This is a genomic window from Aeromonas media, assembly GCF_020423125.1.
In the GTDB taxonomy this organism is placed as follows: Bacteria; Pseudomonadota; Gammaproteobacteria; order Enterobacterales; family Aeromonadaceae; genus Aeromonas; species Aeromonas media.
In genome coordinates this window covers 995,687-1,052,816 of the sequence record NZ_CP075564.1, presented here as the reverse complement: position 1 = coordinate 1,052,816, position 57,130 = coordinate 995,687, and the positions used below count along the sequence as shown (strand labels likewise).

Sequence of the window (57,130 nt, the reverse complement as noted above, 5' to 3'; positions counted from 1 at the left end):
CCCTGAGCCTCTGGTGGTTACCCTGAAGGACGACGAGCTCAACGAGGTCAAGGCAGAAGTGGAGGTCACCATCCAAACGCTGGAATGATGATGCTGTGAAACAGGCCAGGAAACTGGGCTATTCAGGGGGCGACGGTTGAACCATCGCCCCCTTTCTTTGCCCGGGCGCGGGGGATACGGGGTCAAAGAGACCACCTCACGGACTCAGGCCCGGGGATGGTGCTCGCCGTGCAACGCCTTGAGCCGCTCGTTGGCCACGTGGGTGTAGATCTGGGTGGTGGAGAGATCCGCGTGCCCCAGCAGCATCTGCACCACCCGCAGATCGGCGCCGTGGTTGAGCAGATGGGTGGCGAAGGCATGGCGCAGGGTGTGGGGGGATAGCTCCCCCCTGATCCCCGCCCGCTGGGCATAGAGCTTGATGCGATGCCAGAAGGTCTGGCGGGTCATCATCCTGGCCTGCTTGGAGGGGAAGACCACGTCCGAGCTGGTGCCCCCCAGCAGCAGGGTGCGCGCCTCCCGGTAGTAGCGCTCCAGCCAGTGGACCGCCTCCTCCCCCATGGGCACCAGCCGCTCCTTGTTGCCCTTGCCCACCACCCGCACCAACCCCTGGCGCAGGCTGACATGCTCGGCGGTGAGCCCCACCAGTTCGGAAACCCGCAGTCCGGTGGCATAGAGCAATTCAAGCATCGCCTTGTCCCGCAGCTCCAGCGGATCGTCCACCAGCGGCGCCGTGAGCAACGCATCCACCTCGGCCTCGCTGAGATCCGAGGGTAGCTTCTTGGGCAGCTTGGGCCCCTCCAGCAGCACGGTCGGGTCGTCGCTGCGCAATTTTTCCCGATTGAGATACTGATAGAAGCGGCGCAGGGCCGACAGAAAGCGGGCCGTGCTGCTCGCCGCAAACTGCTTGTCCACCCGCCAGGCGAGATAGTGCTGGATGTCGTCCATCCCCGCCAGCAGCAGGGAGCCGCCCTGGCCGTCGAGCCAGAGGGCAAACTTTTCCAGATCCGTGCGATAAGAGCTGACCGTATTGTCGGACAGCCCCCGCTCCAGCCAGAGGGCATCGAGGAAGGGCTCGATCAGGGGATGGTTGTGCACGGCAGGGGCAGGCTTGGTCATGGGGTGTCGGTCTTGGGCAAACGGTGGCCCATTGTAGCCTGCCAGGCCGGCGCATACACCAGGGGCAGGCACACCAGGCGGTGAAGCGCGAGGGGCAATCTGCTAGACTGGCGCCCTCACTCGGGCGGTCCGACCCCATGGTTGCCCGACCCCCCTTGCCTACTGCGATCAAGAGAAGAGCGATGAAGATAGGTTTGTTTTACGGCTCCACCACCTGCTACACCGAGATGGCCGCCGAGAAGATCCGTGCCCTCATTGGCCCCGAGCTGGTTGATCTCCACAACATCAAGGACGTGCCCCTGGCCCGCATGCAGGAGTACGACATCCTGATCCTCGGCATCTCCACCTGGGACTTCGGCGAGCTGCAGGAGGACTGGGAATCCCGCTGGGAGGACATCAAGGATGTGCCTCTGGAGGGGCGCATCATCGCCCTGTTCGGCATGGGCGATCAGTTGGGGTATGGCGAGTGGTATCAGGATGCCCTCGGTCTGTTGCACGATCAGCTGGTGCCCAAGGGGGTCAGGCTGGTGGGCTACTGGCCCAACGAGGGGTACGAGTTCGATGCCTCCAAGGCGCTGATCGACGATGGCCGTCACTTCGTCGGTCTGGCCCTCGATGACGCCAACCAGTACGATCAGACCGAATCCCGCATCGAGCAGTGGGTCGATCAGATCCTCAGCGAGATCCACGAGCTGCTGTGACCCCGCCAGAAAGTGCTGCTCACCTGGTGGCACCAAAAAGCTTCGACGGTTCGGCTCCCTCATCGCTCCTCGAAAGCGACGTTGATTTCCCCTGCCGGCAGCCAGCCACACTGGCTGCCGGGCGCATAAATCGCACCGATTTTCTCAATCGGTATCATCGTATGACGCTATAGCGACTTTTTTGTGCTGGTCTGCAACAATGCAATCGACACCCCATAACACAATCAGAACGGGTGTCGGAAGCAAACAGGAAACAGACCAGAAAAGGATATTCTATGACCTCATTCTCTCTGTTGGCCCCCGCCATCGCCCGCGACGTGCTCGATCACGCCCTGGCGCTGGGTGCCGACTTCGCCGAGCTGTTCGTGGAGCGAAAGCGCCGCAGCCAGCTCAGCCTGCTCTCCAGCCAGATAGAGAACATCAGCGGTGGCCTCGATTTCGGCATAGGCGTGCGCCTGTGCTACGGCCACAAGGTGCTCTACGGCTACACCAATCTGGCCAGCCGCGAGGAGCTGCTGCGCATCGTCAGCCTGCTGGCGGCCAAGGACAGACGTGACCCCATGGTCACCGCCACCGCCTTCGATTTCACCCCCATCACAGACCGCAACCCGGTGGCCCTGCCGCTCTCGGCCGACAAGCAGCTGGAGCAGAAGATCGCCTACCTGCACGCCATGGATGCCGTGGCCCGCGCCGAGAGCAGCAAGGTGAGCCAGTTCTCCGGCAATGTGCTGGGTTGGGAGCAGGAGGTGGAGATCTTCAACAGCGAAGGGCTCCAGGTGGCAGATCGCCGCCACTACAACCGCATCATGGCCCAGACCATCGCCGTTGAGGGGAGCGAGCAGAGCGTAGGCTATGAGGCGCCCGGTGCCCTGATGGGCTGGGAGCATGCCGATCGCATAGATCCGCGCGAGCTGGCCCTCACCGCCACTCGGCAGGCGCTGGTGAAACTCGGTGCAGCCCCCTGCCCGAGCGGCACCCTGCCGGTCATCATGGAGAGCGGCTTTGGCGGCGTCATCTTCCACGAGGCCTGCGGCCATCTGCTGGAGACCACCTCGGTCGCCAAGAAGGCCTCGGTATTCCACGACAAGATGGGCCAGCTTATCGCCAATCCGGCTGTCAGCGCCGTGGACGAGGGCTTGCAGAGCAACGCCTGGGGCTCCATCAACGTCGATGACGAAGGGATGGCAACCCAGCACACCCAGCTCATCAAGGATGGCGTGCTCACCGGCTTCCTGGTGGACAGAATGGGCGCCATCAAGACCAGCCATGCCCGCACCGGCTCGGGAAGGCGCGAGTCCTACAAGTTCGCCCCCACCTCGCGCATGCGCAACACCTACATAGAGCCGGGCAACCACAGCCTAGAGGAGATGCTGGCCACCGTCGAGCACGGCATCTACGCCAAGAAAATGGGGGGCGGTTCGGTGCAGCCGGGCACAGGCGAATTCAACTTCAACGTGCAGGAGGCCTATCTCATCGAGCACGGCAAAATCACCAAACCGCTCAAGTCGGCCACCCTGATCGGTACCGGCCCGCAGGTGCTGAAAGAGATTTCCATGGTGGGCAGCAATCTGGCGCTGGCCGCCGGCATGTGCGGCTCCGTCTCAGGCTCTGTGCCCACGTCTGTCGGCCAACCCGCCTTGAAAGTTGACAATATCCTGGTGGGAGGGAACGCCTGATGAGCACACTCGATATGAACACCCTGCTCACCCGCCTGCTGGACAAGGTCGCCGATCTGGGCGCCGAGGCAGATATCATCGCCAATCAGGAGAAAGCCTTCTCCCTCAAGGCCGACAAGGGGGAGCTCAGCGAATACAAGGTCACCAGCAGCCAGCAGCTCGGTATTCGCCTGATCAAGGAGGGCCGGGTCGGCATCGCCTACTCGGAATCCCTCGATGAGCTGGCGCTGGATGCCATGCTGCAGGATGCGCTGGATGCCAGCCGCTTTGCCAAGGTAGACGCGGATCAGCGCATCTCGGTTGCCGGCAGTCGGATCACCACCGACTGCGTCGAGATCCACCAGCCCGACACCACGGCGGTGGAGGAGAAGATAGCCCTGGCCCTGCGCCTCGAATCCGACATGCTGGCACAACCCGATGTGACCGGTGCCCCCTACAACAGCTTCTTCGAGGGGGAAAGCCGCCTCTGGCTCGCCAACAGCCTGGGCAGCCTTTGCCAGCACAGTGAATTCAGCGTCGGTTGCTATACCTCGGCGCTGGTGGAGCGGGATGGCCGCCAGTCGATGCACTCGCAAGGGCAGTATGGCCGCCACTTCGACGAGCTGGATAGCCAGACTCTTATCGAACAGATCTACGCCGTGGCCCATGACCTGCTGCCCGGTGAAGCGGTGCCGAGCGGTCGCTACAGTGTTCTCTTCAGCACCAACTGCTTTGCCAGCCTGTTTGGCTGCTTCCAGGGGGCGCTGTCGGGCAAGTGGGCCCAGCAGGGGATCAACCCCTGGCGCAGCAAGGTGGGACAAAGCGTGGCGTCACGCTGGCTCACTCTGGAGAGCCGGGCCTATATGCCCGGCGGCATGAACATCAAGGCGTTCGATGGCGAGGGGGCAGCCACTTCGGATCTGCTGCTGATTGGCGAGGGGGAGCTGAAAACCCTGCTCCACAACAGCGCCACCGCCCGCCACTTCGGGGTAGCGAGCAATGGCTCGGCGGCCCGCAGTGCCCGCAGCGCGCTGGATGTCACCGCCCGCCACCTGGTGTTTGGCACAGGTCCTCACAGCGAGGGCGAGGTGCAGAGCGGTGACTATCTGGAGCTGGTCAAGCTGGACGGTCTTCATTCGGGTGCCGATGCGGTGAGCGGCGACTTCTCCTTCGGCGCCTCGGGTTTCCTGTGCCGGGACGGTGTACGCGTCCAGCCGGTGCGCGGCATTACGGTCGCGGGCAACTTCTACCGCCTGCTCGGGGAGCTGGAAGCGGTCGGTGACACCCTGCATCATAACGATGGCAAGGGATTCTACGCGCCGCTGATCCGCTTTGGCGGGCTGAACATCGCAGGCAAGTGACTGTATCAAGCGGGAAAAGCACTTCCCTTCCCCATCCAGAAGCGGCGCCATCAGGCGCCGTTTTTTTACCTCTGGCGCCCCTCATCGCCCACTCCTACCCTCAAAGAGCCACCGACCGCATCGGCCGGAACATGCTGGAGAATACGAAGATGGACAACACCCTGGTCTGGGCCGACATTCCGACACGGGATCTGGATCGCGCCATGGACTTCTACTCGGCCCTGCTCGATGTGCAGGTCACCCCCATACAGGAGGAGGAGATGCGCTTTGCCATGCTGCGCTACGATGGCAGCAACGCGGCGGCCTGTCTCGGCCCCATGGACAAATACCACCAGCCCGGTGGCGCCGGTCCACTCATCTACCTCTCCCTGGGTGACAGGCTGCAGGAAGCGGAGCAGTTGGTCCCCCGGCTCGGCGGGCGGGTGCTCGAACCCCTGCACTCCATCGGCAGCGGTCACGGCTCCCGGGTGATTATCGAGGATACCGAAGGCAACTGGCTGGCCCTCTATGCCCCACCCGCTGCTTGAGCAACATGAGCAACATGACAAACAATAACGGCGACCCTGGGGTCGCCGTTATTGTTACCAAACACCTCGCAGAGGCGATCAGGCTTCCGGGTTGAGGCGAGTCGGCATGCCGGTACGCTGTTCCAGCACCTGCTTGACCACGTTGGAATCGCTGTCCATGTGGGCGATGAAGCGGGTGGTGGCCGGGGTCATGGGGAGCGGCACAGAGGCGGTGGAGTTGAACTCCTCCTCAGTGCGCGACAGCGGCTCGTGCACTTCCATGTAACGACCGCCATCCGGCTCGACCGTGGTCTTGACCGGCTGGTTGACGAACTGGACGCGGGTACCGACCGGCACGTTGTCGAACAGATACTTGATGTCATCGGCGCGCAGACGTACGCAACCACTGCTCACCCGCAGACCGATGCCGAAGGTGGCGTTGGTACCGTGGATGGCATAGAGGTTGCCGATGTAGAGGGCGTGCAGGCCCATGGGGTTGTCCGGACCGGCCGGCCAGACCGCAGGCAGGGTCTTGCCCTGGGCAGCGTAGCGGCGACGGATGTTCTCGGTCGGGGTCCAGGTCGGGTTGGCGCGCTTGCGCTCCACCTTGGTGATCCAGTTCTCCGGGGTGTTGACCCCCAGCTGGCCGATGCCGATGGGCAATACCTGTACCACGTTCTTGCCTTTCGGGTAGTAGTAGAGGCGCATCTCGGCCACGTTGATGACGATCCCCTCGCGCGGCGCATTCGGCAGGATCAGCTGATGCGGAATGGTCAGCTTGCTGCCCGGCGTCGGCAGATAGGGGTCGACCCCCGGGTTCGCTTCCATGATGTTGGTCAGGCCCAGCTGGAAGTCGGCGGCGATCTGCTCCAGCGGACGGTTGTCTGCGGGCACCACGTATTCCTGGTTCTCACCGATCAGACGGCTGTTGGCGGCGGGCAGCGCGTATTCAACGGCGGCGGCCTGCTGGCTGACCAGGGTCAGAGTGCAAAAAAGGGCCGAAGCGGCAATGCGAAGGGGATTCATAAAATTCCTGTATGGTTTCCTGTACCTGTTGGCCTGAAGCCGGTTCATCCTCGGTCTGTCCCTTGTCACGAGTCACGCTCGCCCGAGGCCAATAACCGAGCGCGCATTCTTTCCTGAGCCGGACAAAATTTCAACTTGGAGATGGGGCTTTTTCACGGAAAAGAGCCATTCTCCCCCCAACAATCGGCCGTATCGGCTGCCTGCTACCCTAGCACCACCAATCTGACCACAAAATGAACATGCATCCGGTTCGCCACCCTAGCCCCAAATTGCATGATGGCGCGGTCACGAGTACAATCTCGCACCCCTTTTATCAGGAGTATCGAGTCATCTCGTACTCTGGGTGTACCTCATCGGGTGGCCGTGCGTCGAGTACGGTCGCACCATGCCGATGACCCTATACGGCGCCATCAGGTGGCGCCGTCCTGATTTGCAATCAGACAGAAAGAGTCCAACATGTTCAGACCAGAATTGCTCTCCCCCGCCGGGACCCTCAAGAATATGCGTTACGCCTATGCCTATGGCGCCGACGCCGTCTATGCGGGCCAGCCGCGCTACAGCCTGCGGGTGCGCAACAACGAATTCGATCACGAGAATCTGCAGCTCGGCATCAACGAGGCCCATGCGCTGGGCAAGCAGTTCTATGTGGTGGCCAACATCCAGCCCCACAACTCCAAGCTCAAGACCTTCATCCGCGACATGCGCCCCGTGGTGGACATGAAGCCGGATGCGCTCATCATGTCAGACCCCGGTCTCATCATGATGATGCGCGAAGCCTTCCCGGATATGCCCATCCACCTCTCGGTGCAGGCCAACGCGGTCAACTGGGCCACGGTGAAGTTTTGGCATCAGATGGGCCTGACCCGCGCCATCCTCTCCCGCGAGCTCTCCCTGGACGAGATCGAAGAGATCCGCATGCAGGTGCCGGAGATGGAGCTGGAAGTCTTCGTCCACGGGGCGCTGTGCATGGCCTACTCCGGTCGCTGCCTGCTCTCCGGCTACATCAACAAGCGCGACCCCAACCAGGGCACCTGCACCAACTCCTGCCGCTGGGAGTACAAGGTGCACGAGGGCAAGGAAGATGACGTGGGCCAGATCGTCCACCGTCAGGAACCCATCGCCGTGCGCCCGGACAACACCCTGGGGCTCGGCAAGCCGAGCGATGCCCTGGTGTTGCTGGAAGAGTCCAACCGCCCCGGCGAGTACATGACCGCGTTCGAGGACGAGCACGGCACCTACATCATGAACTCCAAGGACCTGCGCGCCGTCGAGCACGTGGAGCGTCTGACCAAGATGGGTGTGCACTCCCTGAAGATCGAAGGCCGCACCAAGTCCTTCTACTACTGCGCCCGTACCGCCCAGGTCTATCGCAAGGCCATCGACGATGCGGTCGCCGGTCGTCCGTTCGATCCGACCCTGATGGGCACCCTCGAGAACCTGGCCCACCGCGGCTACACCGAGGGCTTCCTGCGCCGTCACAACCACAGCGAGTACCAGAACTACGACTACGGCTACTCGGTCTCCGACACCCAACAGTTCGTCGGCGAGATCACCGGTCGCCAGGGCGACATGGTGGAAGTGGAAGTGAAGAACAAGTTCCTGGTGGGCAACAGCCTGGAGCTGATGACGCCGCAGGGCAACGTCAGCTTCAACCTGGAGCAGATGCAGAACCGCAAGGGTGAGCTCATCGATACCGCGCCGGGCAACGGCCACGTGGTCTATGTACCCGTTCCCAAGGAGATCGACGTCAACTACGGCATCCTGCTGCGCAACCTGGGCGATCGTCAGGACACCCGTCAGCCCCACTCGGCGGCCTGAGATGGCGCTGCTCATCACCGACAAGTGCATCAACTGTGACATGTGCGATCCCGAGTGTCCGAACCAGGCCATCAGCCTGGGGGACAAGATCTACGAGATAGATCCGGATCGCTGCACCGAGTGCGTCGGCCACTATGAGAAGCCCACCTGCATCAGCGTCTGTCCTATCGACTGCATCATCTGGGATCCCGCTCACGTGGAGACCGAAGAGCAGCTGATGGACAAGTTTGTGCTGATGCACAGGCAGTAGTGCCGGACCTGCAGGTCATCCAGAAATAGAAAAAGCCGGGCATGCTCGGCTTTTTCTATTGCGCTACCGCCCACTCAGGGTTTGACCAGCTTCTGCAGCGCCTCAAGCTCGCGTTGGGCCTCCAGCAGCTCGGCCTGGGATGCCTCCAGCTTGGCCTGCTTCTTGGCGATCTTGTCCGGCTTGCCCGAGACCCGGGCGCTCTGCAGATCCGCCAGACGCTCCTCCACCTCTTGCTTCTGCTTGGCCACCTTTCGCTGCTGCTCCTCGAGGAGCCCGGCATCTGTGCAATGGGTCTCGATGTTGCGCAGGGCCTGCTCCAGGCCCGCCACCTGCTGCGCGTTATCGTGCGCCCGGGCGAAGCTCAACTGCTCGGTCACTGCCTGATGCCTGGCCTTGCAGCCGACGTTTTCACTGCCATAGGCCTGTCCGGCCAACAGCAATAATCCTATTCCGGCGATCTTCCACATAACGACCTCTTTGCTCTGTCATACTGGATGGCCGCCTATGAAACCTGACTCATACCCCGAGGTCAAGGCACAGGGAAAGGGCTACGACAGAGTTTGCACTGGGTCATGCCGCCGCCATGTAGGCGACGCTACAATGCCCCTTTCAACAGGGAGAGTCCCATGAAGCAACAGATCGTCATCATCGCCAACGGTGCCCCCTATGGCACCGAATCTCTGTTCAATGCCCTGCGCCTGGGGATAGCCCTCAACGAGCAGGAAGGCATCGACCTGAAACTCTTCCTGATGTCAGACGCGGTCAGCGCCGCCCTGGCGGGCCAATCCCCCGCTGAGGGTTACAACCTGCGCCAGATGCTGGAGATCCTGCTGGCACAGGGTACCCAGATCCGGCTGTGCAAGAGCTGCACGGACGCGCGGGGCATCACTGCCCTTCCCCTCATCGAGGGCATAGAGGTAGGCACCCTGCCCCTGCTGGCCCAGTGGACACTGGCGGCCGACAAGGTGCTGACCTTCTAGGGATCAGGGCTAGGCCCGGACCAGCGCCGGGCGTGAGGTCCGGGTACTCAGGCCATAGAGCATCAGGATCGCCAGGCAGAGCAGCGCCATGCAGCCATAGAGCCAGCTGCCCCCCCAATTGGCCAGGATCCAGCCCCCCAGCAGGGCGCCGATGGCGATCCCGAGCCCGGACATGGAGGCCGCCCCAAAGTAACTGCCCTTGAGGTGCTCCGGCGCCATCTGATCGACCAGCACATTGAGCAGCGGGAACAGGATGCACTCGCCGATGCTCAGCAGGATCACCGCCACTATCCAGTGCCACCAGATGGCGGTATCCCCGAGCGCGAACTGCAGCTGGGCGCTGAGGAAGAAGGCGACCCCGAGCTGCAGTCGGCGCTTGATAGACCAATTGGTGGTCAGGTGCAGCAGCGGGAACTGCAGGATCACTATGGTCAGCGCATTGGTGCTCACCAGCCAGCCGATGAGGCGCTCCACCTCAGGGGTCCCCGCCCGGGTCAGATACTGGATGAGCGGTGACTCGAACTGGGCATAGACCAGCATCAGCAGCATGTTGGCCATCGTCAGCAGCAGGAAGCCCCTGTCTTGCCAGAGCACCCGCAGCACGGCGCGCATGCCCGGGCCGGCGGCATGGCTTGGCTGACAGGCGGCCAGTCGAAAACCGACGAAAAAGATGAAGCCGAGCAGCAGATAGCTGACACTGAGCAGTAGGAAGGTCTCCTGCCGTGCACTCAGGCCGTAACTGACCCCGAGCAGGGGACCGATGGCAGCCCCCAGGTTGAGCAAGAAGTAACGCAGGTGCAGTGCCAATTCGCGGGCCTTGGGCTCGGCCAGGCTGTCGGCCATCAGCGCCTTGCCAGGGGAGTCGATGAGCCCGTAGGAGAGCCCGCTGCCGATCACCCCGAGAGCCAGCCAGATCACCTGATGGGAGAGGCCGAGCAGGGCAACGCTCAGAGCGGACACCAGGCAGCCAAACAGCAGTATGTTGCGCCTCCCCCACTTGTCCGACAGCCAGCCGCCATAGAAGCTGACCAGGGTGGAGAGTGCCGCCGTGGCCCCCAGAATGAGGCCGATCAGCGTCGCCGACAGACCGTAGTCGCGGTAAAGCAGGATGGAGAGAAAGGGCCATACCATGAAGAAGGTGGTGCGCACCATGAAGGTGCCCAGGATGACGATCCAGACTAGCGGAGGAAACTGCCTGATAAGGGCCCACGACATCATACTGCTCCTTGTTGCCCGTCGCACGGGGAGCCCAATGTTGTAACAGAGGGCTCCATAAGAAACAATGTTGCCGACCCGCTGGCATAAAAAAAGCCGACCCTGAGGTCGGCTTTTTCACAGTACGGCAGCCTTATTCGGCAGCCGGCTCTTCGACGGCGGCAACGGCCACGTCGGCAACCGGGGCGGCGGTTTCGGTCGGTGCATTCGCTTCCTTGATGGAGAGACGCACGCGGCCTTGACGGTCCACTTCCAGTACCTTCACCTTCACCACATCACCGATCTTCAGGAAGTCGGCCACGTTCTGCACGCGGGCATCGGTGATCTGGGAGATGTGTACCAAACCGTCTTTACCCGGCAGGATGTTGACGAAGGCGCCGAAATCGGCCAGACGCACAACCTTACCTTCATAGATGCGGTTCACTTCGATCTCGGCGGTGATGGCCTCGATGCGACGGATGGCTTCCATGGCGGCTTCGTTGGCAACGGCGGAGATGCGGACAGTACCGTCATCATCCAGCTCGATGTTGGTGCCGGTCTCTTCGGTCAGGGCACGGATCACGGAACCGCCCTTGCCGATGACATCCTTGATCTTCTCGGGATTGATCTTGATGGTGTGGATGCGCGGGGCAAAATCGGAGATTTCGGCGCGCGGCGCCTGGATGGCCTCGTCCATGACCTTCAGGATGTGCAGGCGAGCGCCACGAGCTTGCTTGAGCGCAATCTCCATGATCTCTTTGGTGATGCCTTCGATCTTGATGTCCATCTGCAGCGCGGTGATACCCTGGGTAGTACCGGCCACCTTGAAGTCCATGTCACCCAGGTGATCTTCGTCACCCAGGATGTCGGACAGCACGACGAAACCTTCTTCTTCCTTCACCAGACCCATGGCGATACCGGCAACGGAGGCCTTGATCGGCACACCCGCGTCCATCAGCGCCAGGGAGGAACCACAGACGGAGGCCATGGAGGAGGAACCGTTGGATTCGGTGATTTCAGACACCACGCGCACCACGTACGGGAACTCGGCGGCGCTCGGCATCACGGCAGCAACGCCGCGCTTGGCCAGACGACCGTGACCGATTTCACGACGCTTGGGGCTGCCCATCATGCCGGTTTCACCGACGCAGTACGGCGGGAAGTTGTAGTGCAGCATGAAGCGGTCGGCACGGTGGCCAGACAGCTCGTCAATGTTCTGGGCGTCACGCTCGGTACCCAGAGTCGCAACGACTATGGCCTGAGTCTCGCCACGGGTGAACAGGGCGGAGCCGTGAGCACGGGGCAGAATGCCGGTGCCGACGGACAGGGCGCGGATCATCTCCGGATCGCGACCATCGATGCGCGGCTCGCCACGGACCACACGGCCACGGACGATGCGGCTTTCCAGGCTGTGGAACTCTTCGCCGATCTTCTTGGCATCTTCTTCCACACCGGAGGCGATGACCTGCTCAACCACACGGCCCTTGATGGCACCGATGGCGGCGTAACGCACGGCCTTCTCGGTGATGCGGTAGGCTTCACCCAGCTCGGCGGTGGCCAGCTCGGCAACCTTGGCTTTCAGCGCTTCGTTGACGGCAGGCGGGGTCCAGTCCCACGGCTGGGTACCCACGTCGGCGGCGAATTCGTTGATGGCGTTGATCACCACTTGCATCTGCTCGTGGCCATAGACCACGGCACCCAGCATCACCTCTTCGGACAGGATGGCCGCTTCGGACTCCACCATCAGCACCGCGTTGGCAGTACCGGCAACCACCAGATCCAGATCGCTCTGGGGCAGTTCGGTGGTGGTCGGGTTCAGCACGTACTGACCGTTCATGTAACCCACGCGGGCAGCAGCAATCGGGCCGCCGAACGGGATGCCGGAGATGGCCAGGGCAGCAGAGGCACCGATCATGGCAACGATGTCGGGGGACACGGCCGGGTTCACGGACATGACGGTGGCAACCACCTGAACCTCATTGAGGAAGCCTTCCGGGAACAGCGGACGAATAGGACGGTCGATCAGGCGGGAGATGAGAGTCTCACCTTCGCTCGGACGGCCTTCACGACGGAAGAAACCACCCGGGATACGACCAGCAGCATAGGTACGCTCCTGGTAGTTGACGGTCAGCGGGAAGAAATCACGGCCGTGATCGGCCTCTTTCTTGCCGACGACGGTCACAAATACGCAGGTATCGTCCATGCTGACCATGACGGCCGCAGTGGCTTGACGGGCCATCACACCGGTTTCCAGGGTGACGGTGTGTTGACCGTACTGGAATGACTTTACAATAGGATTCACGTGAATTTCCTTTTTACAATTTGGCGCTTTAAATTCGCGTGCAAGTATACTTGATTCGCATCAAAAGGTAAGCGGTGGCACGCATTCTGTGAGGCAGGCAACGGTTTGCCGCGCGATAAAAATGATCCATAAAAAAGGGGAACCTCACGGTTCCCCTTTTTCGCGAAATCTGATGGTCGATTAACGACGCAGACCCAGCTTGGCGATCAGAGCAGCGTAACGCTGAACGTCTTTACGCTTCAGGTAGTCCAGCAGCTTACGACGCTGGGAAACCATGCGCAGCAGACCGCGACGACCGTGGTGATCCTTGGAGTGCTCCTTGAAGTGACCTTGCAGATGGTTGATCTGGGCAGTCAGCAGGGCAACCTGCACTTCGGGGGAACCGGTGTCGTTGGCGCAACGAGCGTTGTCAGCAACGATGGAAGCTTTGATCTCAGCATTTAGAGACATGGTATTACTCCAGTAGAGTGTTTAAAGGTTCACAGCCAATCTCTAATTCAGCCGTGAAATGAGGGCGGTATCATAATCGCAGCCGCCCATTTTCGCAACGATAAAGAGGAACGAGCTGCACGCGCCCTGGCCGGTGAGCCAGGGTGATACCGCCAGAGGATCACTCCTCGTCGCGATCGTCGTGATAACGCACCAGCCGCTTGGGAGCGACTCGCCCTTCGTCGTCGATCTCGCCGACGCCGATGAACTCGCGCTCAGGGCCCACCGTCATACGTACCTGGCCGCTTTGCGGCGCACCCGCCACCTGCACGGCCTGGCCCTGGTTCACATAGGCGGCCACGGCCGTCAACATGTTCACCTCGGGCAGGGACGCCACTGCGGTATCCATCGGCAGCAGCAGCGGATCCAGCTGCTCCCGCGGCGGAATGCTCTCGGCCTTGGCCTGCTCGAAGATACATTCGAGCTGCTCCAGAGTCAGCATCCTGTCGTAGGGATAGCTGGCCACCTGGGTACGACGCAGCTGGGTGACATGAGCACCACAGCCCAGCACTTCGCCGAGATCGTCCACCAGGGAGCGGATGTAGGTGCCCTTGCTGCAGTGCACTTCGAGGCGCACTTCATCACCTTCAAAGCTCAGCAGTTTGAGCTCGAATACCGTGATGGGACGGGCTTCCCGCTCGATCTCTATGCCTTCACGGGCGTACTCGTAGAGCGGGCGACCGTTGTGCTTGAGGGCGGAGTACATGGACGGCACCTGCATGATGGGGCCGCGGAACTGGTCCAGCGCCTCGATCAGGGTACCCACGGCCACGTTCACCGGACGGGTGGAGACCACCTCGCCGTCGGAGTCGCTGGTGTTGGTGCGCTCGCCCAGCTTGGCGGTCACCTCATAGCGCTTGTCCGCCTCCAGCAGATACTGGGAGAACTTGGTGGCTTCGCCCAGGCAGATCGGCAACATGCCGGTTGCCAAGGGATCCAGGGCGCCGGTGTGGCCGGCCTTGGCCGCGTTGTAGATCCGCTTGACCTTCTGCAACACATCGTTGGAGGTCAGACCGGTCGGCTTGTCCAGCAGCAGGATACCGTGTACGTCACGGCCCTTGAAACGACGTCTTCGAGACATCTCAGGCTTTATCCTCAGTTGTATCATCCGGTGCGGCTTCGTCTTCTTCACGACCAGCTTCGGTCATGCGACGCTTGTCTTCACGCACAGTGTTGGTCACCAGGTTGGAGAGGCGCATCCCCTCGACCAGGGTCTGGTCGTAGTAGAAACGCAGCTCCGGCACCACCCGCAGACGCATGGCGCTGCCGAGCAGGCTGCGAATGTAACCGGCCGCCTCGGTCAGGCCCTTGAGCCCTTCCGCGATGCGCTCGGCGTCATTCTCCAGCTGCAAGAAGGTGACGTAAATCTTGGCATAGTTGAGGTCCTTGGACACTTCCACGTCGGAGACGGTCACCATACCGATGCGCGGGTCTTTCACCTCGCGCTGCAAGATCAGCGCGATTTCACGCTGGATCTGCTGCCCGACCCGACGGGTCCGGCTAAATTCTCTGGCCATATTCTATCCTGCGATAAAAGGGGGCCGCAGCCCCCTATTTGTTCTAACGCTCGGCTTACAGAGTCCGCTGAATTTCAATGGTCTCGTAAACTTCGATCTGGTCGCCTTCACGCACGTCGTTGTAGTTCTTAACCGCGATACCACACTCGTAACCGTTGCGGACTTCGTTGACGTCATCCTTGAAGCGACGCAGGGATTCCAGCTCGCCTTCATAGATAACCACGTTGTCACGCAGAACGCGAATACGGTTGGAACGCTTGACCACACCTTCGGTGACCATACAGCCGGCAACGGCGCCGAACTTCGGTGACTTGAAGACGCTACGCACTTCAGCCAGACCGATGATCTCCTGACGATACTCAGGGGCCAGCTTGCCGCTCATGGCCTGCTTCACTTCGTCAATCAGGTCATAGATGACGGAGTAGTAACGCAGATCCAGGCTCTCGGATTCGATGACCTTGCGCGCAGAAGCGTCGGCACGGACGTTGAAGCCCACCAGGATGGCGCTGGAAGCAGCTGCCAGGGTAGCGTCGGTTTCGGTGATGCCACCGACCCCGGAACCCACGATCTTGACCTTGACTTCGTCGGTAGAGAGTTGCACCAGTGCATCGCAGATAGCTTGCACGGAACCCTGTACGTCGGCCTTGATCACCACGTTCACTTCGGACACTTCGCCCTCGGTCATGTTAGCGAACATGTTTTCCAGCTTGGCCTTCTGCTGGCGAGCCAGCTTGACGTCGCGGAACTTGCCCTGACGATAGAGTGCCACTTCACGGGCTTTCTTCTCGTCACGTACGACAGTGGCTTCGTCACCGGCAGACGGCACACCGGACAGACCCAGGATTTCCACCGGCAGGGACGGACCCGCTTCCTTGATCTCGCGACCCAGTTCGTCACGCATGGCACGAATACGACCGTATTCCAGACCACACAATACGATGTCGCCCTGGCGCAGAGTACCTTCTTGTACCAGCACGGTGGCAACCGGACCACGGCCCTTGTCCAGGAAGGACTCGATCACGACGCCGCTGGCCATGCCATCGACGACCGCTTTCAGTTCCAGCACTTCGGACTGGATCAGGATGGCTTCCAGCAGATCGTCGATGCCTTCGCCGGATTTGGCGGAGACATGCACGAACTGGCTGTCACCACCCCAGTCTTCGGACATGACGTTGTAACGGGCCAGCTCGGTCTTGACGCGATCCGGATCCGCTTCAGGCTTGTCGATCTTGTTGACCGCAACCACGATGGGCACTTCTGCCGCCTTGGCGTGCTGGATGGCTTCGATGGTTTGCGGCATGACGCCGTCATCGGCAGCGACGACCAGTACCACGATATCGGTCGACTTGGCACCACGGGCACGCATGGAGGTAAACGCGGCGTGACCCGGAGTATCCAGGAAGGTGATCATGCCACTGTCGGTTTCGACGTGGTAAGCACCGATGTGCTGGGTGATACCACCGGCTTCGCCAGCGGCAACCTTGGCCTTGCGGATGTAGTCCAGCAGCGAGGTCTTGCCGTGGTCGACGTGACCCATGATGGTCACGACAGGTGCGCGCGGCTTGGCTTCGGAGGTCTCGTCACGATCGGACAGTACCGCCTCTTCCAGTTCGTTCTCACGACGCAGCAATACCTTGTGACCCATCTCCTCGGCGACCAGCTGAGCGGTCTCCTGATCGATCACCTGGTTGATGGTAGCCATGGCGCCCATCTTCATCATCGCCTTGATGACTTCGACACCCTTGACGGCCATCTTGTTGGCCAGCTCGGCCACAGTGATGGTCTCGCCGATGACGACATCGCGGTTCACCACGGCAGCCGGCTTGTTGAAGCCGTGCTTCATGGCGTTGGGCATGGCGACCTTGCCGCGCTTGCCTTTGCGAGCACGGGGGTTGCGGGAGTCACGGTCGTCTTCGCGGCGAGTAGCCTTTTTCGGGGCCTTGACCGCAGCAGCCGCAGTGCGACGACTGGTCTCTTCCTTCCGGTCCAACTCGTCTTCTGCGGCTTGCGCATGCTTGTTGGTGGTCAGATGGTAATCACTGCTCTCTTTGGCGCGAGCAGCTTCTTCTTCAGCCCAGCGAGGGCCGTTCTGTTCCGCCATCAGACGAGCCTCTTCGGCTTTCTTGGCGGCGAGTTCTTCTGCTTTTTGCAAAGCGGTTTGTTCCTGTTGGCGCTTCAGTTCTTCTGCTTCGCGCTTGGCCATCTTTTCTGCCTCTTGCTGAGCTGTGCTAGCGGCTACTTTGGCGGGCTGTGGAGCCTGTCGAGCCTTTGATTGTGCCTCGATCCGCGCCTTTTCCTCAGCTTCACGACGAGCCTGCTCAGCCTCACGGCGAGCCTTCTCTTCAGCATCGAGACGAGCCTTGTTCTCGGCCTCGTGACGAGCTTTTTCTTCTGCTTCCAAACGCGCTTTTTCCTCGGCTTCCGCCTGACGCTGTTCATCTTCCAGCGCCGAGCGTTTTACATAGGTGCGAGTCTTGCGCACTTCAACCTGCACTTCCTTGTTCTTGCCGCCAGTTCCTTGAACACTGATGGTGCTCTTGGTCTTGCGCTGCAATGTCATGCGGGCTGGTGCGGTGATCTCGTCACCTCCATGCTGTTTTTTCAAGTGAGCCAGCAGAGTCTGTTTCTCAGACTCGCTGACGAGGTCGTCGGCCTTGCTCTTGCTGATACCGGCATCGACAAACTGCTGGAGAAGACGATCAACCGGCGTGTCGATGTCAGTGGCAAGTTGTTTGACTGATACTTCTGCCATTCATTTTCCTCCGTTTGATCTTATTCAGACTGCTCTTCTCCGAACCAACAGATATTGCGAGCAGCCATAATCAGCTCACCGGCTTTCTCAGCGGTCAGCTCTTCAATGTCGGCAAGGTCGTCGATACCTTGCTCTGCCAAATCTTCCAGGGTGCCGACGCCGCGAGCGGCCAGGGCATACGCCATGTCACGGCCAAGGCCGTTGAGATTGAGCAGTTCTTCGGAAGGCTCTACGCCGTCGAAGGATTCTTCTTTGGCCAGGGCCTTGGTGGTCAGGACATCCTTGGCACGCTTGCGCAGCTCTTCCACCATGTCTTCGTCCAGACCGTCGATGGCCAGCAGCTCATTGACGGGTACGAAGGCGATCTCTTCCAGGGTGGAGAAACCTTCTTCCATCAGCAGACCGGCGAAATCGTCGTCGATGTCCAGCGCTGTAGTGAACAGAGTCAGGATGCGATCGTTCTCGGCCTGGTGCTTGGCACGCATGTCCTCGACGGTCATGACGTTCAGCTCCCAACCGGTCAGCTGGGAGGCCAGACGCACGTTCTGACCGTTGCGACCAATGGCCTGGGCCAGGTTGGCGGCTTCCACGGCGATGTCCATGGTGTGGTTGTCTTCATCAACGATGATGGAGGCCACATCGGCAGGCGCCATGGCATTAATCACGTATTGGGCCGGGTTGTCATCGTACAGCACAATGTCGGCACGCTCACCGCTCAGCTCGGCGGATACCGCCTGAACGCGAGCACCGCGCATGCCGATACAGGCACCGATCGGGTCGATACGACGATCGTTGGTCTTGACCGCAATCTTGGCGCGGGAACCCGGATCACGGGCAGCGCCCATGATTTCGATCATCTCTTCGCCGATTTCCGGCACTTCGATGCGGAACAGCTCTTTCAGGAAGTCCGGGCTGGAGCGGCTGACGAACAGCTGGGAACCACGGGCTTCCGGACGGACTGCATAGAGCAGGCCACGGATGCGGTCACCGGGACGGAAGGTCTCACGGGGCAGCATGTCGTCACGGAAGATCACGGCCTCGGCATTGCTGCCCAGATCCAGGATGACGTTGTCGCGGTTGCTCTTCTTGACCACACCGCTGATGATGGTGCCTTCCTTGTCCTTGAACTGGTCAACGACTTGGGAACGCTCGGCCTCGCGCACTTTCTGCACGATGACCTGCTTGGCGGTCTGAGTGGTGATGCGGTCGAAGGTGACAGAGTCAATCTGGTCTTCAACATAGTCGCCGATCTGGATATCCGGCTGCTCGATCTGAGCGGCTTCGAGAGTGATTTCCCCGTACGGGTTCTCCATGGAAGCCTGATCGGCCACCACGACCCAACGGCGATAGGTGTCGTAGTCACCGGTCTTGCGATCGATCTCGACCCGAACTTCAATCTCGCCTTCGTATTTTTTCTTGGTCGCAGTCGCCAGCGCAGTCTCCAGAGCCTGGAAAATCTTCTCGCGGGGGACAGCCTTCTCGTTGGACACAGCGTCAACGACCAGCAAAATCTCTTTATTCATATCCGATAGCCTCGTTAACCAAAGTTCGGCACTATGTTCGCTTTTTGGATATTGGTGAAAGCCAACACCTCGTCCTTACCATCTACTGTCAGGGTGATCATGTCCCCCTGCACAGCTTTGATTACGCCTTTGAACTTGCGTCGGTTGTTTGTTGCCATCCGAAGCGAAACCGCCGCCTCTTGGCCAACGTATTTTTCGAACTGGGCAACCTTGAACAGCGGACGATCCAGGCCCGGGGAGGAAACCTCGAGGTAATACTCCTCGGTGATGGGATCTTCAACGTCCATGATGGCGCCAACCTGGCGGCTCACCTCGGCACAGTCTTCCACCGTCACGCCTTGCTCTGAGTCGATGAAGACGCGCAAGGTCGAGTGCTTACCCGCACGGATAAACTCGACACCCCAAAGTTCAAAACCCAAGGCAACGACCGGAGCCTCGAGCAGATCGGTCAAACGTTGTTCCAACGTAGCCAAAGTCACCCTCCGAAAAACAAAAAAAGGGCATATAGCCCAGATAGAGATCGATTCAGAGTAAATCGCACATAACAAAAAGCCCCGATGTCAAATCGGGGCTTGGCGCTTTACCCTGATTGTCGCCTCGCAGCGACCGCCTTCCTGAGCGTAGGAAATGCGTGAAATTTGGTTGCGGGGGCCGGATTTGAACCGACGACCTTCGGGTTATGAGCCCGACGAGCTACCATGCTGCTCCACCCCGCGTCCGAAATCGTGCGAGATTATAGCCACTTCATTCTCATCACACAAGACTGACTGGCTATAACTTCCCGGTTACCCGGGTTCACTGCTTAATTGGTGCCGTGGGCGGGACTCGAACCCGCACACCCTAGAGCACTACCCCCTCAAGATAGCGTGTCTACCAATTCCACCACCACGGCAAAAACTCTTTACTCGGGAACGTCAGTGTCTTTCTTCACTTGCGCTTTAGTCTGCTCAACTTGCTGAGTCTGTTGCAGATTTTCCCATTCGCTACCCTGTTTTACCTTGTTGCTTGACATGGAGCCGAGCACCAAGCTGATCAAAAAGAACATAGTTGCCAAAATTGCAGTTGTGCGGGTCAGGAAACTGCCTGAACCACCGGAGCCGAATACAGTATTCGATGCCCCTGCGCCGAAGGAGGCGCCCATATCAGCCCCTTTACCTTGCTGAATCATCACCAGACCGATCAGAGCCAGTGACACTAGCAGATAAACGACTAAAAGAATCTCGTACATTTAACTTGCACCCTTTGCCGCTTCAACAATTCCTAAAAACGCATCGCTGTCGAGGCTTGCTCCACCTATCAGTCCGCCATCAATGTCGGGCTGGGCAAACAAATCTCTCGCGTTGGTCGGCGTCACGCTCCCACCATAGATGATTCTTACTTTCTCACCTATTACCGGAGTATCCTCCGCCAAGCGACCACGTATAAAGGAATGAACCTCTTGTGCCTGCTCGGGTGTGGCGCATTTACCTGTACCTACAGCCCAAATCGGCTCGTAGGCGATGATAGCATTATCGAAAGCCATCGCGCCATTTTTCTCTATGACGATGTCCAGCTCTTCGGCGATCACCTCAAAGGCTCTTCTCGCCTGCCTCGCCGCACCTGACTCCCCCAGACAAAGGATGGGAATCAAACCTGCCGCTCTGACTGCCGCAAACTTCTCTGCGACGATAAAGCTGGTCTCACCAAAGAGACGCCTGCGCTCGGAGTGACCGACCAGTACGTATCGGCACCCTGCCTCGACCAGCATCTCACACGAGACTTCACCCGTATAAGCGCCCTGTCTGTGCTGGCTCACATTCTGAGCCCCCAACCTTATCACCTTCTGCTCATCGAGCAGTCGTGTGGTAAAGTCGAGATGCACATGGGAAGGACAGAGAACAACATCTACATCATCACCAACACCCTTCAGGCATTGACTCGTAAACTGCTCTAACTGCGACCTACTACCGTGTAACTTCCAGTTGGCGGCTACAAACGGCTTGCGATGTCCCATCGGCAACTCCCTTGCGAAAGCGGGGCTGATAATATCCAGAGGATGATCAGCTGACAAGTGCTATTTTCAAATTTTCGAATCGTTTGAACAAGATACAACCAGGGCGATTAAAAAATCGCCCTGGTTGCTCATTAAAACGCCGATTCGACCTGTTGGGCGATGCGTTGTGCCATGTCACGCACCTGTTGCTCATGCTCCCCTTCCACCATGACCCGGATCAAGGGCTCGGTGCCGGATTTGCGCAGCAGGACACGGCCACGGCCGCCCAGTTCCTGTTCCACCTTGGCCACTTCCTGCTGCACGGCTTCGGCCGCCAGCGGATCCTTGCCCTCGGCAAAACGCACGTTCACCAGTACCTGGGGGAACTTGCTCATGCCGGAGCGCAGCTTGGCCAGCGGCATCTCCGCAGAGCACACCGCCGTCAGCACCTGCAGGGCGGCGACTATGCCATCCCCTGTGGTGGTCTGGTCCAGGCAGATGATGTGACCGGAGTTCTCGCCACCGATGCGCCAGCCCTTCTCGTTCATCATCTCGAGCACGTAGCGGTCACCCACCTTGGCACGGGCAAATGGAATACCGAGCGTCTGCAGCGCCAGCTCCAGGCCCATGTTGGCCATTAGAGTACCTACCACACCGCCCTTGAGGCGGCCGTTGCGCAGGGCATCGCGGGCGATGATGTAGAGGATCTCGTCACCGTCGATGATGTAGCCAGTGCTGTCTACCATCACCAGGCGATCGCCGTCACCGTCGAAGGCAACACCGAGATCGGCCTTGCACTCCAGCACCTTGGCGGCCAGCGCCTCCGGTGCGGTGGAGCCCACCCCATCGTTGATGTTGAGGCCATCCGGGCTGCAACCGATGGCAATCACCTCGGCGCCCAGCTCGCGGAACACCGAGGGGGCAATGTGATAGGTGGCTCCATGGCCACAATCCACCACCATCTTCACTCCTTCCAGGCTCAGATGGGTGGGGAAGGTGCTCTTGCAGAACTCGATGTAACGGCCGGCGGCATCGTCGATGCGCTGCGCCTTGCCAAGTTCGGCGGACTCCACGCACTTGAGCTCGTTATCCAGCTCGGCCTCGATGGCCAGCTCCACTTCATCGGGCAGCTTGGTGCCATCGGCGGAGAAGAACTTGATGCCGTTGTCGTAATAAGGGTTGTGGGAGGCGCTGATGACGATGCCAGCCTCGGCACGGAAGGTGCGAGTCAGGTAGGCCACCGCCGGCGTCGGCATGGGACCCATCAGTATGGCCTTGAGGCCCGCTGCGGAGAGGCCCGCTTCCAGGGCGGATTCAAGCATATAGCCAGAGATGCGAGTATCTTTGCCGATCAGCACCTTCTTGGTGCCCTTCTTGGAGAGCACCTTGCCGGCGGCCCAACCCAGCTTCATCACGAAATCCGGGGTGATCGGAAATTCGCCAACCTTGCCGCGGACACCATCGGTGCCAAAATACTTTCTGGTCATTATCTGTTCTCGTTTTTTTATTTGGATATGAAATCTTGTCCCGTCATTACCATCCAGCCAACGCGCAGAGCATCCATGGTGGCTCGCACGTCGTGCACCCGGATGATCCTGGCGCCATGTTGCAACCCGATCAGAGCGCAGGCCAGGCTGCCGGCCAGCCGCTCATCAACGGGGCGGCCAAGCAGATTGCCTATCATAGACTTTCGCGACATCCCCACCAAGAGCGGCAGACCGTAATCCAACAACTTCTGCTGTTCGGCCAGCAACTGATAGTTGTGTGTCACCGTCTTGCCAAAACCATAACCCGGATCCAGCAGCAGGTGCCGACGCGGGATCCCTGCATCCAGGCAAGCGACTATCCGTTCGTCGAAGAAGGCCCTCACTTCCCCCAGCAAGTCGTCGTAATGAGGCTCGGCCTGCATGGTTCTCGGCTGGCCTTGCATGTGCATCAGACACACGGGCACGTCAGCCCCTGCCGCTGCAGCCAGGGCACCGGGCTCGAGCAGGGACCGCACGTCATTGATGAGGTGAGCGCCTGCCGAGCAGCCCGCCCTCATCACGGCAGCCTTGGAGGTATCGAGGGAGATCATCACATCGAGTTCCTGCACCATCCGCTCGACCACAGGGATAACCCTGTCCAGCTCCTCCTGCTCGCTCACGTCGGGGGCGCCCGGGCGGGTCGACTCGCCACCGATGTCGATGAGGGTGGCTCCCTCCTCCACCATCTGACGAGCATGGGCCAGCGCCAGTTCAAGTGGTTTGAAGCGGCCGCCATCGGAGAAGGAGTCCGGAGTCACGTTGAGGATCCCCATGACGTGGGGACGCTCCAGGGAGAGGCTGCGCCCCTTGCTGATTAGTTGCATCTTTACATCTACCTGTTACAAGAAAATCTGGGTATCCGCATAAAGAAAAACCCCGGGCAAGCCCGGGGTTTGGATCATGAAAGCTTATTTGGCCGGGACATCGTTCGCCTTGTCGATGTCATTCAGCGGTGCACTGCTGTCATCGGACGGCGCCTTGACCTCGGGCTCGCGGCTCACACTGGCGCCACCTTGCGGGGTATCACCGTGCTCATCATGCCAGTTGCTGGGAGCACGAACCTCACGACGGGCCATCAGATCGTCGATCTGCTTGGCATCTATGGTCTCGTACTTCATCAAGGCATCCTTCATGGTGTGCAGTACATCCATGTTGTCCTGCAGGATCTGCTTGGCACGAGCATAGTTGCGATCGATGACCTGCTTGACCTCGGCATCGATGACACGCGCGGTGTCGTCGGACATGTGCTTGGCCTTGGCCATGCTGCGACCGAGGAACACTTCACCATCTTCTTCTGCATAGAGCATGGGGCCGAGGCGCTCGGACATCCCCCACTGAGTGACCATCTTGCGCGCGATGTCGGTAGCACGCTCGATGTCATTGGAGGCACCGGTCGATACCTTCTCGGTACCGTAGATCAGCTCTTCCGCCAGACGACCGCCGTACAGGCTGGAGATCATCGACTCCAGATGCTGCTTGGAGTGGCTCCAGCGATCCTGCTCCGGCAGGTACATGGTCACACCCAGCGCACGACCGCGCGGGATAATGGAGACCTTGTAGACGGGATCATGATCCGGCACGACACGACCAATGATGGCGTGACCGGCTTCATGATAAGCCGTCATCTCCTTCTCGGACTCTTTCATCACCATGGAGCGGCGTTCCGCCCCCATCATGATCTTGTCCTTGGCCTTCTCGAATTCCAGCATGGAGACCACGCGGCGGCTCTCACGGGCGGAGAACAGGGCAGCCTCGTTGACCAGGTTCGCGAGATCGGCACCAGAGAAGCCGGGTGTACCGCGGGCAATCAGCGCCGGATTGACGTCATCCGCCAACGGCACCTTGCGCATGTGCACCTTCAGGATCTGCTCACGGCCGCGGACATCCGGCAGACCGACCACGACCTGACGGTCGAAACGACCCGGGCGCAGCAGAGCGGGATCCAGCACGTCTGGACGGTTGGTCGCGGCGATGACGATGACGCCTTCATTGCCTTCGAAACCATCCATCTCGACCAGCATCTGGTTCAGGGTCTGCTCACGCTCATCGTGGCCACCACCCAGACCGGCGCCACGCTGGCGACCGACCGCATCGATTTCATCGATGAAGATGATGCAGGGGGAGGACTTCTTGGCCTGCTCGAACATGTCACGCACCCGGGAGGCGCCGACACCCACGAACATCTCGACGAAGTCGGAACCGGAGATGGTGAAGAAGGGCACCTTGGCCTCACCCGCGATGGCCTTGGCCAGCAGGGTCTTACCGGTACCGGGCGGGCCTACCAGCAGCACGCCGGTCGGGATCTTGCCGCCCAGTTTCTGGAACTTGGTCGGATCGCGCAGATAGTCGACCAGCTCTTTGACCTCTTCCTTCGCCTCGTCACAACCCGCCACGTCGACGAAGGTGGTCTTGATCTGATCTTCACTCATCAGGCGAGCCTTGCTCTTGCCGAACGACATGGCACCCTTGCCACCGCCGCCCTGCATCTGACGCATGAAGAAGACCCAGACACCGATCAGCAACAGCATCGGGAACCAAGAGATGAAGATGGACGTGATCAGAGACGGCTCTTCCGGCTTCTCACCCATCACCTTCACGTTATGGTTGAGCATGTCGTTAAGCAGTTGGGGATCCGGCGCAGGGATGATGGTGGTGAAACGTTCACCGGTGCGCTTGACGCCATTAATGACCTTGCCATCCATCCGCACTTCACGGATCTGCTCTTGGGTCACTTCTTTCACGAAGCTGGAATAGTCCAGCTGGCGACTGGTGGTATCGCTGGGGCTGAAGCTATTGAACACCGACATCAGCACGACGGCGATGACCAGCCACAGGATTAGGTTTTTCGCCATGTCACTCAAATCAATGACCTCGCAGACTGACAGTTAACGATGAGGGTTAGGGTACTACAGTTTAAAACCGGTAGCCACAATGTAGACTTCTCGTGAACGGGCACGGGAGGAGTCTGGTTTACGAATCTTGACGACAGAGAAAAGTCTACGAATTTCATTGAGATAGGCGTCGAAGCCCTCCCCCTGAAATACCTTGACCACGAAACTGCCATTACTGCGCAGGACCTGATTGCACATGTCCAGCGCCAGCTCGACCAGATACATGGAGCGAGCCTGATCCACCTGCTGGGTCCCGCTCATGTTGGGCGCCATGTCAGACATGACCACATCAACCTTGTCCGGGCCAACCCGGGCCAGCAAGGCGGCAAGCACAGTTTCCTCCCGAAAGTCCCCTTGCAGGAAATCGACACCGGCAATGGAATCCATCGGCAGAATATCGCAAGCAATCACCCGTCCCTTGTCACCCACCTGATCGATAGCGAACTGGGACCAGCCACCAGGGGCGGCTCCCAGATCCACCACCGTCATGCCCGGCTTGAGCAGTTTGTCCTTGCCCTGGATCTCGTCGATCTTGAACACGGCGCGGGAACGCAGTCCCAACTTCTGGGCTTTTTTGACGTAATGATCGTCAAAATGTTCTTTTAACCAGCGGGTTGAACTGGGGGAATGTTTTTTCTGGGTCATGATTGTCGACTTTAAAAAACCACAAGGGTTATTAGTATTAAGGGCTAAGTGGGGGTAGAATACGCCCCTTTCAACCCTGACTTATGAAGAAATTGCCATGATTCTCAACAATAAACAGAAACAACACCTCAAGGGCCTCGCCCACAGCCTGAAGCCAGTCGTCCTGCTGGGACAACACGGCCTGACCGAAGGGGTGCTGGCCGAGATCGATCTGGCGCTGAACCACCACGAGCTGATCAAGGTTAAGGTGTCGTCTGAAGATCGTGAGATGAAACAGCTGGTAATGGATGCCATCGTTCGTGAAACCGGCGCCATCAAGGTACAGAGCATGGGCCATGTACTGACCATCTATCGTCAGGCCACAGAACCCAAGATCCAGTTGCCCCGCAAGTAACAGGAAAGAGCGTTCGCTCTTTCCTTCATTTCTCTTCTTCCCAAGTCGCTTGCCAAAATAGTCGTCAGGCCCTTAACCTGCGATGAATACTTGCGGACATCCACTATGGACAAGCATCAGATTCTCACCGACGAGGAGCTGGCCATGCTGCAGGACTTGGGAGACGCCGAGGACATGGCCGCCGGCCAGTTCCTACGAGGCAACCTGAGCCTTCCCCTACAGAGCCTGTTGCAACGGGCAAGCCCCCTGACGATCGAGGCCCGCATCGCCGGCCATCAACTGCGTTTTCCGCTGCATTGTACCCTGGCGGCGGAAGGCCACACCGAGCTGCGCATCGCCGCCCCTACCATCACGGAGCTGGGCTCCCCTCACCTGCGCGCCTGGCGACTCGATGAGAAAGCCGTCCTGCACACCAGCGATGCCGAGTATGAGGTGCACAGCCTCTCCCTAGGCGGTCTCATCGTGGCCGGTTTGCCACCGACCCTGGCCAAGGGCGATCGGCTGCACGGTACCCTCGGCATAGAAGGATTGCCTCCCCTGGCACTGAGCGGCACCCTGATAAGGCACGTCCACTCCCACCAGCAGCGCCACGACTGGGCCATGAAATTCCAGCTGGACAAGGGAGACCAGGAGCAACTGCGGGATTGGCTCTTCCAGCGTCATCAGGACGCCTTCGTCCAGGCCTATCAGGGGGACTAAATGCAACAGGGGAGCCGGGCTCCCCTGTTTCTTCATCGCCCCTCATCGTCAGAGGTAGGCGACTTCCAAAATTTCGTACTCAACATCGCCAGCCGGTGTCTTGACGATGGCCACATCGTCCACTTCCTTGCCGATCAGGGCACGGGCAATGGGCGAGTTCACGGAGATCATGTTCTGCTTGATGTCCGCCTCGTCGTCGCCCACGATGCGGTACACCACTTCCTCTTCCGTTTCGCTTTTCAGCAGGGTCACGGTCGCACCGAAGATGACGCGGCCATTGTTGGCAATCTTGGTGATATCGATCACCTGAGCATTGGAGAGCTTGCTCTCAATCTCCTGAATGCGGCCTTCACAGAAACCTTGTTGCTCACGAGCGGCATGGTATTCGGCGTTTTCTTTCAGATCACCATGTTCACGGGCATCAGCAATCGCTTCGATAATCTGGGGGCGCAGCTCGCTCTTCAGATAGTCGAGCTCTTGACGCAGCTTTTCAGCGCCGCGAACAGTCATCGGAGTATGATTCATAGTCGAAACCTGGGTTGCTTTATAAAGAGAAGCTGCGGCAATCAAAGAGAGCCGCAGCTATCGGTTCGGATGAGGCATCTTAATATGAAGCCGCCACAAAATCCATGTCAGCCCCTGCGAACGGGATCGCGCTTCCTGGCGAAAGCTACTTGGGATCCGCCACCCCTATAGGGGCAGATACCGTCGGTTTGCCCTGCATGATGGCGATCTCCACCCGCCGGTTCATGCGCCGGTTCTCCGGGCTGTTGTTCGGCACCAGTGGCTGGGAATCCGCCATCCCCTGCACCACCAAACGGCTGCCGTCAAAGCCGGGCACCTTGATCATCTGGTGGGCCACCGCCACCGCACGCTGGGATGAGAGCTCCCAGTTGGACTGGAACAACTCGTCTTCGGTGGCAACGTCATCGGTATGACCGGAGACGGTGATCTCCCCCGGCACATCCTTGAGCAAGGTCGCGACTTTACGGATCACCGGCCAGAACTGGGGCTGCAGGAAGGCGGATCCCGCCGGGAACGCCGCCTTCTCGCGGATGCGAATGATGATCTGCTGACCCAGCGCCTCTATCTCGATGGCACCGTCCTGGATCTGTGCCTGCATCTGCTCGGCCAGCGCCTTGGCCAGTTCGTTGGACTGCTCCTGCGCCTTCTGGGCCTGCTGGGCGGTGTCGCCACCGCTCTGCTGCCCCTCGGTCTTGTCATGGCCTCCCGCCTGATCCGCATCCCCAGGCTGAAAATCCAGCTCGGTCTGGGTCATATCTATGGTCTGCTGCATGATGGTGTCGATGGGCGTCGGTTCGGGCCGGCCGGGGCGAAACTCCTGGGCGATGACAGAGGTACCCTTGGGGATGTCCTTCACCTCCAGAATGTTCTGCACCCCGAACGCCTTCTCCATGGAGCCGGCGATCTGCTTGAACTTCTGCACATCCATCTCGGCGAAGGAGAGCAGCAGCACGAAGAAGCACATCAACAGGGACATGAGATCGGCGAAGGTACCCATGTAACCGGGCAGGCCGGGCGGCGGACACTTGCACTTTGCCATGCGGCCTCCTATTCGAGCCCGTTGTTGCGTTTGGACTGATTCAGGTAGTTCTGCAGCATGGCCTGGATCACGCGAGGGTTCTGGCCGTCCTGGATCCCCATGATGGCGTCGAGGATCAGAGTGCGGCTCAACTGCTCCTCGCCGCTGCGCAGCTCCAGCTTGTCGGCGATGGGAATGGCGATCATGTTGGCTTCAATCGCCCCGTACAGCGTGGTCAGCAAGGCCACCGCCATGGCCGGACCGATGGATTTGGGGTCGCTCATGTTCGCCAGCATGGCCACCAGCCCCACTAGCGTACCTATCATCCCCATGGCGGGGCCGAGATCACCGAGGGAGCGAAACACCTTGATGGCGATGACGTGGCGCTCCGAGGTCAGTTCGATGTCTTTCTCCATCACGGCGCGCACCACATCGGCGTCATGGCCGTCCACCAGCATGTCGATGCCCTTCTTCATGAAGGGATTGGGGATCTCCGCCGCCTCAAGCGCCAGAAAGCCTCCCTTGCGGGCCGAGTCCGCCAGCTCGACCGCTTTGGCAATCAGATCGTCGAGCTTGTCGCCCTTGTACATGAACGCCTTGCCGGCCACCTTGAACGCCATCAGAAACTGGCTGAGGTTGAACTTCATCATGCAGATGAACAGAGAACCTAATATGGTGATATAGACCGAAGGCATATCCACATACATGCTCATGGGGCCACCCAGCAGCATGCCGTACACCACGACCCCGAACCCCAGCACTATGCCTATCAGACTGCCTAAATCCACATCCCTACTCCTGTCGCCGAACTTGCCATCTATTTATATTGCGTTGAATTTTCTGCTATTGCGCCCCTGGCAGCAAGCCCGGCACACCTCAATAACCCATCGGCAGTACATGGATGCCAGCCCCTTTCTATCGGCCGGGGTCAGGATAGTTTGAGGACAGCACACTTTTCTGCCTCCCCCCTGTGCCCGGTCGATGTTAAGATGAGCCGTTTTTTTCAATCCCCGAGGATGGACATGGCCAGTAAAAAAATCGACCGTCTGAGTTTTGATGCCACCCTGGAAGAGCTGGAAACCATAGTGCATCAACTGGAACAGGGGTCGCTCCCCCTCGAGGAGGCACTCAAGCAATTCGAACAGGGCATCCATCTGGTGCGTGCCGGCCAGCAGAAGCTGGAGCAGGCCGAGCAGAAGATCCAGATCCTCCTGACCCAGGCCGATGGCAGCGAACAGGCGGTCCCCTTTCGATCAGAGCAAGGAGAGGAGTGAGTGACGCTGGACGATTTCTCCCGCCTGCACCGCCGCCGCATCGACGACTGCCTCTCGGCACAGCTTGAGGCCCTGCCCGCCATGGCACCACGCCTGCGGGATGCAATGAAATACGGCCTGCTGCTCGGCGGCAAGCGGGTGCGCCCCTTCCTGGTCTACGCCGTTGGCGAGATGCTGGGGGTGAAGAGCGAATTGCTCGACGGGCCCGCCGCCGCAGTGGAGTGCATCCACGCCTACTCCCTGCTGCACGACGACCTGCCCGCCATGGACAACGACGATCTGCGTCGCGGCCAGCCGACTGTGCACAAGGCGTTCGACGAAGGCACCGCCATTCTGGCCGGTGATGCCCTGCAGACCCTGGCATTCTCCATACTGGCGGATCATCCCCTCCCCGACGAGCTGCTGGCCAACCGGGTACGGATGCTGAGTACCCTGGCCCGCGCCTCCGGCTATCTCGGCATGTGTGGCGGCCAGGCGCTGGATCTGGAGGCCGAAGGCCGCCGGATCAGCCTCGCCGAGCTGGAGCAGGTGCATCGCCACAAGACGGGAGCACTCATCGAGTGCGCCGTCACTCTGGGAGCCCTGTGCAAGGCCGACGTGGCGCCTGCCACCCTGGCTGCGCTGCAAACCTATGCCGCCGCCATCGGGCTCGCCTTCCAGGTGCAGGATGACATCCTCGACATCACGGGCGACACCGCCACCCTCGGCAAGCCGCAAGGTTCGGATCTGGCGCAGGAGAAGAGCACCTATCCGGCCCTGCTCGGTCTCGACCCTGCCCGTGAGCTGGCTCGCGAACTGCATGACAAGGCCTTAACAGCCCTGCAATCCTTGCCCTACAATACCGACATTCTGGAAGCGTTTGCCGATTACATCATCGAGCGAACCCACTAAACGCTGGATAACAGTAACAATATGAGCGTTGATATTAGCGATTTCCCCAACCTGGCCCTCGCGGATACGCCAGTCGAGTTGCGATCCCTGCCCAAAGAGCGGCTGCCCATTCTGTGCGAAGAGCTGCGCGAGTATCTGCTGCGCTCGGTGAGCCGCTCCAGCGGCCACTTCGCCTCCGGCCTCGGCACAGTCGAGCTGACGGTCGCCTTGCACTACGTCTACAACACCCCCTTCGATCGATTGGTGTGGGATGTGGGCCATCAGGCCTATCCCCACAAGATCCTGACCGGCCGGCGCGAACGCATTCACACCATTCGCCAGAAAGATGGCCTGCACCCCTTCCCCTGGCGGGAAGAGAGCGAGTATGACGTGCTCAGCGTGGGCCACTCCAGCACTTCCATAGGTGCCGCCCTCGGCATGGCGGTTGCCGCCGAGAGCGAGGGGCTGGGCCGCAAGGTGGTGGCCGTCATCGGTGATGGCGCCATCACGGCAGGCATGGCCTTCGAGGCCCTCAACCACGCCGGCGACGTTCACAAGGACATGCTGGTGGTGCTCAATGACAACGAGATGTCCATCTCCGAGAATGTCGGGGCGCTCAACAACCACCTGGCCAGGCTGATGTCCGGCAAGCTCTACACCACCATCCGCGAAGGTGGCAAGAAGGTGCTGGCGGGGCTGCCGCCGGTCAAGGAGCTGGCCAAACGGGCCGAGGAACACCTCAAGGGCATGGTGGTGCCCGGCACCCTGTTCGAGGAGTTCGGCTTCAACTACATAGGCCCCATCGACGGCCACGACATCCACGCTCTGGTCGAGACCCTGCGCAACATGCGCAACCTCAAGGGGCCGCAGCTGCTGCACGTCAAGACCAAGAAGGGCAAGGGCTACGAGCCTGCCGAGAAAGATCCGATCGGTTATCACGCCGTCCCCAAGTTCAATCCGGACGAGTGCGCCCTGCCCAAGAGCGCCGGTGGCAAACCCACCTTCTCCGCCATCTTCGGCCAGTGGCTGTGCGACATGGCAGCGAAAGACGAAAGGCTGGTCGGCATCACCCCCGCCATGCGCGAGGGCTCCGGCCTGGTCAAGTTCAGCCAGCAGTATCCGGATCGCTACTTCGACGTAGCCATCGCCGAACAGCATGCGGTCACCTTCGCCGCCGGCCTTGCCATCGCCGACAAGAAACCCGTGGTCGCCATCTATTCGAGCTTCCTGCAACGGGCCTATGACCAGCTGATCCACGATGTGGCGCTGCAGAACCTGCCGGTGCTGTTCGCCATCGACAGGGCCGGCCTGGTAGGCGCCGACGGCCCCACCCATCAGGGGGCGTTCGACATCAGCTTCCTGCGCACAGTCCCGAACATGGTGGTGATGACGCCGTCCGACGAGAACGAGTGCCGTCAGATGCTCTTCACCGGCTATCAGTGCAACCAGCCCGCTGCGGTGCGCTATCCCCGTGGCAGCGGCTGCGGCAGCGAGATCATGAGCGAGATGCAGGCACTTGAACTCGGCAAGGGCCGGATTGTTCGCCAGGGAAAAGGCACCGCCATACTGGCGTTCGGTACCCTGCTGCATCAGGCCAGGGCCGCCGCCGAGGCGCTGGACACCACCCTGGTGGACATGCGCTTCGTCAAGCCCATGGACGAGGCGCTGGTGCTCTCCCTTGCCGCCAGCCACGATCAGTTTGTCACTCTCGAGGACAACGCCATCATGGGCGGGGCCGGTTCTGCGGTGAACGAGCTGCTGATGCGCAGCAAGCAGTGCAAGCCAGTGCTCAATCTGGGGCTGCCGGATCGCTTCGTGGAGCAAGGCACCCAGGAGGAGATCTATGCCCAGCTGGGGCTGGATGGCGTTGGTATCCAGGCCGGCATCGAGGCCTGGCTGCAAGCCTGACGCAAGTGCTTACTGCAATCACAAGCAATAAAGAAGGGCGCCTGATGGCGCCCTTCTTGTATTTTCACTTCTGACCCGAGTCAACCCTTGTAGATCTTGGGGTTGAACACATCCCGCAGCCAGTCACCCAGCAGGTTGATGACCAGCACCAGCACCACCAGGCAGATGCCCGGGAAGGCGGTGATCCACCAGGAGCCGGAGAAGATGTAGTTGAAGCCCACACTGATGAGGGAGCCCAGGGACGGTTGATCCACTGGCATGCCCAACCCCAGAAAGGAGAGTGCTGCCTCGCTCATGATGGCGTTCGCCACCTGCACCGTGGAGATGACCAGGATGGGCGACAGGCAGTTCGGCAGTATGTGGCGGAACATGATGCGCGGGGCACGGAACCCCATCACCTGGGCCGCTTCCACGTACTCCTTCTTCTTCTCCGCCAGCACCGAGGCGCGCACCGTACGGGCATACTGGGGCCATTCGGCTATGCCGATGATCACCACCAGCATGACGATGGCGAACTCGGAATAGAGATCCGAGCCAAAGGTCGCCTGGAAGATGGCGGAGATGATGATGGCCACCATCATGGTGGAGAACGACAGCTGCACGTCGGCGAAGCGCATCAGCAGGTTGTCGATGCGACCACCGAAATAACCGGCGATGAGGCCGATGACGATGCCGAGCACTAGCTGCAGGCCGACGGCGAACAGACCTATGGTCAGCGAGATGCGGGCGCCATAGAGGATGGTGCTCCAGATGTCCCGTCCCTGGTTGTCGGTACCGAGCCAGAAGCGTGCCTCGCCCCCTTCCAGCCAGGAGGGAGGCAGCTCCGCATCCATCAGATCGAAGCTGGTCTGGTCATAGACGTTGTGCGGCGCCAGCCAGGGCGCCAGCAGCGCCGCCAGTACGAACACCACAAACACGGCAAAGCTGAACATGGCTACCTTGTCCCGCAGGAAGTAGTAGACGATGTCAGAGTTCTTGAATCGCGCCCAACGGCTTGGGCTTGCAGTTACAGCGTTAGTCATCTGTTACCCCTTGGCGGTCAGGTTGACGGTCGGGTTGATGAACCCGTAGAGCAGGTCGACCAGGGTATTGGTCACCACGAAGATAAGGCCCACGAAGATGACGTAAGCGGTGATCAGTGGGGTATCGACCCTGTGGATCGCCTCGAGGAACAGGAAACCCGTCCCCGGCCACTGGAACACGCTCTCGGTCAGTATGGTGTAGGCCACCATGGTGCCGATCTGCACGCCGCCGACAGTGATGACCGGCAGCATGGTGTTCTTCAGGGCGTGCTGGTAGTAGACCTTGTTGTTGTCCAGCCCCTTGGCACGGGCGAACTTGACGTACTCGGAGGAGAGCTGCTCCAGCATCTCGGAGCGTACCAGCCGGATGAACAGCGGCAGCATGATGGAGGAGAGGGACACCGCAGGCAGGATCAGGTGCTTGATGCCATCCCAGGTGAAGAAGCCCGACTCCCAGCCCAGCAGGTTGTAGGTCTCGCCACGGCCATAGGCCGGCAGCCAGCCGAGCTGGATGGAGAAGAGGTACATCAGCATGATGGCGGTCAGGAAGACCGGGATCGAGATGCCGATGCTGCTCACCGCCATGATGAGCTTGGTCAGGAAACTGCGCGGTCTTATCGCCGAATAAACCCCCAGCGGAATGGAGACAACGACGATGATGAGCGCAGCGGCAAACACCAGCTCAAGGGTAGCCACCAGCTTGTCGAGGATCACCTCGAGGGCCGGTCGCTTGAAGAAATAGGAGGTGCCCAGATCCCCTTGCACCGCGTTCTGCAAGAAGCGGCTGTATTTCACCAAAAAGGGATCGTTGAGGCCCATTTTGTCGCGCAGCTCCTGGCGCACGGACTCGGAGACGGATTGTCCCACCAGCTCGCGCAGCGGATCCCCCAGGTTGTCCTGGATGGAGAAGGCGACCAGGCTGATGACGAACATCACTATCACGGCCTGATAGAACCGTTTCAGCAGGAATGTAAACATGCTTGTCCTTCTACGTGGCCTGTGTCTTGGCACAGGCTTCTGTTAATGGTGGGGGCAGCCATGGCTACCCCCACCGGGTCCTTCCTTAACGCTTCTCTTACTTGTTGACCACCAGGTCACCCAGGTAAGGGAAGTTCATCACGTTGACGATCGGCTTGATGTCGACATTCTTCTTGGCGCCATAGGCCAGGTCTTCCCAATGCAACGGCACATAGGCTGCGTCGTCGATCAGCATGGCTTCCACCTTCTGCAGGATGGCGGCACGCTTGGCCGGATCGGTTTCGGTGTTCGCTTCCATCACCATCTTGTCAGCTTCTGCGTTGGCATAACCGCCGCAGTTGTACTGACCCATGCCGGTCTTGGCATCCTTGGTGAAGGTCAGGAACTCGAAGAAGTTCGCACTGTCTTCGGTGTCGGAGTGCCAGCCGATCAACTGCATGTCGGAGGCGCACTTGTCAAACTCGGGCCAGTACTGGGCCACCGGCATGGTCTTCAGATCCACCTTGATGTTGATCTTGGACAGCATGGCGGAGACAGCCTGGGCGATCTTGACGTCGTTGACGTAGCGGGCAGCCGGGGAGATGAAGGTCATCTTGAAGCCCTTCTCGTAACCGGCTTCCTTCATCAGCTCCTTGGCCTTGGCCAGATCATACTGGGGCTTGAGCGCCTCGTTGTAACCGGCATAGCCTTTCGGGCTCAGCTGGCCAGCGGGGGTACCGAAGCCCTTGTTGATCTTGTCGACTATGCCCACCTGGTTGATGGCGTAGTTGATCGCCTGACGCACGCGCTTGTCTTTGAGCGCCGGGTTGGTGTTCTGGTTCAGCTCGATGATGATGGCGCGGGTACCGGACAGGGTCACCAGCTGGGAATCCTTGCCGTTCTTCACGCGCTCCAGATCGTTCGGGGCAACCGGGTAGATCATGTCCACGTCACCACCCAGCAGGGCGGCTACGCGGGTCGCATCTTCCTTGATCGGCACCACGGTCAGGTTCTGGACGTTGCCCTTGGAGGCCTTGTCCCAGTAGTTGGCGTTGCGGGCATATTCCAGCTTCACGCCCTGCTCGCGGAACTTGACGCTGAACGGACCGGTACCGGAAACGTGGGTAGAGGCATAGGAGTCACCGTTCTTGACGATGGCGGCCTTGTCCTTGCCGGCTTCATCCTTGCCGCTGTAGAACTTGGAGTCCATCGGGAAGATGTAGGTGACGGTCTGCAGCACCAGCGGGAACGGCTTGGCGGTGACGAGATCCACGGTGAAATCATCCACCTTCTTGGCTTCGGCGATGGGGTCGAAAATAGCCTTGAAGTCCGGGGAGGCCTTCAGACGGTTGACTGTCCATACCACGTCATCGGCGGTGAAGTCGTTGCCGGAGTGGAACTTGACACCCTTGCGCAGGTGGAAGCGGACGGTCTTGTCGTCGATGCGCTCATACTTCTCGGCCAGACGCGGCTCGAATTGCAGATCCTGGGTGTAACGCATCAGGGGATCGAACACCAGGTGAGACATCTCCAGGGTCTGACCGGAGAGCTGCTCCTGCGGGTCCAGCGAGGTGGCGTCAGAGGCGACGGCAACCTTGATGTCGGCGGCAGAAACGTTGAACGCGAGACCAGCGGCGAACAGCGCCATGGCGATCTTGGATAATCCTTTCTTCATGTCTTTCTCCATGCTTTTGGCTTTTTATTGACAGACAAACCGGCGAACCGGTGCTTTCCTAGCTTGCGATTTCCAGCCCCTCGCGGGACATTCCCTTAAATTCCGGCATGAGGGAGATCAGCTTGCGGCTGTACTCATGCTCGGCATTGGTAAACAGTTTTTCGGTCTCCGCGACCTCCACCAGGTGGCCGTGCTGCATCACGCCTATGCGATCGCACATCTGGCGGATGACCGGCAGATCGTGGCTGATGAACAGCATTGTCAGCCCAAGCTCCTGCTGCAAATCCTTGAGCAGGTTGAGGATCTGGGCCTGCACCGAGACATCCAACGCAGAGGTGGGCTCGTCGCAGATAAGGAAGCGCGGCCGGGTCGCCAGGGCGCGGGCGATGGAGATGCGCTGGCGCTGACCACCGGAAAACTCGTGGGGATACTTGACCCCGGCCCCGCGGCCGAGGCCGACGTGATCCAGCAGATCGCTCACTATGCCCTCAATCTGGCTCTCGCTGCTCGCCAGTTTGTGGAAGCGGATCGGCTCGGCGATGATGTCACGCACCTTCATGCGCGGGTTCATCGAGGAGTAAGGGTTCTGGAACACCATCTGCATCTGGCGGCGCAGCGGGCGGCGCTCATGCTCCCCTTTCAAGGCAGTGAGGTCGATCCCCTCGAAGAAGATCTTGCCGGTATCGGGCGGATAGAGGCCGGTGATGGCACGCGCTATGGTGGATTTGCCGGAGCCCGACTCCCCCACCAGACCGAAAGTCTCCCCTTCGAAGATCTCGAAGCTGATGTTGTTGCAGGCACGCACGTACTGGCGACGGCTCGGGAAGATGGAATCCTTGGTGACAAACTTCAGATCCACGTTCTCTACCCGCAGCAGGGCACCTTCATAGCTGCGCTCGTCCTGACTCTGGCCGAGCCAGTGGGTCTTGAGATCGATGCTGAGATCCGGCGCACCGGCATCCTCTATGTAGGAAACCAGGGGGAAGCGCACCAGCTTCACATCGGAACGGGGCACCGCCGAGATGAGGCTGCGGGTATAGGGGTGGCTGGGGCGACCCAGCACCTGTTCTGTGGTGCCGAACTCCACCAGATCCCCGCGATACATGACAGCCACCTTGTCGGTGACGTTGGAGACCACGCCCATGTCGTGGGTCACCAGCATGCAGCCCACCTGACGCTCCTTGCAGAGGTTGCGGATGAGCTGGAGGATCTGATCCTGAATGGAGACGTCCAGCGCCGTGGTCGGCTCATCGGCGATGATGAGTTCGGGATTCCCCGACAGCGCGATGGCGATGACCACCCGCTGGCGCATGCCACCGGAGAACTGGTGCGGGTACTGCTTGATGCGTACTTCCGGCTGCGGTATCCCGACCGCCCCCATCAGCTCGAGGGCCTTGGCAAAGGCCACCTCGCGATTGAGATCGGTGTTGGCCAGTATGGTCTCCACCAACTGCTGCTCAACGGTGAACAGCGGATTGAGGGAGGTCATGGGATCCTGGAAGATGAAGCCGATACGGGAGCCACGAATGGCCCGCATCTCGTTCTGGCTCTTGCCGGAGATGAGCTCACCGTTGAGGTAGATATCGCCACGGGCGATGCGGCCGGGCGGGCTCAACAGATCGATGACGGCATTGCCTATGGTGGACTTGCCGGCACCTGATTCGCCGACTACGCCGACGATCTCGCCTTTTTCCACGGAAAAAGAGAGATCCTTGACCGCGGCCAGCACCCCATAGCGGGAGGGGTACTCGATCCGCAAGTTTTTCACTTCGAGCAAGGACATGGTTACCTCTGCGGGGGACATCCGTCCCAAATAATTCGTCCGTAAATCAGCCGCAGATGCTGGTTGTGCCTTGGTATGTATGTTGAGAGCTTGTCTTGTGCAGTAAACGCTCAATCCATGAGGCAGCCAAACCAGCGATCCGGGCGGGTTTTTTGCATTTTTTTGGAATAACCCGCGAGTAAGTTAGTCGGTTTGCCCGCAGGTGTAAATGATCCAGTTATACAATTTCGCAATACTTTGCGCAGATAACGCACTCGCCACAGGCGAAAAATGTCGATAAATATCACACCAACAGAGATTGTGATGGCAACGCGATAGATTAGCTTATTTAAATTTCAACAAAGATGTAACAAGCAATCGAATCCACTATTCAATGCAGACTACGCGGCTTCGAATGAGTAGTGAATATTTATGTGAAATGATTTTTTAACGACAGCATATCTGGATGAAGGAAAACTAAGCAGAGATAAATAGGGTCAACTCAGAATGATCTGCCAGAGCCCAATGCGCCATCACCGGACAAGGCGGAGGGATTGCATACAAAAAGGCGCAGTCCCATCAAGGAACTGCGCCTGAAGCTTAATTGTATGAAAAGAGTGGGCAGACAGACGATGAAACTGCGCGGCAGCGAGGGCCAGCGGCCGTGATCGCCGACCTGCCTTACCAGCGAGCCAGCAGCTGCATGCAGAGCAGGGCGAACAGACCGGCGATGAGGTCGTCCAGCATGATGCCGAGCCCGCCGTGGATACGGCGATCAAACCAGGAGATGGGCCAGGGCTTGAGCACATCGAACAGCCGGAACAACACGAAGCCGGCCAGCACCCACTCCCAGCCGGCGGGGGCCGCTATCATGGTGACGCCGAACCCTATCACCTCGTCCCAGACGATGGCGCCGTGATCCGGCATGCCGATGGCATCGGTGGCCGCCTGGCAGATGCGAATGCCCGCCACGAACCCCACCGCCAGCAGGGCGATGAACCAGGGCGTCGGCAGGCCGCTCACCAGCAGGTAGAGCGGAATGGCCACCAGGGTCCCCATGGTGCCCGGCGCCCTGGGGGAGAGGCCGGCACCAAAACCCAGCGCCAGACAGTGGAGCGGGTTCTTCAGGCTCAGGTTTTTCAGTTCGGGGCTTATCTTGAAAAAGCTCATGCGAAGTGATCCCAGCCCTTGAGATGAAGCTCGACCGGCTGTTCACCCTGCACGTAGTCGATGCCGGGGTCGCCGGCCTGGATGCGGCCGATGCGGGTGAATCTGACGCCACAGTTGGCCAGCGCCGTGTCCAGGGCACCGTGATGCTCTTGTGGCACGGTGAAGCAGAGCTCGTAGTCATCGCCGCCGGCCAGCGCCAGCTGCCAGGTATCCCGTGCGGGCACAGCGTCCTGCAACACGGGCGAGAGCGGCAGCAGGTCGAGATCGATCTGGGCCCGCACGCCGGACGCCTTGAGGATATGACCGAGATCGGAAGCCAGGCCGTCGGAGAGATCCAGCGCGCTGCTCGCCAGCCCGCGCAAGGCCTGACCGGCCAGGATGCGGGGATGGGGATGATCGAGCCTGGGCAGCACGGCCGCCAGCTGGTTCTCGTTGAGGGTACGCTTGCCCAGCAAGTGGGAGAGGGCCAGGGCCGCATCCCCCAGGGTGCCGGTGACATAGATGCCGTCCCCCACCCTGGCGCCGCTGCGCATCAGGGCGCGACCGGTCGGCACGGATCCCTTCACCGAGACGGTGATGGAGAGTGGCCCGCGGGTCATGTCCCCCCCCACCAGGGCCACGTTGTAATATTCGGCGAGCTCGAGGAACCCTTCCGCAAAGCCCGCAACCCAGGCCTCGTTGACGGCGGGCAGGGTCAGTGCCAGGGAGACCCAGCGCGGCTCGGCCCCCATGGCGGCGAGATCGGAGAGGTTGACCGCCAGCGCCTTGTACCCCAGATCCACCGGATCCATGTCCGGGAAGAAGTGCACGCCGCTCACCAGGGTGTCGGTGCTCACCGCCAGTTGGGTATCGGGGGGCAGGGTCAGCAGGGCGCAGTCATCCCCTGGGCCCATCACCACGTCCTTGCGGGCGTGGGGGACCTTGAAGTACTTCTCAATCAGCTCAAATTCACCCATACAGTAAAAAGCCAGCAATAAGCTGGCTCCTCTCTTAAATGCTTACAGACGGCGGGATCAACGCTTGGGCAGCGTCTTGATCACCTTGTCCAGTACGCCGTTGACAAACTTGTGGCTGTCATCGGCGGCGAAGGCTTTGGCCAGCTCGATCGCTTCGTTGATCACCACGCGCGGCGGCACATCATCACGACGGGTCAGCTCGTAGGTCGCCAGACGCAGGATCGCCTTGTCCACCATGTCCACTTCTTCCAGCGGACGGGAGAGGAAAGGTGAGAACACCTTGTCCAGCTCGTTGCAGTGGACCGCTACCCCGAACAGCAGATCGCGGAAATAGCTCAGGTCCACACCCTTGGTGTCCTGATCGATCTTGAACTGCTCTTCGATGTCGCCCACGTTTGCCTGGGTCATCTGCCACTGGTAGATGGCCTGGGTGGCGCAATGACGGGCCTTACGGCGCTCGGACGGTTTCAATGTACTTCTCCTCGTTACACGTCCAGCTGTTTCAGGACGTTGATCATTTCGAGCGCGCTCAGTGCAGCCTCTGCACCCTTGTTACCCGCCTTGGTACCGGCGCGCTCGATGGCTTGTTCAATGTTTTCAGTGGTCAGTACGCCGAAGGCGACGGGAATGTCATACTCCATCATCACCTGAGCCAGCCCCTTGCCGTTCTCGCTCGCCACCAGTTCGAAGTGATAGGTGCCGCCACGGATGACGGTACCGAGCGCAACGATGGCGTCGTATTGACCGCTCTTGGCCAGCTTCTTGGCTGCCAGGGGAATTTCGACGGCACCCGGTACGCGCACCAGGGTGAGATTGCTGTCCTGGACCTGGCCTTGACGCTTCAGTACGTCTACCGCACCGTTCACCAGGCTGTCATTGATGAAGCTGTTGAAACGGGCAACGACAATAGCAACACGCGCCTCGGGAGCGGCGATATTCCCTTCGATAATCTTCATTGGAAATCCTGTCTCTGTGCAATCAATAGGGGCCGGGGCCAAAAGTGCACGCATTCTAGCACAACAGAGCCGCGACAAAAAACCATGGCCGCAACAAGCGGCCATGATCGTCATTCACCCCGTCAGAGGGGCTTGTTCACCGACGTATTCCACAACCTCCGGGTCGAACCCGCTGGCAGGGCGATGGTACTTCATCAAGCAAGTACCAAGGTGCTTACTCGCCGACGTACTCCACCACTTCCAGACCGAAACCGCCGAGGGCGTGGTATTTTTTCGGCGAGCTCAGCAGTCTCATCTTGCCGACGCCGAGCGCCTTGAGGATCTGGGAGCCCACGCCGACCCGGCGCGAGGTGCCCTGCCACTTGGCCCCTTCCGGTTGCAGCCCCTTGTCGGCGGCCTCGAACCCCTTGACCCGGGCCAGCAGCTCCTCGCCATGGGCTTCTGCCCCCAGGATCACCAGCACACCGCCCTCTTCGGCGATGCGGGCCATGGATTTGGGCAGCGGCCAACTGCGGGCGGCGTGACGGTCGGTCAGCAGCAGATCGCTCAGCACGTCGTGCAGATGGACCCGCACCAGGGTCGGCTGGTCGGCCTTCACTTCCCCCTTCTTCAGGGCGAAGTGCACCTGATTGTCGATGGTGTCGCGGAAGGTGACGAGGTCGAACTCGCCAAACTCGGTGGGCAGCTTGCACTCAGCCACCTTCTCTACCGTGGTCTCGTGCTGGTTGCGGTACTCGATAAGATCCGCAATGGTGCCCAGTTTGATGCCGTGCTGCTCCGCGAAGACTTCCAGATCCGGACGGCGCGCCATGGTGCCATCCTCGTTGAGGATCTCGACGATGACGGAGGCCGGCTCGTAACCCGCCAGACGGGCCAGATCGCAACCCGCCTCGGTGTGACCGGCACGGGTCAACACGCCACCATCCTGCGCCATCAGCGGGAAGATGTGACCGGGCTGCACCAGATCGGCGGCCTTGGCGTTCGGCGCGACAGCAGCCTGCACGGTGACGGCGCGATCGGCGGCGGAGATGCCGGTGGTCACCCCCTCGGCCGCTTCTATGGTCACGGTGAAGGCGGTGGAGAACTGGGCGTTGTTGCGGTCAACCATCAGCGGCAGCGCCAGCTGCTTGCAGCGATCCCGGGTCAGGGTCAGGCATATGAGGCCACGACCGTAGCGCGCCATGAAGTTGATATCTTCCGGACGGACACAGGAGGCGGCCATGATGAGGTCCCCTTCGTTCTCCCTGTCTTCGTCATCCATCAGGATCACCATCTTGCCTGCCTTGATATCGGCAATGATTTCCTGGGTTGTGCTCAGCGCCATGGGCTACTCCATCAACATGCTTGGGGGGTTGAGCCTGCCGGCTCGGCTTGATACTGTCTATTGTGCTCTAGATGGGGGCGCTGGGCCCCATTTCAATCGGAGCGGGATCACAGAAAAGCGTTTTTCCCGCACAGTGCCGCGTCACAGGAAACCGGACTGGGCCAGCTTCTCCAGGGTCAGACTGGATGCGTTCTGCTCCTGATCCTGTCCCCTCCCCTGCATCAGCCGCTCCAGATATCGGGCGATTTGATCCACCTCGAGGTTCACGCGATGACCCGGTTTCCACCGGGCTATGGTGGTCTCCTGGGCGGTGTGGGGCACTATGGTCAGGCGAAAGAGATCCCCCTGCACGGCGTTGACCGTCAGGCTGATGCCATCCACCGCAATGGAGCCCTTTTCGGCGATATAGCGGGAGAGCGCTGCCGGTGCCTTGATCCAGTACTCGATGGCGCGGCCGCTGCTGGACTTGCTCTTCACCTCGCCGATGCCATCGACGTGGCCCGAGACCAGGTGGCCACCGAGGCGGGAGCTCGGCATCAGCGCCTTCTCGAGGTTCACCGGATCCCCCACCCTGGCCTCGGCAAAACCGGTGCGAGAGAGCGTCTCAAGGGAGACGTCGGCGGTGTAACTCTTGTCCCCCAGGGCCACCACGGTGAGGCAGACGCCGTTGGTGGCGATGGAGTCGCCCAGCTTGACGTCGCCAAAGTCTAGGGTCGGGGCATGGACGGTGAGGGCCATGTCATCCCCCTGACGGTGCAGGGCGGCCAGGGTGCCCATGGCTTCGATAATTCCGGTAAACATGCAGATCACCTTGCTGATGACGGGGGCAGGTACTGCCCCCTTGAACATTGATAAATCAGGCTATTTTGGCGGTAATGCGAATATCCGGCCCAACCAAGCGCACATCCTTGAGAGTGAGCTTGGGGGCCTGGAACAGACGCGTCAGCCCCGGCAGGTGGAACAGGCCGCGCCCCTCATCCCCCATCAGTTTGGGCGCCTGATAGAGCATCAGCTCGTCCACCAACCCCTTCTCCAGCAGGGCGCCGCACAGCCGCGGCCCCGCCTCCACCAGCACAGAGTTGATGTTCTGCTTGGCCAGCAGCATGAAGAGGCTGACCAGATCCAGCTTGCCATCCAGCAGCGGCAGGGTCAGTTGCTGCACCCAGGCAGGCCAGTCCCCGTCGACCCTGTGGCGGGCCAGTAGCACAGGGCCCTCACTCTGAAACAGGAGCAGGTCCGGGGTCAGCCGGTTTTGCGAGTCGACGATGACCCGCAGCGGCTGGCGCAACGTCTCTTTGGGGTAGCTTGCCTTGACCGAGGCCGGCAGCTCGTCCCAGCGCACGGTCAGGGAGGCGCCGTCGGCCAGCACCGTCTCGGCGCTGGAGAGCACCGCATCGTGGCGGGCACGCAGCCGCTGCACGTCGCGGCGCGCCTCCGGAGAGGTGATCCATTGGCTCTCGCCGCTCGCCATGGCGGTGCGACCGTCCAGGCTGGCCCCCAGCTTGACCGTTACCTGCGGGAAGGCGGTGCGCATCCGCTTGAAGAAGCCGGGATTGAGTGCCTCGGCCTCGGCGCTCAGCAGGCCGAAGTCGGTCTTGATGCCCGCCTCAGACAACATGCGCAACCCGCGTCCTCCCACCTGGGGATTGGGATCCACCATGGCCGCCACCACCCGGGTCACGCCGGCCTTGATCAGCGCCTCGGCGCAGGGGGGCGTGCGGCCGTGATGGGAGCATGGCTCCAGGGTCACATAGGCGGTGGCGCCGCGAGCCTCTTCACCGGCGGCATGCAGGGCATAGACTTCGGCATGGGGCTCACCAGCCCGCTTGTGCCAGCCCTCCCCCACCACCACGCCGGCCTTCACCAGCACGGCACCGACACAGGGGTTCGGGGCCGTGGTGTAACGACCTCGGCGAGCCAGTTCGAGGGCCCGGCTCATCCATTGGTAATCGTCTTGACTAAACATCTGGGCTCCTCTGACAAAACATCCTGCCCTGGGGGAAGGAAACGTTACTTCTCCAGCTTGGCGATCTCTTCGCCGAATTCGCGAATGTCTTCGAAGCTGCGGTAGACGGAGGCAAAGCGGATATAGGCCACCTTGTCCAGGCTCTTGAGCTCGTCCATCACCAGGTTGCCCACCAGCTGGGAGGCGACTTCGCGTTCGCCGGTGGCGCGCAGACGGGACTTGATGTGGTTGACCGCCTTCTCGATGGCCTCCATGCTCACCGGCCGCTTCTCCAGCGCCCGCAAGATGCCGGCGCGCAGCTTGTCTTCGTTGAATGGCTCGCGGGAACCGTTGGACTTGATGACGCGGGGCATCACCAGCTCGGCCATCTCGAAAGTGGTGAAGCGCTCGTGGCAGAGCAGGCATTCACGACGGCGGCGCACCTGGTGGCCTTCTGCCACCAGACGGGAATCGATCACCTTGGTATCTACCGCACTACAGAAAGGGCAATGCATCGGACCTCCGGCGTTGACGGAAAAGGGCGCCTGCCCCGGGGGCCGGCTCTAGGCCGGCCAGTGTAGCACGGCCATCCAGAACCGGTAAAAGCCCGTGAAAACAAGGGATGCTACAGATGTCATCAGCAGCCACGGAGTGCATCAATGGCTACATCAGGCAACCAGAGCACAGTATTTGCGTCGCTCTCGATCAACTCGACAATGGCTTCTCTCGGACCTCTCCGCCATGCTTCAGTGGCATAGAATGCCGCCTGTGAACGGTTCAACTCCTCAAGGTCATCGTAAGCCCGCATCAAGAAATAAACGTCCGGATCATGCAGGGAGGGCCCGTGATTCACCACATCCATTCCCCACTCACGATGTAAAGGCAAACTCTGCTCTGCCACCAACGCATGAAAAATCGCTCGACTCCCGGCTTTGAGCCGATAGTTTCGAATCTCTAGCACTCTCTTCACTGAGCTATCTCCAGCAATCCATCTCTTGAAAAAATAGTGTTTCCGATGTTCGCCCTAATCATCCAATCAACCTGGCTCAGTCGTCATAAGGCAGGGCATCGGGGTCGCAACCCTGATAGTCGGGCGCCGGATCAACGACAAAGCGGTGCGCCTCGATATGGCTGTGGCCCAGCATCAATGCCTTGCCCACCCGATGCATGCCATCCATGACCCGGCCGGCGCTGTCCAGCAGGATGGGATAGGCGAGATCGGCCGCCATCATCAACTGACAGTGCTCCACCACGCTGCGTACCGTGGGGCTGGCGGCACCATGGCCGTACCAGTGCACCTGGTCGAGCTCGGCAATTTCGCCGAGCGCCACCGCCTGCACCGGCAGCGCTCGGCTCAGCCGCACCAGTCGGCGCACGTCCCATGCCAGCAGTCCCTGTTCGCTGGGGCGAAAGTGATACTGGGCGCGGATCGCCTGCCTGAGCGCCGCCTCCAGCGCCTTGTCTTGCTGTTCACTGGCCATGGCTACTTTGCCTTGCCGGCTATTTTCTTCGCAGTTCAGAGTCATCAGGCCCTCTCGTGTTGCCGAACGCCGCAAAAAACAATGCCACCCGAAGGTGGCATTGATCTCAAACCAGACTGTCCGGCCGATCAGGCATAGACAGGGAAACGGCGGCAGATGTCCAGCACCTTCTCGCGAACGGTGGCCAGCACGGCGTCGTTGTCGTGGTTGTCCAGCACGTCGCAGATCCAGTTGGTCAGCGCGATGGACTCGGCTTCCTTGAAACCACGGCGAGTGATGGCCGGGGTACCGATCCGCACACCCGAGGTGACGAAGGGGGAGCGCGGGTCGTTCGGCACCGAGTTCTTGTTGACGGTGATGTTGGCCTTGCCCAGCGCCGCATCGGCCTCTTTACCGGTCAGCTCGCGACCGATCAGGTCAACCAGCATGAGGTGGTTGTCGGTACCGCCGGAGACGATCTTGTAACCGCGCTCCATGAAGGTAGCGGCCATGGCCTTGGCGTTCTTGACGACCTGGGCCTGATATGTCTTGAACCCGGGCTCCAGTGCTTCCTTGAAGGCTACGGCCTTGCCGGCGATGACGTGCATCAACGGACCACCCTGACCACCCGGGAAGACGGCGGAGTTCAGCTTCTTGTACAGATCTTCGTCGTCGGCGGCGGAGAGGATCAGACCACCACGGGGACCGGCCAGGGTCTTGTGGGTGGTAGAGGTGACCACGTGGGCGTGGGGCACCGGGTTCGGGTAGACGCCCGCGGCAATCAGACCGGCCACGTGGGCCATGTCAACGAACAGCCAGGCACCGATCTTGTCGGCGATTTCGCGCATGCGGGCCCAGTCAACGATACCGGAGTAGGCGGAGAAGCCACCGATCATCATCTTCGGCTTGTGCTCGACGGCCAGGCGCTCCATCTCGTCGTAGTCGATCTTGCCGGACTCATCGATGCCGTAGGGGATGATGTTGTACAGCTTGCCGGAGAAGTTCACCGGGGAGCCGTGAGTCAGGTGGCCACCGTGGGCCAGGTTCATGCCCAGCACGGTGTCACCCGGCTGCAGCAGGGCCATGTAGACGGCGCTGTTGGCCTGGGAGCCGGAGTGCGGCTGCACGTTGGCGTAGGTGGCACCAAACAGTTCCTTGGCGCGCTCGATGGCCAGGGTTTCGACCACGTCGACGTACTCGCAACCACCGTAGTAACGCTTGGCCGGGTAGCCTTCAGCGTACTTGTTGGTCAACTGGGAGCCCTGGGCTTCCATGACACGGGGGCTGGTGTAGTTCTCAGACGCGATCAGCTCGATATGTTCTTCCTGACGACGGGTTTCGTCTGTGATGGCCTGCCACAGCTCTGGATCATAGCCGGCGATGGTCATGTCACGTTTCAACATCCGTTTATCTCCTGAAAATCGTTTGCGCGATAGGTGAAGTGGGCCCGCGCATTGTAACGTGAGCTGGATCAAAGAGACAGTCCAACCACCCAAAAACTTGTTTATAAAATGTAAAATACGTCGCAATTTTCGAAGCCGGACGCCCCTCTTTCCCCTTGCCTTCCGCGGAGCTAGCGCCCCTTCCGTCGGCTCGGCCCCTCCTGGGGCGCCCGGCGAATCTGTCTGACCCGCCCTCCGAGTCCTCCCCATTGAAGGGCAAAACCAGAGCCAGATCATGGATATAGCATTTACTAACAGATAACATCTTTAGACGGCACCGCGGTTGCGAAGCCTGGCGAGCGGCCATGAGCTGACAACGGCAGGGTCCTTTGGCGCACAGGGTTACATCACAGCCCTGCGTGTGCCTCTCTCACCACAAGGGGGAACTCCACGATGGATCACCTGATGCTGTTTGTGATTGTCTCGGTCTTTGCCATCTTCTATTGGGTCTACTACACCGGCAGTCGCAAGGGCACCTGCACCACCCGCTGGGAGACGCTGCCCACCCGGGAGCAATACCTGGCGGCCCACCCCGAGGCCATCGATGGTGACCTCATCTTCTGCATCCATTGCGGCCACCATCAGCAGCTCGAAGTGGGCGTGGTGCACCAGGCTGACTACCGGCGCCAGCACATCTGCCCCCGCTGCAAGCAGGCACTCTATCGGGACGAAATGTAAAGAGAGTACGGGCGGATCAGCCGTCGGCAACAGACTAGGTTGAGGCTCATGTCGGGGCCGACAGCTGCTTCTCCTGCCACGCCTTCAGCATCGCCACCGCCGCATCAAACTCCCCGGCCAGCCCCGCCGGATCAGCGTCCCCCGCCTCCAGGGCGGCGCACTGCGCGGCAAAGTCATCCAGCCCGAGCGCCAGGGCACTGCCCTTGAGCTTGTGGGCCATTCCCTTGCGCTCTTCCCCCTCGCACCGCACCAGTGCGGCCACCAGGGCCGCCCCCTGGGATTCAAACAATCCGATGAGCTGACGGATGCGCTGGCTGCCGAGCAAGGCCAGATCGGCGTCCAGCACGGGGTTGGCGGCCTGGGGGGCGGGCGGACTGACGGTGCCCACCCTCGCGTCCGGCAGGGCCTGCACTGTCTCTATCTGGAACTGACGGTCGATGGCGCTGGCCAGCGCCGCCAGGCGCACCGGCTTGCCGACAAAGTCCGCAAAACCCGCCTCCAGACAGAGGCGGATATCCTCGGGGTACATCTGGGCCGAGATGGCGATGGCGGGCAGCGGCCGCTCGTGCACCTCCTCGCTGATGGCGGCCAGATCTTCGCGCAGCGTCATCCCGTCCATGTCGGGCAGGTTGATGTCGAGCAGCGCCAGCTCGAAGGGAAGCTCGGTCACCCGCGCCAGTGCGCTGCGACCATCTTCCGCCAGGGTGACGCGATGACCCAGGCGAGTCAGCATGCCGTGCGCCACCAGCCGGTTGATCTCGTTGTCTTCCACCAGCAGGATCTCGCGAGGCTGGCCGAGGTGCAGCGGCTGGGCCGCGGCCGGCAGCTGGGCGGCCGAGCGTTGCAGGGGCAGACTGAAGCTGAAGCGGCAACCCTCTCTGGGCCGGCTGGCGAGACGCAGATCTCCCCCCATGGCGGCCACCAGCTTGCGGCTGATGGCAAGCCCGAGTCCGGTGCCCCCCTGGTGCCCCATGTCCCGCTTGCGCTGGCGGAACGCCTCGAACACCGCCTCCTGCTCATGCTCAGGAATGCCGGGGCCGGTATCGCTCACCACAAACAGGATGCAGGGCTCGGCGCAGGGGCCGCCGCATGGGAGGGGGCTCACCTCGAGGCAGATCCGCCCCCTGGCGGTGAACTTGACCGCGTTGCCCAAGAGGTTCGCGAGCACCTGGCGCAGCTTGCCCAGATCCCCTTCCACCACGGGAGGCAGGGCGGGGGCGTATTCCAGCACCAGGGCCACTCCTCTGGCCTCTGCCTTGGGTCTGAACAAGGCACTCAGCTCATCGACCAGTTGATGCAGCGGGAAGGGTTCCCGGCGCGCCTCCACGTGGCCCGCCTCGATCTTGGAGTAATCGAGGATGTCGTTGAGGATCTCCAACAGGGATTCACCGCTGTGCTCGATGGCGGCGAGATAGCGCCGCTGGGTCTCGCTCAGGTGGGTATCCTCCAGCAGGGTCAGCCCCCCCAGAATGCCGTTCATGGGAGTGCGAATTTCGTGGCTCATGGTGGCGAGAAAGACCGACTTGGCCCGGTTGGCCTGCTCCGCCTCGGCACGTGCCTGCCGCTGCTTATCCACCTCTTCGTTGAGGCGCAGGTTGGCATGGCTGAGCTGACCGGTGCGCTCCTCGACCCGCGTCTCCAGCTCGCGCTGATGGCGGCCCAGTTCGACCGCATTGTCACGAAACACCTGCAGGGCCCGGCCCAGCTCCGCCAGCTCATCGCGGCCCGCTCCGGCGATCGGCTCAAGAGGGGCCAGATCCCCTCGCGCCAACCGGCTCATGCCCTTCACCGCGTGTTGCAGCGGCCAGACGATGCGGCCGTAGACCATGCGCCACATCAACAGCATCAGCAGCACCAGGGTGAGCAGACCTATCCCCATCAGGGCCTGCTCCAACAGCCTGAGGCGCTGGCTCAGGGCCTGCTGACTCTCTCCCAGGGAGTCGCGGGCGCGGTTGACCAAGTCACCCACCTGCTGGTTGAGACTGCTCATCAAGGCCTCATTGGCGCTGGCCAGCACCCGCAGCGCCTCCTCCTTACCGAGCCAGTCACTGCGCAGCTGCACCAGCTTGTCGCTCTGCGCCAGCACGGTCAGCGCCTGCTCCACCGCCTGACGGCGCGCCGGATCGGTCACCGCCCCGGCCCGCAGTTGCAAGATGGCCAGCTCCCGCTGCCCATCGTGCAGCAGTGTTTGCAGTTGCTCCTGCCGTTCGCTGCGCCACATCTCCTCAATGCGTTGCTGCTGCATCAAAGTGCGATGACGCAGCTCGGTCATCTGCTCCAGCCAGTCGAGATCCTGCTCCAGCAGGCGATCCAGTGTCTGAGTCGCCAGCCCCCCTTGCTGTTGATAGAGGGAGTCCAGCCCCGCCACCATCACGGTTTCGGCGTTCTCCATCTGGCTGCGCGCCAGCTCGGCGATCTGCCCGGCCGCCGCCACCAGACGGGCCCGCTGCGCCTCGCCCTGCGCCATCAGGGTCAGTCGCTCTCCCACCAGCCAGCCCTGCTGACCCAGATTGCCGATGATGCTCTGGCTGAGCTGATCGAGGGTGATGGCACCCTGCCCACGGCCAAGTTGTGCCAGCACCTGCTGCAGCTGTTGCCCCTGCAGGGTGAGCAAGCGTCCCTGATGCTCCCGCTCCTGCTCGCTGGTCGCGGTGGCCAGCAGCCGTGACGTGCTCTGGATCTCGCCACTGAGGCGAGAGAGCGTGCGTGCCAGCTCCTGATCGGCCAGAGTCTGCTGAACCCCTTGCTCCAGCTGGCGCAGATGGCTAAGCCCCACCCAGCCCAGCAGGGAGGCACTCAGGGTCAGCAACGCCATCAGGGAGAAGGCCAGTAGCAACTTGCCACCCAGGCCGGAAAAGATTCTCACGCTCAGCACCTTGGTTGTGGTCGGCTTTGACCGGATAATATGGCCCAACACTTTAACAAAACCCCTGGCCATGCGAAGCGTCTATCTCTCCCCGTTGTTGCTGATCTGGTTGCTTATGTGGTTGCTCACGCTGCCTCGCACCGCCCTCGCATTTGCGGTCGATCTCTGGCCCGGCGGCGAATTCAGCGGCCAGCCGGTGCGCCAGCAGTGGCCGGAGCCCGCTGCCACAACCAAACCGCTGACCCTCTGTGCCCTCTACCCCCATCTGCGCGACGCCTATTGGCTGTCGGTCAATCAGGGCATGGTGGACGAGGCGAAGCGGCTGGGAGTCAAGTTGCAGATCCACGAAGCGGGGGGCTATGGCGCCCTCGCCGAGCAGCGCCAGCAGTTGCAGCGCTGCGTGCAGGAAGGGAGCGACGCCATCTTGCTCGGCACGGTGAGCTATCAGGGCTTGCGCGAGGCCATCAAGGCCACGCCGCTGCCGCTCTTTGGTCTGGTCAACGATCTGCCCAGCGGTCTGGTGCAGGCCAAGGTGGGGGTCTCCTGGTACCAGATGGGCTGGCAGATTGGCCACTGGCTGGCGCAGCGCCACCCCGCCGGCAGCAAGCCGGTCTCGGTTGCCCTCTTCCCCGGCCCGCAGGCGAGCGGCGGCAACAACTTCGTGGAGCCGGGCTTTGCCGATGCCATCAAGGGGAGCGCCATCAAGCGGGTCACCACCGAGCGCGGCGACAACAGCCGGGAAATCCAGCGTACGCTGGTGCAGCACACCCTGACCCGCTATCCGGATCTCGACTATCTGGTAGGGGGCGCCATCGCCGCCGAAGTGGCGGTCAACGAACTGTCACAGCGCCATCTCGACAGGCCCCTGGTGCTGAGCACCTACTTCAGCCACGGGGTACAGCGGGGCTTGCGCCGGGGCAAGATCCTGGCCGCCAACAGCGATCAGATGCGGCTGCAGGGGCGCCTTGCGGTCGCGCAGGCGGTCTGTCTGCTGCAACACCCTGATGCCAGTGCCGAGCAGTGCCCGCGGGTGATGGGACCACCCATTCTGACGCTGTCTGCGCCACTGGCCGACCCCGCCGATTCCCTCTCGGATGGCGCTTTTCGTCCCGTCTATCGGGTCGAATAGCGGGCGAGTCGAATCACCGTCCCAAATCCGATTAGCACACTCAAGGAGAAGAGATGAAAGAGTTACATGCCAGCTGCCTGTGCGGCGCCGTTGCCCTGACCCTGCCGGATCAGTTCGACTATATGGGTAACTGCCACTGCAGCGAATGCCGCAAGTTTTCAGGGGGAGATTACGCCTCGGTCGGCGGACTGGATGGCAACAAGGTCACCATCGTAAAGGGAGAAGAGGCCATCGGCCGCTACCGGAAATCGGCAGAGACCACCCTGGCTTTCTGTCGTCACTGCGGCTCCAGCCTGTTCAGCCAGAAGAGCAGCAGCGGCAAGATCAACCTGCGCCTCGGGGTGCTGGACGATGTGCCAAGCCAGCGGCCCGCGTTTCACATCTTTGTCGGCTCCAAGGCACCTTGGCACCAGATTGGCGACGACTGCCCGCAATTTGATACCCGCCCGCCGGTCTGATACCCGGTCAAACAGGTCAAGGCCACCGCAACGGAGTCAGGAGGCTATCTCGCCAGCAAACAGATAGCCTTCACCATGAACGGTGACAAACAGGTGGGGATCCCGCGGATCCGGCTCCATCTTGCCGCGCAGCCGCCGGATCAACACATCTATGGTGCGATCGCTCGGGCCATCGCCGCGATGGCTGATAAGGGTCAGGATCCGCTCCCGACTGAGCACCCGCCCGGCATGGGCGACAAAGGCCACCAGCACTTCATATTCCGCCTTGGTCAGGCGCACCGGCACTCCGTCCTTGCTGAGCTGGCGGCGAGGAATGTCAAAACGCCAGGGGCCAAAGCGCACCGCATCGTCAACGACCGCAGGCTCGCTCGGCGCGGCGGTCGCCAGCGAGATCCGCCACAGCAGATTCTTGACCCGCACCAGCAACTCCCGCAGCTCGAACGGCTTGGTGACATAGTCGTCGGCCCCCATCTCGAGGCCGACAATCCTGTCCACCGCATCACTGCGGCCGGTGACCAGAATGATCCCCACCGTGCTGCGAGCCCGCAGTTCACGGGTCAATAGCAGACCATCTTCCCCCGGCAGGTTGATATCCAGCATCACCAGATCGACCGTCTGTTCCGCCAGCACGGCGCGCATCTCCTGACCGTTTTCGACCGCCGTCACCCGATAGCCCTCCCGCTCGAAATAGCCGGTCAGCTTCTCGCGGGTCACCGCATCATCTTCAACAACCAGAATGTGGTAGCGCATGGGCAGGGTTCACGATGGTCGACAAGGGAGGATTATTCTATTCACATTTTGTCATAAATACCCCTATTTCATTAATTTGTGGCGGCAGCCCTGTTCACAACGCCTCCCTATCATGGCTCCCATCAAAAAAGTGATGTGAGAGAGCATGATGAAAAAACTGTGGCACTTCCTGCGCACCCCCAGCCGCCGCTGGTCGGTACTGGCGCTGCTTCTGGTCGGCGTCGGCGTCACCCTCGCGGGCACCGTCGGCCTGCACTATGGCTTTGAGAAAACCAGCAGCCTCGAATTCTGCATCTCCTGCCACTCCATGAAAGACACCGTCTATCCGGAGTACAAGGAGTCCATCCACTTCAAGAATGCCTCCGGGGTACAGGCGGTCTGCACCGACTGTCACCAGCCGAAGGATTTTGTCGGCAAGGTGGCCCGCAAGATGGAGGCGGCCAACGACCTCTATCAGGAGTACATAGGCCACAGCATCGACACCCAGGAGAAGTTCGAGGACAGGCGCCTGCATCTGGCCGAGAAGGTGTGGGCGCGGATGAGCAGCCAGAACTCCAAGACCTGCAAGTCCTGCCACAGCTACGACAACATGGATCACGCCAAGCAGTCCCCGGCGGCAGCGCTGGCGATGAAAGATGCGGCGGCGAAGAACATGAACTGCATCGAGTGCCACAAGGGCATCGCCCACGAGCTGCCCAACATGGCGGGGGGCTTCCGGGCCACTTACGCCACCCTGGTCAACGACGCGCAAGAGGCTCCAGCCGCCGAGACCCTCTACAACCTGGGTGAAAAAGATCTCTATGCCAGCGAACAGAGCACCGACCCGGTCGGCAAGCTGCTGCCCGCCTCCCGCATCGAAGTAGTGGCCCGCAGCGGCGATCGCCTCAAGGTGACCATCGAAGGGTGGCGCGAGAGCGACGGCAAGGGCCGGGTACTGAGCGAATACATGGGCAAGCGGGTCTTTGTCGCCACCGTCCGTGACGAGCTGAAAGCGAGCGAGACAGTGCTCAAGCAGGAGACCGACAGCGCCACCCATATCAAGTGGGAACAGGTTCAGGTACAGGCCTGGGTCGATGGCAAGGGCTTTGAATCCTCGCTCAAGCCGATCTGGGATTACGCCGGCGAGATGTACAAATCCACCTGCAACTCCTGCCACGGCGCACCAGATCCCGCTCACTTCACCGCCAATGGCTGGATCTCCGGGCTCAAGGCAATGTCTGCCTACTACCGCCTGAGCAAGGAAGAGGAGCGTACCCTGCTCAAATACCTGCAAAACCATGCCGCCGATACCGGTGGTCAGGGCAGCCACTAATTCCGGATTCGAGTTCCGGATCCGAGAGAGGAATAACAAGATGATCAACATTTCCCGTCGTGGTTTTCTGGGTGGCTTGCTGGCCAGCGGTGCCTCTGCCCTGATCGGCCCCTCCCTGCTCGGTCGCGCCGTGATGGCCGCCGAGTCCGGCGACAAGCTGGTGCAGTCCGGTTCCCACTGGGGAGCCTTCCGTGCCCGGGTGGTCGATGGTCGCTGGGTCGAGACCCTGCCGTTCGAGCACGACAAACACCCCACCGAGATGCTCAAGGCCTTGAGTGAGGTGGTCTACAACCCCTCCCGCATCCGCTACCCCATGGTGCGACTGGACTGGCTGCGCAAGGGCCACCAGTCCGACACCAGCGAGCGTGGCCAGAACCGCTTCGTGCGGGTGACCTGGTCCCAGGCGCTGGACTTCTTCTATCACGAGCTGGAACGGGTGCAGAAAACCTATGGCCCGAGCGCCCTCTATGCCGGTCACTCCGGCTGGCAGTCGGTGGGCAAGCTGCACTCAGCTGGCGCCATGCTTGGCCGCGCCATGAACCTGTACGGCACCTATCTGGCCAAGGCCGGTGACTACTCCACCGGCGCCGCCCAGGTGATCCTGCCCCATGTAGCGGGGGCTATGGAGGTGTACGAGCAGCAGACCTCCTGGCCGCTGGTGCTGGAGCACAGCAAGACCATCGTCATCTGGGGCTCCGATCCCATCAAGAACCTGCAGGTGGGCTGGCTGGTGCCGGATCACAGCGTCTACGACTACTGGGCGCAGCTGAAAGAGAAGGTGGCCAAGGGCGAGATCCGGGTCATCAGCGTCGATCCGGTCAAATCCAAGACCCAGAAATACCTCAACTGCGATCAGGTGACCCTGAATCCGCAGACCGACGTGCCGCTGATGCTGGGCATCGCCCACACCCTCTACAGCGAGAAGCGCCACGATGAGGCGTTCCTGAAGAACTACACCACCGGCTTTGACAAGTTCCTGCCCTACCTGCTGGGCACCAGCGATGGTCAGGTGAAGGATGCGGAGTGGGCCGCCGCCATCTGTGGCGTACCAGCCGAGACCATCTGCGAGCTGGCCCGCGCCATGAGCAGCGGCCGCACCCAGCTTATCGGCGGCTGGAGCGTGCAGCGTATGCACCACGGCGAACAGTACGCCTGGATGCTGGTGGTACTGGCCTCGATGATTGGCCAGATCGGCCTGCCGGGGGGCGGTTACGGCTTTGGCTGGCACTACAACGGCGCGGGTACCATCACCTCCAGCGGCCCCATCATGTCCGGTTTCAGCTCGGTCATTCCCGGGGTCAAGCCGCTTCATGACGGCGACTGGAAGGGCTACTCCAAATACATTCCTGTGGCCCGCTTCGTCGACTGCATCCTCAATCCGGGCAAGCAGATCGCCTTCAACGGCCAGACAATCACCTACCCCCACATGAAGATGGCGGTGTTCTGCGGCAACAACCCGTTCCACCACCAGCAGGATCGCAACAAGATGGTCTCGGCCTGGCGCAAGCTGGAAACCGTGGTCAGCATCGATCACCAGTGGACCGCCAGCTGCCGTTTCGCCGATATCGTGCTGCCCGCCACCACCACCTATGAACGGGACGACATAGAGCAGTGGGGCTCCCACTCCAACGCGGGCATTCTGGCCATGTACAAGGTGGTGGAGCCGCTGTTCGAGGCGCGCGATGACTACGACATCTTCGCCGATCTCTGCCGTCGCTTCGGTCGCGAGGCCGAGTTCACCGGTGGCAAGAGCAAGCTGGAGTGGATCCAGAGCATCTATGACGACGCCCGCCTGCAGGGCCGCGGCATCGGCATTCGTCTGCCCCGTTTCAGCCAGTTCTGGCACGGCGAAGGCTTCGTCACCTTCCCGGCGGGCCAACCCTGGGTGCGCCACGAGTCGTTCCGTCAGGAGCCGGATCTGGAACCACTGGGTACCCCGTCCGGCCTCATCGAGATCTACTCCAAGACCATCGCCGACTACGGCTATGGGGACTGCCCGGGCCACCCGGTCTGGATCGAGCCCTACGAGCGCTCGCACGGCGGGCCGGGCAGCAAGCAGTACCCACTGCACCTGCAATCCTGCCACCCGGACAAGCGGCTGCACAGCCAGCTCTGCTCCTCCGACAACTACCGCGCCACTTACACGGTGCAGGGTCGCGAGCCTGTCTATATGAATCCGCAGGATGCCAACTCCCGTGGCCTCAAGGACGGCGATCTGGTGCGGGTGTTCAACAGCCGCGGTCAGGTGCTGGCCGGGCTGGTGGTGAGCGATGACTACGCCCGCGGCGTGGTGCGCATTCAGGAAGGGGCCTGGTATGGCCCGCAGGAGGGCGGCAAGGTCGGTACCCTTTGTACC

55 protein-coding genes and 2 tRNA genes (2 of these 57 cut by a window edge) are annotated in these 57,130 nt (G+C 60.9%); 18 read left to right on the top strand and 39 right to left on the bottom strand.

Features of this window, described 5'->3' with window-relative positions; all coding sequences use genetic code 11:
* Positions 1–88 carry the end of a COG1361 family protein gene (locus KI797_RS05020; RefSeq protein ID WP_226171800.1) on the top strand. 2,264 nt of this gene lie to the left of the window's left edge, so only the last 88 of its 2,352 coding nucleotides appear in the window; its start codon lies off the left edge, out of view; its stop codon occupies positions 86–88.
* A gap of 116 nt (positions 89–204) precedes the next feature.
* On the opposite strand, the gene xerD is transcribed toward KI797_RS05020, so the two are convergent.
* On the bottom strand, positions 205–1,116 hold the full coding sequence (xerD, locus tag KI797_RS05015) for a site-specific tyrosine recombinase XerD (protein ID WP_171268619.1): 912 nt from the start codon (positions 1,114–1,116) through the stop codon (positions 205–207).
* Positions 1,117–1,298: 182 nt separating this feature from the next.
* Between xerD and fldB the strand changes: the two genes are divergently transcribed.
* The 4 genes from fldB (at position 1,299) to KI797_RS04995 (ending at position 5,360) form a co-directional block, all read left to right on the top strand.
* Entirely contained in the window at positions 1,299–1,817 is a 519-nt protein-coding gene (gene fldB, locus KI797_RS05010; protein WP_005326670.1) for a flavodoxin FldB, read from the top strand.
* A gap of 275 nt (positions 1,818–2,092) precedes the next feature.
* Positions 2,093–3,493, top strand: a complete 1,401-nt coding sequence (locus KI797_RS05005; protein WP_226171799.1) for a TldD/PmbA family protein — start codon at positions 2,093–2,095, stop codon at positions 3,491–3,493.
* A complete protein-coding gene (locus KI797_RS05000; protein WP_226171798.1) occupies positions 3,493–4,833 on the top strand; it encodes a TldD/PmbA family protein in 1,341 nt (446 codons plus the stop codon). Before KI797_RS05005 ends, KI797_RS05000 begins: the two co-directional genes overlap by 1 nt.
* 131 nt (positions 4,834–4,964) lie before the next feature.
* Positions 4,965–5,360, top strand: a complete 396-nt coding sequence (locus tag KI797_RS04995) for a VOC family protein (protein ID WP_005326664.1) — start codon at positions 4,965–4,967, stop codon at positions 5,358–5,360.
* Positions 5,361–5,438: 78 nt separating this feature from the next.
* Here KI797_RS04995 and KI797_RS04990 read toward each other — a convergent pair whose 3' ends face one another.
* A complete protein-coding gene (locus KI797_RS04990; RefSeq protein WP_005326662.1) occupies positions 5,439–6,365 on the bottom strand; it encodes a L,D-transpeptidase family protein in 927 nt (308 codons plus the stop codon).
* Positions 6,366–6,821: 456 nt separating this feature from the next.
* Between KI797_RS04990 and trhP the strand changes: the two genes are divergently transcribed.
* Both trhP and KI797_RS04980 read left to right on the top strand, forming a co-directional pair.
* Positions 6,822–8,183 (top strand): prephenate-dependent tRNA uridine(34) hydroxylase TrhP, encoded by a 1,362-nt coding sequence (trhP, locus tag KI797_RS04985; RefSeq protein WP_041205198.1) that lies wholly within the window; start codon positions 6,822–6,824, stop codon positions 8,181–8,183.
* Position 8,184: 1 nt separating this feature from the next.
* On the top strand, positions 8,185–8,433 hold the full coding sequence (locus KI797_RS04980; RefSeq protein ID WP_025326072.1) for a YfhL family 4Fe-4S dicluster ferredoxin: 249 nt from the start codon (positions 8,185–8,187) through the stop codon (positions 8,431–8,433).
* Positions 8,434–8,507: 74 nt separating this feature from the next.
* On the opposite strand, the gene KI797_RS04975 is transcribed toward KI797_RS04980, so the two are convergent.
* Positions 8,508–8,900: a DUF1090 domain-containing protein gene (locus tag KI797_RS04975; protein ID WP_202046523.1), complete on the bottom strand. Its 393-nt coding sequence runs from the start codon at positions 8,898–8,900 to the stop codon at positions 8,508–8,510.
* 159 nt (positions 8,901–9,059) lie between these two features.
* Between KI797_RS04975 and KI797_RS04970 the strand changes: the two genes are divergently transcribed.
* On the top strand, positions 9,060–9,413 hold the full coding sequence (locus tag KI797_RS04970) for a DsrE/DsrF/TusD sulfur relay family protein (RefSeq protein WP_161506929.1): 354 nt from the start codon (positions 9,060–9,062) through the stop codon (positions 9,411–9,413).
* 9 nt (positions 9,414–9,422) lie between these two features.
* On the opposite strand, the gene KI797_RS04965 is transcribed toward KI797_RS04970, so the two are convergent.
* The 16 genes from KI797_RS04965 to rlmE form a co-directional block, all read right to left on the bottom strand.
* Entirely contained in the window at positions 9,423–10,628 is a 1,206-nt protein-coding gene (locus tag KI797_RS04965; RefSeq protein WP_226173016.1) for an MDR family MFS transporter, read from the bottom strand.
* A gap of 133 nt (positions 10,629–10,761) precedes the next feature.
* Positions 10,762–12,909 carry a polyribonucleotide nucleotidyltransferase gene (pnp, locus tag KI797_RS04960; RefSeq protein WP_041205197.1) on the bottom strand — a complete coding sequence of 716 codons (2,148 nt, stop codon included), beginning with the start codon at positions 12,907–12,909 and terminating at the stop codon, positions 10,762–10,764.
* 180 nt (positions 12,910–13,089) lie between these two features.
* Positions 13,090–13,359 (bottom strand): 30S ribosomal protein S15, encoded by a 270-nt coding sequence (rpsO, locus tag KI797_RS04955; RefSeq protein ID WP_005326646.1) that lies wholly within the window; start codon positions 13,357–13,359, stop codon positions 13,090–13,092.
* A gap of 160 nt (positions 13,360–13,519) precedes the next feature.
* Positions 13,520–14,479 carry a tRNA pseudouridine(55) synthase TruB gene (gene truB / locus KI797_RS04950; RefSeq protein WP_042648796.1) on the bottom strand — a complete coding sequence of 320 codons (960 nt, stop codon included), beginning with the start codon at positions 14,477–14,479 and terminating at the stop codon, positions 13,520–13,522.
* A 1-nt stretch (position 14,480) separates the two neighbouring features.
* Positions 14,481–14,915 carry a 30S ribosome-binding factor RbfA gene (rbfA, locus tag KI797_RS04945; RefSeq protein WP_005326642.1) on the bottom strand — a complete coding sequence of 145 codons (435 nt, stop codon included), beginning with the start codon at positions 14,913–14,915 and terminating at the stop codon, positions 14,481–14,483.
* Positions 14,916–14,970: 55 nt separating this feature from the next.
* A complete protein-coding gene (gene infB / locus KI797_RS04940; RefSeq protein WP_005326640.1) occupies positions 14,971–17,667 on the bottom strand; it encodes a translation initiation factor IF-2 in 2,697 nt (898 codons plus the stop codon).
* A gap of 20 nt (positions 17,668–17,687) precedes the next feature.
* The gene (gene nusA / locus KI797_RS04935; RefSeq protein WP_042648795.1) at positions 17,688–19,190 is read right to left on the bottom strand and encodes a transcription termination factor NusA; all 1,503 of its coding nucleotides are present in this window, start codon (positions 19,188–19,190) and stop codon (positions 17,688–17,690) included.
* A 14-nt stretch (positions 19,191–19,204) separates the two neighbouring features.
* On the bottom strand, positions 19,205–19,663 hold the full coding sequence (gene rimP / locus KI797_RS04930; protein WP_025326064.1) for a ribosome maturation factor RimP: 459 nt from the start codon (positions 19,661–19,663) through the stop codon (positions 19,205–19,207).
* Between the two features lie 166 nt (positions 19,664–19,829).
* Positions 19,830–19,906, bottom strand: a tRNA-Met gene (locus tag KI797_RS04925).
* A gap of 91 nt (positions 19,907–19,997) precedes the next feature.
* A tRNA-Leu gene (locus KI797_RS04920) sits at positions 19,998–20,082 on the bottom strand.
* A 9-nt stretch (positions 20,083–20,091) separates the two neighbouring features.
* Positions 20,092–20,418 (bottom strand): preprotein translocase subunit SecG, encoded by a 327-nt coding sequence (gene secG / locus KI797_RS04915; RefSeq protein ID WP_226171797.1) that lies wholly within the window; start codon positions 20,416–20,418, stop codon positions 20,092–20,094.
* A complete protein-coding gene (gene tpiA, locus KI797_RS04910) occupies positions 20,419–21,183 on the bottom strand; it encodes a triose-phosphate isomerase (RefSeq protein WP_226171796.1) in 765 nt (254 codons plus the stop codon).
* A 131-nt stretch (positions 21,184–21,314) separates the two neighbouring features.
* Positions 21,315–22,649 (bottom strand): phosphoglucosamine mutase, encoded by a 1,335-nt coding sequence (gene glmM, locus KI797_RS04905; protein ID WP_042648792.1) that lies wholly within the window; start codon positions 22,647–22,649, stop codon positions 21,315–21,317.
* Positions 22,650–22,666: 17 nt separating this feature from the next.
* Positions 22,667–23,512, bottom strand: coding sequence for a dihydropteroate synthase (gene folP / locus KI797_RS04900; RefSeq protein ID WP_171268615.1), 846 nt, complete (start codon positions 23,510–23,512; stop codon positions 22,667–22,669).
* Positions 23,513–23,596: 84 nt separating this feature from the next.
* Positions 23,597–25,549 (bottom strand): ATP-dependent zinc metalloprotease FtsH, encoded by a 1,953-nt coding sequence (gene ftsH, locus KI797_RS04895; RefSeq protein WP_041205193.1) that lies wholly within the window; start codon positions 25,547–25,549, stop codon positions 23,597–23,599.
* A gap of 45 nt (positions 25,550–25,594) precedes the next feature.
* On the bottom strand, positions 25,595–26,224 hold the full coding sequence (rlmE, locus tag KI797_RS04890) for a 23S rRNA (uridine(2552)-2'-O)-methyltransferase RlmE (protein ID WP_226171794.1): 630 nt from the start codon (positions 26,222–26,224) through the stop codon (positions 25,595–25,597).
* A gap of 97 nt (positions 26,225–26,321) precedes the next feature.
* Between rlmE and yhbY the strand changes: the two genes are divergently transcribed.
* Both yhbY and KI797_RS04880 read left to right on the top strand, forming a co-directional pair.
* Positions 26,322–26,618, top strand: a complete 297-nt coding sequence (gene yhbY / locus KI797_RS04885; RefSeq protein ID WP_226171792.1) for a ribosome assembly RNA-binding protein YhbY — start codon at positions 26,322–26,324, stop codon at positions 26,616–26,618.
* A 105-nt stretch (positions 26,619–26,723) separates the two neighbouring features.
* Complete coding sequence (locus tag KI797_RS04880; protein WP_226171789.1) at positions 26,724–27,317, top strand: PilZ domain-containing protein; 594 nt, start codon at positions 26,724–26,726, stop codon at positions 27,315–27,317.
* A gap of 48 nt (positions 27,318–27,365) precedes the next feature.
* Here KI797_RS04880 and greA read toward each other — a convergent pair whose 3' ends face one another.
* From greA to pomA, 3 genes are all read right to left on the bottom strand, one after another.
* Entirely contained in the window at positions 27,366–27,842 is a 477-nt protein-coding gene (greA, locus tag KI797_RS04875; RefSeq protein ID WP_041205192.1) for a transcription elongation factor GreA, read from the bottom strand.
* Between the two features lie 145 nt (positions 27,843–27,987).
* Complete coding sequence (locus KI797_RS04870; RefSeq protein ID WP_042648788.1) at positions 27,988–28,881, bottom strand: flagellar motor protein MotB; 894 nt, start codon at positions 28,879–28,881, stop codon at positions 27,988–27,990.
* Positions 28,882–28,889: 8 nt separating this feature from the next.
* Positions 28,890–29,648, bottom strand: coding sequence for a flagellar motor protein PomA (pomA, locus tag KI797_RS04865; RefSeq protein WP_005326615.1), 759 nt, complete (start codon positions 29,646–29,648; stop codon positions 28,890–28,892).
* Between the two features lie 234 nt (positions 29,649–29,882).
* On the opposite strand from pomA, the gene xseB reads away from it, so the two are divergent.
* The 3 genes from xseB to dxs are packed head-to-tail and all read left to right on the top strand — an operon-like array spanning position 29,883 to position 32,912.
* The gene (gene xseB / locus KI797_RS04860; RefSeq protein WP_025326041.1) at positions 29,883–30,134 is read left to right on the top strand and encodes an exodeoxyribonuclease VII small subunit; all 252 of its coding nucleotides are present in this window, start codon (positions 29,883–29,885) and stop codon (positions 30,132–30,134) included.
* Positions 30,135–31,025 (top strand): (2E,6E)-farnesyl diphosphate synthase, encoded by an 891-nt coding sequence (gene ispA / locus KI797_RS04855; RefSeq protein WP_226171786.1) that lies wholly within the window; start codon positions 30,135–30,137, stop codon positions 31,023–31,025. It begins immediately after the preceding gene.
* A 21-nt stretch (positions 31,026–31,046) separates the two neighbouring features.
* A complete protein-coding gene (gene dxs / locus KI797_RS04850) occupies positions 31,047–32,912 on the top strand; it encodes a 1-deoxy-D-xylulose-5-phosphate synthase (protein ID WP_226171785.1) in 1,866 nt (621 codons plus the stop codon).
* An 80-nt stretch (positions 32,913–32,992) separates the two neighbouring features.
* Here the strand turns inward: dxs and KI797_RS04845 are convergent, their stop codons facing one another.
* The 15 genes from KI797_RS04845 to glyA all read right to left on the bottom strand — a co-directional run bounded on the left by KI797_RS04845 (position 32,993) and on the right by glyA (position 47,542).
* Positions 32,993–33,934, bottom strand: coding sequence for an ABC transporter permease (locus tag KI797_RS04845; RefSeq protein WP_041205190.1), 942 nt, complete (start codon positions 33,932–33,934; stop codon positions 32,993–32,995).
* Between the two features lie 3 nt (positions 33,935–33,937).
* A complete protein-coding gene (locus KI797_RS04840; protein WP_005326609.1) occupies positions 33,938–34,912 on the bottom strand; it encodes an ABC transporter permease in 975 nt (324 codons plus the stop codon).
* A 97-nt stretch (positions 34,913–35,009) separates the two neighbouring features.
* Entirely contained in the window at positions 35,010–36,566 is a 1,557-nt protein-coding gene (locus KI797_RS04835) for an ABC transporter substrate-binding protein (protein WP_182788013.1), read from the bottom strand.
* 58 nt (positions 36,567–36,624) lie between these two features.
* Positions 36,625–38,349, bottom strand: a complete 1,725-nt coding sequence (locus KI797_RS04830) for a dipeptide ABC transporter ATP-binding protein (RefSeq protein WP_226171783.1) — start codon at positions 38,347–38,349, stop codon at positions 36,625–36,627.
* Positions 38,350–39,009: 660 nt separating this feature from the next.
* Positions 39,010–39,498, bottom strand: a complete 489-nt coding sequence (locus tag KI797_RS04825) for a phosphatidylglycerophosphatase A family protein (protein ID WP_218409497.1) — start codon at positions 39,496–39,498, stop codon at positions 39,010–39,012.
* Positions 39,495–40,454, bottom strand: coding sequence for a thiamine-phosphate kinase (thiL, locus tag KI797_RS04820; protein WP_226171781.1), 960 nt, complete (start codon positions 40,452–40,454; stop codon positions 39,495–39,497). Before thiL ends, KI797_RS04825 begins: the two co-directional genes overlap by 4 nt.
* A gap of 57 nt (positions 40,455–40,511) precedes the next feature.
* Complete coding sequence (gene nusB, locus KI797_RS04815; protein WP_025326032.1) at positions 40,512–40,925, bottom strand: transcription antitermination factor NusB; 414 nt, start codon at positions 40,923–40,925, stop codon at positions 40,512–40,514.
* Between the two features lie 14 nt (positions 40,926–40,939).
* Positions 40,940–41,410: a 6,7-dimethyl-8-ribityllumazine synthase gene (ribH, locus tag KI797_RS04810; RefSeq protein ID WP_005326596.1), complete on the bottom strand. Its 471-nt coding sequence runs from the start codon at positions 41,408–41,410 to the stop codon at positions 40,940–40,942.
* A 214-nt stretch (positions 41,411–41,624) separates the two neighbouring features.
* Entirely contained in the window at positions 41,625–42,734 is a 1,110-nt protein-coding gene (ribBA, locus tag KI797_RS04805; RefSeq protein WP_226171779.1) for a bifunctional 3,4-dihydroxy-2-butanone-4-phosphate synthase/GTP cyclohydrolase II, read from the bottom strand.
* Positions 42,735–42,875: 141 nt separating this feature from the next.
* Positions 42,876–43,535 carry a riboflavin synthase gene (locus tag KI797_RS04800; RefSeq protein WP_041206832.1) on the bottom strand — a complete coding sequence of 220 codons (660 nt, stop codon included), beginning with the start codon at positions 43,533–43,535 and terminating at the stop codon, positions 42,876–42,878.
* Positions 43,536–43,590: 55 nt separating this feature from the next.
* The gene (gene ribD / locus KI797_RS04795) at positions 43,591–44,700 is read right to left on the bottom strand and encodes a bifunctional diaminohydroxyphosphoribosylaminopyrimidine deaminase/5-amino-6-(5-phosphoribosylamino)uracil reductase RibD (protein ID WP_226171777.1); all 1,110 of its coding nucleotides are present in this window, start codon (positions 44,698–44,700) and stop codon (positions 43,591–43,593) included.
* A gap of 44 nt (positions 44,701–44,744) precedes the next feature.
* Positions 44,745–45,194, bottom strand: a complete 450-nt coding sequence (gene nrdR, locus KI797_RS04790) for a transcriptional regulator NrdR (protein WP_010675395.1) — start codon at positions 45,192–45,194, stop codon at positions 44,745–44,747.
* A gap of 122 nt (positions 45,195–45,316) precedes the next feature.
* Positions 45,317–45,649: an NIPSNAP family protein gene (locus KI797_RS04785; RefSeq protein WP_041205183.1), complete on the bottom strand. Its 333-nt coding sequence runs from the start codon at positions 45,647–45,649 to the stop codon at positions 45,317–45,319.
* Positions 45,650–45,725: 76 nt separating this feature from the next.
* The gene (locus tag KI797_RS04780) at positions 45,726–46,160 is read right to left on the bottom strand and encodes a hypothetical protein (protein WP_226173013.1); all 435 of its coding nucleotides are present in this window, start codon (positions 46,158–46,160) and stop codon (positions 45,726–45,728) included.
* A gap of 128 nt (positions 46,161–46,288) precedes the next feature.
* Entirely contained in the window at positions 46,289–47,542 is a 1,254-nt protein-coding gene (glyA, locus tag KI797_RS04775) for a serine hydroxymethyltransferase (protein ID WP_005326585.1), read from the bottom strand.
* A 432-nt stretch (positions 47,543–47,974) separates the two neighbouring features.
* On the opposite strand from glyA, the gene KI797_RS04770 reads away from it, so the two are divergent.
* A complete protein-coding gene (locus KI797_RS04770; protein ID WP_042648779.1) occupies positions 47,975–48,259 on the top strand; it encodes a hypothetical protein in 285 nt (94 codons plus the stop codon).
* 46 nt (positions 48,260–48,305) lie between these two features.
* Here the strand turns inward: KI797_RS04770 and torS are convergent, their stop codons facing one another.
* Positions 48,306–51,125, bottom strand: a complete 2,820-nt coding sequence (gene torS / locus KI797_RS04765; RefSeq protein ID WP_226171775.1) for a TMAO reductase system sensor histidine kinase/response regulator TorS — start codon at positions 51,123–51,125, stop codon at positions 48,306–48,308.
* Between the two features lie 70 nt (positions 51,126–51,195).
* On the opposite strand from torS, the gene torT reads away from it, so the two are divergent.
* Positions 51,196–52,254 carry a TMAO reductase system periplasmic protein TorT gene (torT, locus tag KI797_RS04760; RefSeq protein ID WP_226171773.1) on the top strand — a complete coding sequence of 353 codons (1,059 nt, stop codon included), beginning with the start codon at positions 51,196–51,198 and terminating at the stop codon, positions 52,252–52,254.
* Between the two features lie 53 nt (positions 52,255–52,307).
* On the top strand, positions 52,308–52,712 hold the full coding sequence (locus KI797_RS04755; protein WP_005338893.1) for a GFA family protein: 405 nt from the start codon (positions 52,308–52,310) through the stop codon (positions 52,710–52,712).
* Positions 52,713–52,748: 36 nt separating this feature from the next.
* Here the strand turns inward: KI797_RS04755 and torR are convergent, their stop codons facing one another.
* Positions 52,749–53,462 (bottom strand): two-component system response regulator TorR, encoded by a 714-nt coding sequence (gene torR / locus KI797_RS04750; protein WP_042648776.1) that lies wholly within the window; start codon positions 53,460–53,462, stop codon positions 52,749–52,751.
* Positions 53,463–53,607: 145 nt separating this feature from the next.
* Here torR and torC point away from each other — a divergent pair, with 145 nt between their 5' ends.
* Both torC and torA read left to right on the top strand, forming a co-directional pair.
* Positions 53,608–54,774 (top strand): pentaheme c-type cytochrome TorC, encoded by a 1,167-nt coding sequence (torC, locus tag KI797_RS04745; protein WP_226171771.1) that lies wholly within the window; start codon positions 53,608–53,610, stop codon positions 54,772–54,774.
* Positions 54,775–54,814: 40 nt separating this feature from the next.
* Positions 54,815–57,130, top strand: the 5' portion of a protein-coding gene (gene torA / locus KI797_RS04740; RefSeq protein ID WP_226171769.1) for a trimethylamine-N-oxide reductase TorA. The gene runs 177 nt beyond the window's last position; only the first 2,316 of its 2,493 coding nucleotides appear in the window; the start codon lies at positions 54,815–54,817; its stop codon lies beyond the right edge, outside the window.

Bases quoted from the DNA above. Each gene is read 5' to 3' on its own strand.
- xerD (WP_171268619.1), bottom strand. From the start codon at position 1,116: ATGACCAAGCCTGCCCCTGCCGTGCACAACCATCCCCTGATCGAGCCC.
- fldB (WP_005326670.1), top strand. From the start codon at position 1,299: ATGAAGATAGGTTTGTTTTACGGCTCCACCACCTGCTACACCGAGATG.
- KI797_RS05005 (WP_226171799.1), top strand. From the start codon at position 2,093: ATGACCTCATTCTCTCTGTTGGCCCCCGCCATCGCCCGCGACGTGCTC.
- KI797_RS05000 (WP_226171798.1), top strand. From the start codon at position 3,493: ATGAGCACACTCGATATGAACACCCTGCTCACCCGCCTGCTGGACAAG.
- KI797_RS04995 (WP_005326664.1), top strand. From the start codon at position 4,965: ATGCTGGAGAATACGAAGATGGACAACACCCTGGTCTGGGCCGACATT.
- KI797_RS04990 (WP_005326662.1), bottom strand. From the start codon at position 6,365: ATGAATCCCCTTCGCATTGCCGCTTCGGCCCTTTTTTGCACTCTGACC.
- trhP (WP_041205198.1), top strand. From the start codon at position 6,822: ATGTTCAGACCAGAATTGCTCTCCCCCGCCGGGACCCTCAAGAATATG.
- KI797_RS04980 (WP_025326072.1), top strand. From the start codon at position 8,185: ATGGCGCTGCTCATCACCGACAAGTGCATCAACTGTGACATGTGCGAT.
- KI797_RS04975 (WP_202046523.1), bottom strand. From the start codon at position 8,900: ATGTGGAAGATCGCCGGAATAGGATTATTGCTGTTGGCCGGACAGGCC.
- KI797_RS04970 (WP_161506929.1), top strand. From the start codon at position 9,060: ATGAAGCAACAGATCGTCATCATCGCCAACGGTGCCCCCTATGGCACC.
- KI797_RS04965 (WP_226173016.1), bottom strand. From the start codon at position 10,628: ATGTCGTGGGCCCTTATCAGGCAGTTTCCTCCGCTAGTCTGGATCGTC.
- rpsO (WP_005326646.1), bottom strand. From the start codon at position 13,359: ATGTCTCTAAATGCTGAGATCAAAGCTTCCATCGTTGCTGACAACGCT.
- truB (WP_042648796.1), bottom strand. From the start codon at position 14,479: ATGTCTCGAAGACGTCGTTTCAAGGGCCGTGACGTACACGGTATCCTG.
- rbfA (WP_005326642.1), bottom strand. From the start codon at position 14,915: ATGGCCAGAGAATTTAGCCGGACCCGTCGGGTCGGGCAGCAGATCCAG.
- infB (WP_005326640.1), bottom strand. From the start codon at position 17,667: ATGGCAGAAGTATCAGTCAAACAACTTGCCACTGACATCGACACGCCG.
- nusA (WP_042648795.1), bottom strand. From the start codon at position 19,190: ATGAATAAAGAGATTTTGCTGGTCGTTGACGCTGTGTCCAACGAGAAG.
- secG (WP_226171797.1), bottom strand. From the start codon at position 20,418: ATGTACGAGATTCTTTTAGTCGTTTATCTGCTAGTGTCACTGGCTCTG.
- tpiA (WP_226171796.1), bottom strand. From the start codon at position 21,183: ATGGGACATCGCAAGCCGTTTGTAGCCGCCAACTGGAAGTTACACGGT.
- glmM (WP_042648792.1), bottom strand. From the start codon at position 22,649: ATGACCAGAAAGTATTTTGGCACCGATGGTGTCCGCGGCAAGGTTGGC.
- folP (WP_171268615.1), bottom strand. From the start codon at position 23,512: ATGCAACTAATCAGCAAGGGGCGCAGCCTCTCCCTGGAGCGTCCCCAC.
- rlmE (WP_226171794.1), bottom strand. From the start codon at position 26,224: ATGACCCAGAAAAAACATTCCCCCAGTTCAACCCGCTGGTTAAAAGAA.
- yhbY (WP_226171792.1), top strand. From the start codon at position 26,322: ATGATTCTCAACAATAAACAGAAACAACACCTCAAGGGCCTCGCCCAC.
- KI797_RS04880 (WP_226171789.1), top strand. From the start codon at position 26,724: ATGGACAAGCATCAGATTCTCACCGACGAGGAGCTGGCCATGCTGCAG.
- greA (WP_041205192.1), bottom strand. From the start codon at position 27,842: ATGAATCATACTCCGATGACTGTTCGCGGCGCTGAAAAGCTGCGTCAA.
- KI797_RS04870 (WP_042648788.1), bottom strand. From the start codon at position 28,881: ATGGCAAAGTGCAAGTGTCCGCCGCCCGGCCTGCCCGGTTACATGGGT.
- xseB (WP_025326041.1), top strand. From the start codon at position 29,883: ATGGCCAGTAAAAAAATCGACCGTCTGAGTTTTGATGCCACCCTGGAA.
- dxs (WP_226171785.1), top strand. From the start codon at position 31,047: ATGAGCGTTGATATTAGCGATTTCCCCAACCTGGCCCTCGCGGATACG.
- KI797_RS04845 (WP_041205190.1), bottom strand. From the start codon at position 33,934: ATGACTAACGCTGTAACTGCAAGCCCAAGCCGTTGGGCGCGATTCAAG.
- KI797_RS04840 (WP_005326609.1), bottom strand. From the start codon at position 34,912: ATGTTTACATTCCTGCTGAAACGGTTCTATCAGGCCGTGATAGTGATG.
- KI797_RS04835 (WP_182788013.1), bottom strand. From the start codon at position 36,566: ATGAAGAAAGGATTATCCAAGATCGCCATGGCGCTGTTCGCCGCTGGT.
- KI797_RS04830 (WP_226171783.1), bottom strand. From the start codon at position 38,349: ATGTCCTTGCTCGAAGTGAAAAACTTGCGGATCGAGTACCCCTCCCGC.
- KI797_RS04825 (WP_218409497.1), bottom strand. From the start codon at position 39,498: ATGAGCTTTTTCAAGATAAGCCCCGAACTGAAAAACCTGAGCCTGAAG.
- thiL (WP_226171781.1), bottom strand. From the start codon at position 40,454: ATGGGTGAATTTGAGCTGATTGAGAAGTACTTCAAGGTCCCCCACGCC.
- ribH (WP_005326596.1), bottom strand. From the start codon at position 41,410: ATGAAGATTATCGAAGGGAATATCGCCGCTCCCGAGGCGCGTGTTGCT.
- ribBA (WP_226171779.1), bottom strand. From the start codon at position 42,734: ATGGCGCTGAGCACAACCCAGGAAATCATTGCCGATATCAAGGCAGGC.
- KI797_RS04800 (WP_041206832.1), bottom strand. From the start codon at position 43,535: ATGTTTACCGGAATTATCGAAGCCATGGGCACCCTGGCCGCCCTGCAC.
- ribD (WP_226171777.1), bottom strand. From the start codon at position 44,700: ATGTTTAGTCAAGACGATTACCAATGGATGAGCCGGGCCCTCGAACTG.
- nrdR (WP_010675395.1), bottom strand. From the start codon at position 45,194: ATGCATTGCCCTTTCTGTAGTGCGGTAGATACCAAGGTGATCGATTCC.
- KI797_RS04780 (WP_226173013.1), bottom strand. From the start codon at position 46,160: ATGGCCAGTGAACAGCAAGACAAGGCGCTGGAGGCGGCGCTCAGGCAG.
- glyA (WP_005326585.1), bottom strand. From the start codon at position 47,542: ATGTTGAAACGTGACATGACCATCGCCGGCTATGATCCAGAGCTGTGG.
- KI797_RS04770 (WP_042648779.1), top strand. From the start codon at position 47,975: ATGGATCACCTGATGCTGTTTGTGATTGTCTCGGTCTTTGCCATCTTC.
- torT (WP_226171773.1), top strand. From the start codon at position 51,196: ATGCGAAGCGTCTATCTCTCCCCGTTGTTGCTGATCTGGTTGCTTATG.
- KI797_RS04755 (WP_005338893.1), top strand. From the start codon at position 52,308: ATGAAAGAGTTACATGCCAGCTGCCTGTGCGGCGCCGTTGCCCTGACC.
- torR (WP_042648776.1), bottom strand. From the start codon at position 53,462: ATGCGCTACCACATTCTGGTTGTTGAAGATGATGCGGTGACCCGCGAG.
- torC (WP_226171771.1), top strand. From the start codon at position 53,608: ATGATGAAAAAACTGTGGCACTTCCTGCGCACCCCCAGCCGCCGCTGG.